The following is a 57,671-nucleotide window of genomic DNA, read 5'->3' as shown; positions in this document are numbered from 1 at the left end:
ATGTCCATTAGTTGAAACTGGTTATCGGTGCTGGTTTGGGCGCGCTCAGTGAGGCTCAACAGCTGATATTTGTTATTAATTGCTTTATGTAAGGTCTCAAGTGCCGGTGTGGCACTACCTAGAACGAGCACAATATTATGCTGGTATGCTCTATAAGCGGCTAGGTCTCTAGCATGATAGCGCAATGTATCTTGTTGCTTAAACGAGCTGTCGTGCTCTTCATCAACGATGATCATGCCAAGTGATAAAAAAGGTAAGAAAATACTCGAACGTGTGCCGATCACTATGGCGCAGCTGCCTTTTTCACAGAAACGCCAGGTCTGTAAGCGTTCGTTATCTGTCAGTGCGGAGTGCCAGAGCATAATCGGTGTATCAGGAAAGCGACGACGAAAACGATTAACCGTTTGTGGTGTTAAGCCAATTTCAGGCACTAATACTAGGGCTTGTTGGCCCTTTTTAAGTACTTCTTCTAGGCATTGCAAATACACTTCGGTTTTACCACTTCCGGTAACCCCTTCAAGTAAAAAGCTGGTAAAGCCGTTAGCTTGATTAATGCTGGTACACGCCACAGCTTGTTCTTTATTAAGTACAGGTTTGCTACCTACTGTCGGCGGGCGTTGCTGCCACTGGTTATCATGTTCGATAAACTGAGTGATCAGTTGTTTGTCGAGCAGGCTATCGATGGTTTTTTTTGTAAATCCGAGTGCTTTTAATTCTGTAACCGATGATTTGCCCGATTCGGCTAGCTGCTTTAATAAACTTAACTGGGTTTTTGCTTTTAGCGACGGCAGCTTTGCACCTTTTTCGGTCAGCTCAACCATGTTAATGCTGGTTTTATCAGGGCATTCGCCTTGTCTTAATGCAGCCGGAAGTGCCGTATGAATGGTTTCACCCAATGGATAACAGTAGTAGCGTGCAGTGAATTTCAGAAGCGCTAAATGTTGCTCAGATAAAACTGGCGTGTCGTCTATTACGTCTATAATCGGCTTTATTTTGTCAGCGGGAACATCGGTTGATGTTTTTAGAGCCAACACCACTGCAACCTTTTTTTGACTACCAAATGGCACGCGAACGCGCATGCCTGGCTTTAACTCAGGGCTGTGCAGCAGCTGTTCAACTTTATAATCGAAGGTACGCTGTAAAGGGACTTTTATGGCAACTTCTACAAAGTGCATAACAACTCTACTGAAACAAAGACGGAAAGATAATGTACTAAAATTACGGTTAAAAACCTACCAACAAATACTGAACAACAAGCCACTTGATTATTTTTTTAGCGAAATATGTATTTAAAGCTTGTCGCAAGGTCACTTGAGCTATAAAATACGCGGCCTATTAATTGTATTAACTGCGTATGGTGCCAGACTTCGGGTTTGGAGAGCGATACGGCCTTAACTAGAGGTTCCCTATGAAAGAAGGTATTCACCCTAAGTACGAAGCTATCACTGCAACTTGTTCATGTGGTAACAAATTCGAAACTAGCTCAACTCTTTGTAAAGACATCCACTTAGACGTATGTTCTGAGTGTCACCCGTTTTACACTGGTAAGCAAAAGATTTTAGACACTGGCGGCCGTGTTGATCGTTTCAACAAGCGCTTCGGTGCACTTAGCAGCAAGAAGTAATTTCTGCTGTTTAGTTAAAGGAAGCACCTTAGGGTGCTTTTTTTATGGCTAAAATTCACAAAATTCGTTATTAACGCTGACACTTACTTATCATCTTCACTCATTTCCTTTGCATAACTATTTCTGGCTGTTATGCCCATTATGTCGTTAATTGTAGAGACAAAGTGCCACCCCTTGGCTATATTCTTTTTTGTATAAATGAGTATACCAATCCGCAATAATACTTAATCATTTTGAGGGATTAAACCTGTCGCTACCTGCGTTAAAAATTTCTGATTTAGAACACAACTAAATAACGAAATTTTTGCCTTGCTATCAACAAGGTTTCATTGCCTCAAAATAGACTACTTAATTAAGCGTATTGGTATCTAAAAGCTATTAAAAATAATAAATTTAAATAATTTCGTGAGTAAATGCTGTGAACTTCGTTGAAATGGCTGTTTTGGGCTAATTTCGGCTATTTGCAGTGTTCGTGCATATAAAATACAAAAACACGCGCTTAAAAGGCCATAAATAGGTTAATTTTTATGTTTGATTAATCGCAACTATGCACAGAAATTGTTGGGAAATCCTTTAAAATTAAGCGATATAGCTTATAACAGGATAGACCTGATAATACTTGGAATTTTTATACATTACAGGTATCGTACTGATGCAAGCTCTCTCACTTTTTAACTTTTTGCAGGATACTATCGCGTTATGTCAGATTTTCGTGAAAAAGCATTACATTACCACGCTCACCCCGTTCCAGGTAAAATTAGTGTTGAACTAACTAAGCCAGCCGAAACGGTTAACGATCTCGCTTTAGCTTATAGCCCAGGTGTGGCTGAACCAGTCCGCGAAATTGCTGCTGATCCAGCAAATGCCTATAAGTACACAGGTAAAGGTAACATGGTTGCGGTTATTTCAAACGGTACCGCAATTCTAGGATTAGGTAACTTAGGCCCGCTTGCATCAAAACCTGTAATGGAAGGTAAAGCGTTACTATTCAAACGTTTTGCTGGCCTTGATTCAATTGATATTGAAGTAAAACACCGCACAACAGAAGACTTCATTAATACGGTTGCTAACATCGCTGATACGTTTGGTGGTATCAATCTAGAAGATATTAAAGCGCCAGAGTGTTTTGAAATCGAAAAAGCGCTTATCGAGCGTTGCGATATTCCAGTTTTCCACGATGACCAACATGGCACTGCTATTGTTACCGCTGCTGGTATGCTTAATGCCCTTGAAGTACAAGGTAAAGACATCGAAGATGCAATTATCGTATGTTTAGGTGCCGGTGCAGCTGCAGTTGCTTGTATGGAGCTATTAATAAAATGTGGCGCACTGCGTGAGCACATCTATATGCTTGACCGTAAAGGTGTGATCCACACTCGTCGTGATGACTTAAATGAGTATAAGCAATTATTTGCTAACAATACTGATAAGCGTACATTACAAGACGTTATTGCTGATGCTGATGTGTTTGTAGGTGTATCTGGTCCTAATCTATTAACTGCCGATGATCTTAAACTGATGGCAGATAAGCCTGTGGTGTTTGCGTGTTCAAACCCAGATCCTGAGATTGCCCCAGAAGTTGCACACAGTGCACGTAACGATTTAATTATGGCAACGGGGCGTTCAGACTTCCCTAACCAAGTGAATAACGTGCTTTGTTTCCCGTTTATTTTCCGTGGTGCGCTAGATGTGCGAGCAACGGCAATTAATGATGAAATGAAAATTGCAGCTGTGCATGCTATTCGAAGCATTGCAAAAGAGCCTGTACCAAGCGAAGTATTAAAAGCGGCTGGCGTTGAGTCACTAGAGTTTGGTGCCGAGTACATCATTCCTAAGCCAATGGACCCGCGTTTATTACCTCGTATTGCTCGTGCTGTTGCTGAGGCGGCAGTAGAGTCAGGGGTTGCGCAAATTGAGATGCCAGAAGATTACATGCGTTAAACTTAATTAACGCTAATAAAAAAACTCAGCCTAAGCTGAGTTTTTTTATGCCTGTGGCTATCGGCGGTGATCCGATGGCCGAAATACTTACTCTGAATCAAGAACAGGGATATCTAACCCCATTTCTTGCATAATCTTTTTAACTTCTTCTGGCACCTTTTCAGGGTTGTCTTTACGAAGGTCATCGTCATTTGGTAATGGTTGACCTGTAAAAGCATGTAGGAAAGCTTCACACAATAACTCACTATTCGTCGCATGACGTAAGTTATTGATCTGACGACGTGTACGTTCATCAGTTAATACTTTTAATACATTAAGTGGGATCGATACGGTAATCTTTTTTACTTGTTCTGATTTTTTACCGTGTTCTGCATATGGGTGAATGTATTCACCGTTCCATTTAGCCATAAGTTATTTCGTTGCCTCGGTTGTCAGTTATTTACGCGAGATACCAATTCAAAATAGAACACTTCGTAAAGGTAATTAGTATTTCTCATCGCGCAAGATGCGGAAATTCTATCTCTTTAAAAAAGATAGTCAAATACTAGTTATTTAGCCATCTAGTAGTGTAAATGTATAAACTTCTATTGTGAGCTATAAATACTTTGACTTCTCATAGTCGATCATCTAACCTTTTAGACGTCTAAACATCCAATTTATGAATAGGTGATGAAATGAGTGAAAAAAATAAAGCGACGATAGCGGTTCGTCACGGCATCGAAGCCGATAAGCATCATGGTGCGGTTGTGCCACCTCTATACTTATCAACCACCTATTCATTTGCTGACTTTGATACTAAACGCCAGTATGACTATGGCCGCAGTGGTAATCCGAATCGCGATATCTTAGCTGAAACTTTAGCTGAGCTTGAAGGGGGTGCAAGAGGCATTATTACTGCAACAGGTATGTCTGCAGTGCATTTAGCAACTCAGCTGTTAAACAGTGATGACACACTGGTTATTCCACATGACTGTTATGGCGGTAGTTACCGTTTATTCACCTCGCTTGAAAAACGTGGCCTGTTAAAACTAAAAGTTTTGGATTTAACTAAAACTGAAAATCTCCAAGAAATTTTAGCGATTAAACCTAAGTTGATTTGGATTGAAACGCCAAGTAACCCAATCTTGCGTTTAACAGATATTAAAGTAATTACTAGTATTGCTAAGCAGTGTGGTGCTTTGGTTGCGGCTGACAACACCTTCTTATCACCTGCATTACAAAACCCCATTGAGTTTGGTGTTGATATTGTTGTGCACTCAACCACTAAATATATTAATGGTCACTCTGATGTAGTGGGCGGTGCAGTGATTGCTGCAACGCAAGAGCTAGGCGATGAGCTTGCTTGGTGGGCGAATAACATTGGTATTACTGGTGCACCATTTGATAGCTACTTAACCCTTCGTGGTTTACGTACTTTAAATGTACGTTTGAAGCAGCACCAAGAAAATGCCTTTGCAATTGCTGAGTATTTAGAAAACTCACCTTATGTAAGCCAAGTTTATTATCCAGGCCTTTCTTCACACCCACAGCATGAGCTTGCTAAAGCACAGCAACGCGGTTTTGGTGGCATGGTGAGCTTTGATATTAAAGGCGACATTAACGATGCCGCAGCGTTTTTAACAAGCCTTAAAGACTTTAGCCTTGCTGAGTCGCTTGGTGGGGTAGAGAGCTTGATTTGTCACCCTGCAACGATGACACACGCAGGTATGGAGCCTAAAGCCCGTCTTGAAGCTGGTGTCGGTGATACCCTTATTCGTATTTCTGTAGGCATTGAAGACGTAAAAGACCTTATTGCCGATTTAGACCGTGTTTTTAATTTAGTAAAACCAGGTCAAGGCCAGCAAGTTACAAAAGCTGAAGTTAAGCAAACACAGCAAGATACACAACAAAACGCGTCATTTAAGTTAACGCCAGCACATACGGCATTGTGGTAGAAAAATGGTAAATATTGTTCATAAATTTGGTGGCTCAAGCTTAAGCTCGGCAGAACGCTATCATGCGGTGGCTAACATTGTTTTAGCGAATACGGAGCAGGGCGATTGCGTAGTTGTATCGGCATCGGGTAAAACAACCGATACTTTAGTAAAGCTTTGGCAAAGTTACCAGCAGCAAGATAGCCAAGCTGTTAGCGATATTCTACTGCTTATTGATAATAATCAACGTGCGCTTATTGAGCAGTTACTTACAGGCCAAAATAAACAACAGGCGTTGGCACAGTTAAAAGATGAACTTGCTGTATTAAACGAATTAATTAGTCAGCAACAGTTACTTGAAGCACCTTTACTTGCACATGGTGAAGTGTGGTCGGCGCGCTTATTGGCGGCTTACTTAAATCAGTTGGGTATTGCTGCACAAGATGTTGATGCAAGGCAGCTATTTACTTTAAATGATGGTCAGCTTTTACATCAAAAAAACCAGCAGCAATGCAGCGATACTATTAGCAAATCACATATCAACGTAGTAACGGGCTTTATTGCCGCAGATTGCCAAGGTAATACGGTTACTTTAGGCCGTAATGGCAGTGATTACAGCGCCACATTACTGGCCAGTTATACTTTTGCTAAACAAGTGTCTATTTGGACAGACACACAAGGGGTATTTAGCACTGACCCTCGTAAGGTTAAAAATGCGGTTAAATACGCCAAGGTATGTCGTGAGCAAGCAAACTTATTAGCGCGCTTAGGCAACCCAGTACTGCATGCAAAGACGTTATCGCCGTTAAAAGACTCAGAAATCAAACTCGTAGTTAGAAGTAGTTTTGATTGCGATGCCACGCCAACCGAAGTGGTAAAAGAAGGCTATAGCAAAGCAAAACGTTTTATTACTACCTTAGATAACATCGATTTATTACGCGTTGATAAACTAAGTAGTGGTGAAGTAGGTGAGCTAAGCCAATTAATTCAACACAGCTTGCATCACTTTGTTAAAGAAGGTGATACCTACTTGTTAGTGCCTGGTCAAAGTACTCATCAGATTGTCAGCCATTTAGCGGGTCGCGCCAATATTGTAGAGTCTAATTTAAGCGGTTGTGCGGTAGTTGCACCGACTGCTGATATCGGTGCTCTTGCAGAGCAAGCAACAGCGCTTTTAAAAGAGCAGAGCATTCATCCTCGTTTTGTACAGCAAGACGATAACTATGTGTTGATCTTAAATGATCAAGCAATTGATAGTGATGTTTTAACTCTTCTACATGACAAGTTGGTAAACAAAGGCCAAGAGCTGGCCATTATAGTTGCTGGCCTTGGTAATGTGGGTGAAGTGTTCTTATCGCAACTTCAAGCTCAGTTTGCTCGTTTATCTGCCCATTATAAAGTAAAGGTGGTTGCTCTTCTTCGCTCTAAGCAAATGCTATTTAGTGCCAGTGGTTTAAATACTGAAACATGGCAAGAGCAGTGGCACAATGAAGCGCAAAGCTACGACAAAGCTGAATTATTAGCGCGTATCAATGAGCTTGATTATGAGCATAAAGTGATAATTGATATCACAGCGAGTGAGGCTTTTAGTCAGTTGTATCCTGATTTTGTAGAGCTTAACTGTCATCTGATCAGTGCAAATAAATATGCGGGTACCGCTGCAAACGATTGGTATCAAGCACTGCGTAGTCAATTAGCTGAGCGAAATCTGTTATGGCGTTATAACACCAGTGTTGGCGCAGGTTTACCGATTAACTTTGCTTTGGCTGATTTACAAAATAGTGGTGACAGCATTAACCGTATTGAAGGGGTATTCTCGGGTACTTTATCGTGGTTATGTAGCAGTTATGATGGCAAGGTGCCGTTTTCTGATTTAGTGCTACAAGCACAGCAAATGGGTTACACAGAGCCTGATCCTCGAGAAGATTTATCTGGCCGCGATATGCAGCGTAAACTGCTTATTTTAGCGCGAGATTTAGGGCTAGATTTAGAGCTTGATGACATTGCTCTAACACCACTTATGCCAGCAGCACTGGCAGCAGGTAGCTGGCAAGATTTTCTTGCAAACAAACAGCTGCTCGATGAATTCATGACAGAAAAAGCAGCTCAAGCTGCGGCAGAAGATAAAGTAGTGCGCTACACAGGTGCTATCACACTTGTTGATGGCAAGGTTCAGGCACAGGTAGGTTTAGTCTATGTTAGCAAAGATGATGTGCTAGCAAGTCTTAAACCGGGCGATAACATCTTTGTGATTAATTCACAGTGGTATACAGACAATGCATTAGTGATCCAAGGGCCTGGAGCGGGTAAAGAAGTTACCGCGGCAGGGGTTCATTCAGATCTGTATTGGCTGGTGAATAACTTAAAATAATTTTGCTGATCTTAGTTTTAATGGCTAAGCAAAAAGCGCCCCATGGGCGCTTTTTTATTGTCTAAAACTAATATAGTAATTAGAACAGTTCTTCTTCTGTACTCAGTTTTTCTTCAAATACATCTGCTGGCTCTTCTGTAACATACTTTGTAGGTGCAGTGCCTTTAATAAAGTATTCGAAGCGGCTGGTATAGTCATTCTTGTGGCTTAATAAGCCCGTTGCTAAATCAATACGAACCGAGACTAAGCCTTCAGGAAGTTCAATAGGAGCTTCTGGCATACCGTCAAGCGCTGCGCGCATAAAGTCGACCCACGCTGGTTGTGCGGTTTTTGCACCTGACTCAGCCCCAGAAATTTGTGAATTATCTAAGTTTTTATTTCTAGCACTACGGCCAAGTGTAATGCCAGGATTGTCAAAACCTACCCATACGGAGGTTAGTACATTGCGATTAAAACCACTGAACCAAGTATCAACAGAATCATTAGTGGTACCTGTTTTACCAGCTAGGTCGCGTCGGTCTAAAGCTTGAGCACGCCAACCGGTACCACTCCAGCCTGTTTTATGACTCCAACTACCGCCGCCCCAAATGGCGCTGTGCATAGCTTGCGAGATTAAGAATGCATTTTGCTTTGAAATAATACGCGGGGCACAACGCTGGACTGGTGTTTGCTCTGTTTCAGTGATGCTAAGTTGGCTCGAATCGCGCGCTGCAAGCTCAACAGTGGCAGCCGGTTTTGGGCTATCACAAGCCAATTGAGGATTTGCCTTAAATAATGTATTGCCTGCTGAATCTTGGATTTCAGTAATAAAATAAGGCTTAATTAGGTGGCCACCGTTTGCAAAAGCGCTCATACCGCGTGCAAGTTCAAGCGGGGTAATCGAGGCACTACCAAGGGCTAACGACTCACTGCGATTAATATCACTATTTAAAAACCCAAACTTAAGCAAGTGATCTGCAGTGCGCTCTAGGCCAACACCACGCAGTAAACGAACAGAAATTACGTTTTTTGATTGTGCCAGTGCTCTGCGAATACGAATAGGGCCATTATAAACAGCTGGGCTGTTTTTAGGTCGCCATGCAACGCCTTGGCTTTTATCCCACTGATTAATAGGTGCATCATTCAAAATAGAAGCGAGTGTATAACCATTCTCAAGAGCTGCTGAATAAATGAATGGTTTAATGTTTGAACCCACTTGGCGTTTTGCTTGCACTGCACGGTTGTATTGGCTTTGTTCAAAGCTGTAACCACCTACAATAGCTTTAATTCGACCATCTTGCGGATCAAGCGAAACTAATGCACTCGATGCTTCAGGTATTTGGCTTAATATATAGCTATTGTCTGGATTTTTACGTAACCAAATTTGAGCGCCTGCTGTGAGAATGTCGCCAGCTGTTTCTGGTGCAAAACTTTGGCGGTAGCGCGTAATATATTTACGAGCCCACTTTAAACCATCCCATTCAACATTAACTTGTTCGCCACTTTTTAATAAAACAGAGATTGATTGCTCAGCTACTTGAGTGACAACACCAGCTAATAAAGGGCCAAACTCTTTTACATCTTTAAGTTTGTTTAAAATCGCGTCTCGAGTTAATGGCGTGTCGGTTTCACTATCCCATAAATGAGCGGTTGCTCCTCTATAGCCATGGCGCATATCGTAGGCATGTAAGTTGTTTACAAGCGCATCTTGTGCCGCCTGTTGGATATTTGAATCTACACTGGTGTAAACCTTGAAGCCTGTATTATAAGCTCGTTCATGGCCATAACGCTCAACCATTTCGGCGCGAACCATCTCAGAAATATAAGGCGCATATACTTCAATTTCAGCACCGTGAAATTTTGCCGTAATAGGCGCGTTAACGGCGTCTTGATACTCTGACTGACTAATATATTTTTCAGTTAGCATACGACCAAGTACCACATTACGACGTGCCTTGGCTCTCACAGGGTTACGAATTGGGTTTAGTGCAGAAGGTGCTTTAGGTAAACCAGCAATCATTGCCATTTGGGCTAACGTAAGTTCATTTAATTCTTTGCCATAATAAACTTGGGCTGCTGCACCAATACCAAAAGCACGATTCCCCAATTCAATTTTATTTAAATATAATTCGAGTATTTCATCTTTAGTTAATATACTTTCAATATGCAATGCGATGAATATCTCTTTGACTTTACGGATATAAGCCTTTTCTCGGGTTAAGAAAAAGTTACGGGCAAGCTGCATAGTTATGGTACTTGCGCCTTGTTTCTTTTCACCTGTAGATATGAGTACAATGGCTGACCGAACGATACCAATTGGGTCTATACCAATGTGTTCGTAAAAACGATTGTCTTCGGTCGCTAAAATCGCATCGATTAACGGTTGGGGGATTTGATCTATTGTGACGGGAATGCGGCGTTTTTCACCAAATTGATTAATCAATAAACCATCGCGTGAAAAAACTTGCATAGGTGTCTGTAATTGAACGTCTTTTAAAACCTGTACGCTAGGAATGTCAGGTTTAACGTAATAGTATAGACCAACTAAAGTGATTAGCCCTAAGAATGAGCAAATGATAAAAAATTGTAAAGTTCGTTTTAATAAAATCACTTATATTTTCCCTAAATGGACTCCCAATTAGAATCGGAGACTGCTAGTATATATTGATTAAAAAATGAATAATATTTTTTCAGATAAAAATTATAACTTGTTTATTATTAAAACAAAGGCAAAGTTGCAATCATGCTAAGTCAGCTATTAAAAAAGCCTTCATCTATGATGGTAGGGATCGACATCGGATCTCACTGCATTAAAGCAGTGTTGTTGCAAGAGACAGACGCAGGTTTGCGGCTTGAGGCATTAGCTATTGAACCTATGCCAAAAGGGGCTATGTCTGAACGCTCAATTCAAGACATTGAAGCTATCGGCAACGTTGTTGCTAAATTAAAACGAAAATTGCCTAAAACAGTCCAAAGTGCCGCCGTTGCAGTGTCTGGGCAAACTGTGATCACAAAAGTTATTTTTATGGATGTATCATTAACTGATGCTGAATTAGAATCGCAAATAGCCATTGAAGCAGACAGCTTAATTCCATACCCACTCGACGAAGTGAACATAGACTTTGAAAAGCTCGCCATTAATGAAGCCGATCCGAGTAAAGTTAATGTACTTTTATCTGCAGCACGCACAGAAAGTGTTGAGGCTCGCATTGGTGTATTAGAAGCTGCAAATCTAACTGCTAAAGTAGTTGATGTTGAAAGCTACGCGTTGAGCCGCTCGTTAGATGTGTACTACCAACAATTGCCTAGCGATGCCTATGATAAGTGTGTGGCAATTGTAGATATTGGTGCTGTGCTAATGCTTGTGAGTGTGGTTCAAGCCGGTGAGACTATTTACACTCGGGATCAGGTTTTTGGTGGCGACCAATACACAAACAGTATTGTCGCTTATTACAACAAAAGCTTCGATGAAGCAGAAATAGGTAAAACCACAGGCGACTTACCTCCTAATTATACGTTTGAAGTACTTGCACCTTTTCAGACTTCGCTGCTACAACAAGTAAGACGTGCCGTACAAATGTTCTTAACGACGAGCGGTAAAGACCAAGTCGATTATATTGTTTTAACCGGTGGCACAGCCATGATTGAAGGCTTAGACCGATTGTTAATTGAAGAGTTAGGGATACATACAGTGGTTGCTGAACCCTTTGCAAATATAGAAATTGCTCCAAAGGTAGACCGTAATATTTTACAGCGTCATAGAACACAGTTCGCGATAGCCACAGGATTGGCGTTGAGGAGCTTTTCATCATGCCACATATAAATCTACTGCCTTGGCGCGAACAAAAACGAAAAGAATCGCAAAATAAATTTGTTACTTTGCTGTTCGCTGTTGTTGTAGTGAGTTTTTTAAGTATGTATATGTTGAGTTCTTTCTATTCGGGATTGCGTGAAGGACAAAATGTAAAAAATAACTTTTTAAGCAACGAAATTGCACTACTTGATCAACGCATACGTGAAATCAACGAATTGGATAAAAAGAAAGAAAACCTGCAACAGCGAATGCGCTTAATTGAGGAGCTACAAAGCAATCGAAATCTTGGTACACAAATTATGGATGAGGTTGCGAAGATTGTGCCTTCAGGTGTTTATTTAACTAAGCTAGAACGTCGTGATGACCGCATACATGTATCGGGACGTAGTGAATCTAATAATCGACTATCGACTATGTTGCGCCAAGTTCAGGGCTCTTATCTTCTAGAGCGACCTGTTATGCAAGGTATCGTGGCTGGTGAGCAAACGTCGAGGTTACTAAGTGACTTTAATATGGATTTTTATGTTAAACCATTTGATAAAATAGGTGAGGTACGCAATGAACCTTGATATCAAATCGTTAACTGAAATAGATTGGAACGAAATAGAGCTCGAAAATATGGGCGATTGGCCCATTGCTGTAAAAGTAATGTGTTGTACTTTTGTTGCTGCAATCGTGCTTTATTTTAGTTATAGCTTGCTAGTGTCTGATGAAATAGCTAATTATCACAGTTCAGTAGCCAAAGAGACTGAGCTGAGAAATACTTACAAAGCTAAATATGCTGTTGCGAGTAACCTAGATTTATATCGCCAGCAAATGATTGAGATGGAAGATAAGTTTTCGCAACTATTAAAGCGCTTACCCACCTCTAATGAAACACCAGGTTTACTTGACGATTTGTCTTATGTTGGCACGACAAGTGGTTTAACGTTTTTAAAAATTGGCTGGTTACCAGAGATAGAAAAAGAGTTTTACACTGAGCTGCCAATTAAGATAGAAGTTGTGGGCTCATATCATGAGTTTGGTGAGTTTGTTGGTAAAGTTGCACAATTACCGCGTATCGTAAGTTTGCATGACTTTACTATTCAAACCCTTGATGATGGTGAACTTACTTTTAGCGTTGTTGCTAAAACCTATCGTTATGAGGGAGGCACTCAGAAATGATGAGAAAGCTTCCGTTAGTTATTATTATGACTTTTGCACTGAGTGCATGTAACGATGATACATCAGAGCAAAAAGAATTTATCGATCAGGTAAAGGCAAGTACTACACCCAAAGTAGAGCCTATTCCTCAGATCGCAAAGTTTGAATATTTTGAATACAGTGCCAGTAAGTTGCGTAGCCCATTTGTTGCACCAAGACCTGAAATTATTCAAAACAACTTAGTACAAGTTAAAAACTGCTTACATCCAGATCCTAGCCGAGTTCGCCAGCCTCTAGAGAAGTACCCGCTTGAAAATTTATTAATGAAAGGGACTATCGGTCAAGCTGATAATAGCTGGGCATTGATTAAAGCGGCAGACGATACACTTTATCGTGTCACAGTAGGTAATTATCTTGGTTTGTATCATGGTGAGATTAAAGAAGTGCATGACAACTACATTGAATTATTAGAATTAATCCCTGATGGGGCTGGTTGCTGGAAAGAGCGCCTGACCAAGCTAGAAATGTTAGAGGCAGGTACAAATGGTGCAGATTAATCATATAAAAGGTAAAAATAAAATGCATAAAGGAATGGCTTGGTTAAAGCACATGCGAAAATACATGTTCGCTGCATTAACCTTACTGGTAGCGCAGTCGGTAGTCGCTGCACCTGTACTTTATGATGTGCGTTACAATCCAATCATGAAGGATGAAACGCAGCTGCAGCTAGTCTTTGATGAAGCCCTTACATTTGAGCCTAAAGTTCAGGTTTATAACGCACCAGCTCGGATAGAAATGTTATTTGACGATGTTGGTGTTGATAAAGAAGTTCAGACTGTAAATATAAACCAAGCAGGTATTCAGCAAGTCACTAGCACAATGACAACGGACGGTTTAAAAGTTGTTGTTATGTTGGATAAATTGAAAATTTATAAAACAACAGCTAAAGACAATGTTTACACGCTGCATGTTTCAGATAACCCAATTGCCAGTGATGAATCGACTGATCCATTATCAGCCTCAAGTAACTTTATAAATACTGTACAATCCATTGATTTTCGTCGTACTGAAAAAGATGAAGCTCGCTTATTGGTGTTTTTGCAAGGTACTCAAGCTGCGATTGATGTACATGAAAGCGGTGGTAAAATTATTGCAGAATTCCATCATACGGATATTTTAGACGAGCTTCTGTATGAACTTGACGTTATTGACTTTGGTACCGTTGTAAGCAAAATCGAGACCTTCAAAGAAGGAACAATGACTCGTATAGTGGTAGAGCCAAATGCTGCGTTTAAATTTACTCACCAACAAATAGAGAACATCTTTACCTTAACAGTTGAAAAAGATGATACTCAACGTGCATACCTAGACGGCGGTATTGAATATCAAGGTCGTCCTATGAGCCTTAACTTCCAAGATATTCCAATTCGCTCTGTGCTACAGATTATTGCGGGCTATAACGAGTTTAACTTAGTAACAAGCGACTCTGTAACAGGCAATATTACGCTTCGTCTAGAAGGTGTTCCTTGGGATCAGGCTTTGGATGTTGTGCTTAAAATTAAAGGTTTGGATAAACGCATGGATGGTTCTATTTTGATGGTTGCACCATCTGAAGAACTGGCAGCGCGTGAAGCCAAAGAGCTCAAAGCTAAACAGCAAGTCGAAGATTTAGAGCCTTTATACAGTGAATATATTCGCCTTAATTATGCCAAAGCTGAAGAGTTTGCTGATTTATTAAAAACCGATACCAACAGCATTATTTCTTCACGAGGCAGTGTTTCGGTTGATAAACGTACTAACACATTATTAATTAAAGATACTTCTAAAAGTATTGATAGTGTTCGCCGTATGGTTGAAACCCTTGATATTCCAGTAAAGCAAGTGGTGATTGAATCACGTATGGTTACTGTGAATGATAACGTGCAAGAAGACTTAGGCGTACGTTGGGGCATAAGCGATGTCGGCAGTGACGGTGCTATTTCTGGGACTCTTGAAGGCGCTGGAGGCATGTTTGGTGCTGGCTCTTACAATAACATTCCAAGTTTAGCTGACCGATTAAATGTAAACTTACCAATTTCAAGCCCTGCGGGAAGTATTGGTGTACAAGTTGCCAAATTAGCTAACGGCACCATTTTAGATTTAGAGCTCAGTGCTTTAGAAGAGGAAAACCGAGGTGAGATCATCGCGAGTCCGCGCATCACTACGGCTAACCAACAAAAAGCACGTATTGAGCAAGGTACCGAAATTCCTTATGTTGAAGCTGCATCAAGTGGTGCAACAACGGTTACCTTTAAAAAAGCGGTATTAAGCTTAGAAGTAACGCCACACATTACGCCTGACAATAAGGTGATTTTAGACCTAGTTATCACACAAGATACACGCGGTGATACGGTGCAAACACCAACGGGTTCAGCGGTGGCGATTAATACTCAAGAAATCCAAACACAAGTGTTAGTAGAGAATGGCCAAACAGTTGTTCTTGGTGGTATCTTCCAACAGCAAATTGTTAACTCAACGAAGAAAGTTCCTGTACTTGGAGACATTCCATATTTAGGAACCTTATTCAAAAGCACCAGTGAGTTTAATGAAAAGAAAGAGCTGTTAATCTTTGTAACACCAAAAATTCAATTGGATTAAGTGATTTTTTCTTAAGCAACGAGCAATTAGCATGTTTAATTGCTCGTTATATGGCTTTTTATGCTAATTGACTTGAAATACCCAAGCAATTACTGAGATAATCCCCTCCTTAATTTTGGGGCCAGGTCGTTAGGCGGGGTTTTATTTCAAATTTTAGAGTTCGTTTGTACTAAAAAGATATGGCTGAGAAACGTAATATATTTCTAGTGGGCCCTATGGGGGCTGGCAAAAGCACAATTGGTCGTCACATTGCTGACCAATTACACCTTGAATTTTTCGATTCAGATCAAGAGATCGAGCGACGCACAGGAGCAGATATTGCTTGGGTGTTCGACCTTGAGGGTGAAGAGGGCTTCCGACTTCGTGAAGAAACTGTTATTTCAGACCTAACTGAGATGCAAGGTATTGTACTTGCAACAGGTGGTGGTTCTGTGATCAGTAAAGAAGTACGTAATAAGCTTTCTGCTCGTGGTATTGTTGTATACCTAGAGACACCTATCGAAAAGCAAGTTGCACGCACGCAGCGCGACAAGCGTCGCCCATTATTGCAAACAGAAGAAGCACCGCGTGATGTATTAGAGCGCTTAGCTGAAGAACGCGAACCGTTATACAAAGAAGTGGCTGATTTTGTTGTCCGCACTGATGAGCAAAGCGCTAAAGTTGTTGCTAATCAAATCATTGAGAAATTAGATTTTTAAAACCAATAATTAAAAAAGGAAACTAGCGATGCTTGAATTAACTGTTAATTTGGACGAGCGAAGTTATCCTATTTATATTGGTCAATCTGCTCTTAAAGACACAGGTCGATTACGCGAACACATTGGCGATTGTCGACCTATCATTATCACCAACGACACCATTGCACCTCTATACCTTGATGATGTAATGGCGTCATTGGCTGATCTTAACCCGTTATCTTTTTCTATACCTGATGGTGAACAATATAAGTCACTAGAGTGGTTTGAGAAAATTTCGGCATTCTTACTCGAACATAACTGTGGTCGTGACACCTGCCTTATTGCATTAGGTGGTGGTGTTGTGGGCGACTTAACCGGTTTTGTTGCTGCTTGTTATCAACGCGGTGTGCCTTTTATTCAAGTGCCTACTACCTTGCTATCACAAGTTGATTCATCAGTTGGTGGTAAAACCGCTGTTAATCATCCGCTTGGCAAAAACATGATTGGTGCGTTTTACCAACCGCAAGCCGTTTTTATCGATACCCAATCACTACATACTTTACCTGAGCGAGAGTTCGCAGCAGGCATGGCTGAAGTGATCAAGTACGGTTTAATCTATGACACAGAACTATTTGCTTATTTAGAGCAAAATATCGCTAATCTAAAATCACTCGATGAGCAAACATTACAGCATGTTATTTATCGTTGCTGTGAAATCAAAGCCTTGATTGTTGCGCAAGATGAAAAAGAAGCAGGTTTGCGTGCGCTACTAAACCTGGGTCATACTTTTGGTCACGCTATTGAAGCGCAAATGGGCTATGGTAATTGGTTACACGGCGAAGCTGTTGCTGCTGGTATGGTGTTAGCAGCACGTTTAGCGCAAACTCGCGGTGATTTAACTGCAGCTGAAGTTGAGCGCATAGTGCAATTGATTGCTCATTACGATTTACCTGTTGATATTCCAGCTGAAATGACTAGCGAGCAGTTTTTAACGCATATGCGTAAAGATAAGAAAAACAAGAAAGGCACGATCCGGTTTATTCTTCCTACCCAATTTGGTCAGTGCGCGCTGGTAAGCGATGTTACCGATCAGCAGGTTTGTGATTTAATAGCGCGCTAATGCAATCGCAAATATTGCCTAGCCGTGCTGCGCTAGTTGATCGAATCGCTCTGCAGTTTGAATATGGGCAGAATTTAATTTGCTTACTTGGCCCTTCAGGGCTAGGTAAAAGTTACTTACTAGAAACATTCATCACTGATAAGTACGCTGAGTTTAACAAAGCATTTGTACAATTGTCTGGCAAAATGACAGATCAACAGCTGCTTACAGAGCTACTCGAACAAAGCTTTAGTAACCCACTTATCGATCATACCCAAACGTTATCAGAAAACTTTTATAACCTGTATAGGCAGCAACCTTGTGGTGATTGCTTGTGGGTGATTGATGGCGGGCGTCATTTATCTGAGGAGATGGTTCATCAACTCGAGATACTGGCAAAGAAAAGCCCAAGTACCTTATATATTTTGATAGCATCTCAGTCTGTTGGGCAATTCACACAAGCTGTTGAAATTCACCTAGAGGCACTTAATCTTAGTGAAAGTAAGCAGTTGATGCGTTGGTTTTTCGATAGCCTTCCGGTAGAAGAAGATCCTGTTTTTCGAACCTTTTTGCAAGAAGCTCATGGTAATCCTGCATTATTACTTGCATGGCAACCAGATCAACAAACTGCAGATATTCGCCCTCCAGAAAAGAGCTACAAACCGTTGTATTTAACCCTGTTGTTAATAACAACTATGTTATTAATTATTGGCTTTTTGTACAAAGCAGATATGACCCAATGGTGGAAAGCACATTATCAACAAGAGGAGAGTGCCACTATTGCTACGGCTCTCCCAGCAGAAAAGGTGACTGCGGCTCAACAGAACAGCGATGAAACGCTATCAGAGCCGAGCAGTGCGTCAGTAGAGCTTGATAATAATACTGTGACAGTTCAACAGTCAGAAGCTCCAGCAGTAAGCCATGAAAATAATATTGCTGCAATTGTTGATAGTCTTGCTAGTGCACAACCTGAAGAGCAACAGGCCAAACCAAGTAGCGAAGAAATTGCTGCAGTATTGACTGACGACGCTTTAAATCCTCCTCCAGCTGATATTGAGGCCGTTAATACAGAAACAGTTGAAAAAGCGCCGACAGTGAGTGCAAATGCATGGTATTTAGCAGAGCCAGACGAGCATTTTGTAATACAGCTGTTAGCTGTTACTAAAAAAGAAATCACTGATAAGTTTATTACAGAGAACTCATTAGAAGGGCAAGTTAATACGTATCAAACTTTGCGAGGTGGCAAAGTGTGGTGGATTGTAACTTATGGTAGCTATGCCACCTTAAACGACGCGAAAAATGCGTTATCGACACTACCGAATAAAGTGCGTAAAAATCAGCCTTTTTATAAAAAAATAAGTAAAATTAAGCAAGAAATTGCTTCACAGGATCAGTAAATTAAAACTGATTAGTGTAGAATCGCGCAATATCGAATTGAAGTTAAGAGCAGATGCAGCAAAAGACCAGAGCCTTCCTTAAATGGGCAGGTGGAAAATACAGCCTAGTTGAAGATATTCATGCCCGCTTAAAACAAGCGAGTTTGGATGCTGATACTTTAGTTGAACCTTTTGTTGGCGCTGGCTCTGTATTCCTCAATACTGACTTTAAGCATTATATTTTAAATGATATCAATGCTGATTTGATCAACCTGTACACAGAGCTTAAACGCACGCCGGATGAATTTATTAGCGATGCAAAAAAGTTATTTGTTGAGCTAAATAATCACCCAGAAGCTTACTACGAATACCGTGTTCAATTTAATCAAAGCAGTGATGTATATGAACGTGCAATTTTGTTCTTATACATGAACCGTCACGGGTACAACGGCCTATGTCGTTATAACCTAAAAGGGATTTTTAATGTTCCTTTTGGAAAATATAAGCGCCCATACTTTCCAGAGAAAGAAATGAATTTCTTTGCTGAGAAAGCGCAACAAGCAACTTTTACCTGCTTAGGTTATGACGAAGTGTTTAAGCTTATTCCTGAAAACGCAGTAGTGTATTGTGATCCACCCTATGTACCACTCAGTAAAACGGCGTCGTTTACTTCTTACGCTAAAGGCGGCTTTAATTTAGATGACCAAGCTAACTTGGCTAATTTAGCTGAGCAGGCTGCATTCGAAAATAATACGCCCGTACTTATTTCTAATCACGATACAGTGTGGACTCGCAAAATTTACAGCCAAGCATCACTTGATGAGATTAAGGTGAAGCGGACAATAAGCCCTAAGGGTGGTTCACGAAATAAAGTGAATGAATTGATGGCTATGTATTTAGCACCAAAGAAACCGCGAAATAAATAGCAGCAATAAAAATAATAAACAAAATGACTGCAATCACAATGATAGCCAGTGGTGAATGCTCTTTGAAGTCAGCTTGACGTTTTTGCTCTGACTGCACACCAAAAAATGCCGCAAAGACACTTTGTAATGCACTAATAAAGCTGCTCATGTAATTAGAATTTTGAGCTTAAACTACTAACGTTCTTTGACTCTTCGCTACTTGTTAAAAGCTCAAGTAAATCGAGGTAATGGAATTGTGCGCTACGGCTGTCACCAGTCAACCAAGAAAACCATCCAGTTTCTTGTTCTGCTTTCATACATTGAGCAGAAGATGATGATGCGTTTAGCGTATTGCATGAGCAACCAGACGCCGTTGCTAAAAACTCGTCTTCATCGGCAGATGAAAAAGATACAAACGTAGCAACAGTAAGTGCGGACGCGATTAAGATCCCTATTTTAAAAGCACGCATGAGAATAACCCTTGTTTGTGTTATTTAAACAAGCATACCTAATAATTGCTCAAATAACAAACTTAATTCATGCTGAATTGATTAAAAAATTAATAAAATTAGCGTGTTAAAGTTAATTTTATGTTTAATTTTTGTTTTATTTTTTGGTGCTTTTGACACGTTTAATCGGTTTAGGTAGCAGGTCAGCTAGTTAATAGTTCTTATATTCGAATGATCTTAAAGGTTTTCTACTATTCAGCTAAGTATTTACCCTGTGTCGTACTGTTTTAATCAGTAAGCGATTAGGTTACATTAAGCGCTCCTTTAGCGTAGCAAATTATTATTGGATCACTCATGTTAGAAACCTTACAAAAGTATTTAATAGCCCCTTCAATTTTATCGGCTGACTTTGCTCGCTTAGGTGACGATGTCGATCGTGTTCTTGCAAGTGGTGCTGACGTTATACATTTTGATGTAATGGATAACCATTACGTGCCTAACCTCACATTTGGACCAATGATTTGTAAAGCGCTGCGAGATTACGGCATCACAGCACCAATTGATGTACATCTTATGGTAAAGCCAGTTGACCGCATTATTCCTGATTTTGCTGAAGCAGGGGCGTCGATTATCAGTTTTCACCCTGAAGCCAGTGAGCATATAGACCGCACTTTGCAATTAATTAAAGATAACGGCTGCCAAGCAGGACTCGTATTTAACCCTGCAACAAGTTTAAGTTACCTTGAACATGTGCTTGAAAAAGTTGATGTAGTGCTATTAATGTCGGTTAACCCTGGCTTTGGTGGCCAAAGTTTTATTCCACATACTCTCGAAAAGCTCCGCCAAGCACGTAAAATTATTGATGCTTCAGGTCGCAATATTCGTTTAGAAGTTGATGGTGGTGTCGGTGTTGATAATATTGCCGAAATAGCAGAAGCGGGCGCTGATATGTTTGTATCAGGCTCAGCAATTTTTAATCAACCAGATTACAAAGCGGTCATCGATGCGATGCGCAGCGAACTTGCGAAGGTTGAATAATGAAATACGATGCGGCATTTTTCGATTTAGATGGCACCTTGGTCGATAGCGTTTATGATTTATACATTGCGATGAACCTGACTTTAACCGATTTAGCGTTTCCGGTTGTTACACAAAAGCTAGTAGAAAGCTGGGTCGGCAATGGTATTGAAACCTTAGTTAAGCGTGCTTTGAGCGGCGACATGCAAGTAAGCGAGCATTTGGATGAAGCCCTTGCAGAGCGTGCTATTAATTTGTTTTATCAGCACTATGACCAGGTTGTGGGTGACTATAGTGCGCTTTATCAACATGTTGAAACGGGGCTTGCTGCACTTGCTGGTGTTCCTAAGGTGGTGATCACCAATAAGGCACGCCGTTTTACCGAAAAGCTACTTGATAAACTCTCATTGACCAGTCATTTTCAGTTTATTGTCTGTGGCGATGATATGGCAAAAAAACCATCACCTGAGCCATTGCAATATGCTTGTCAGCAACTCGATGTCAGCCCTGAAAAAGCGGTTATGATCGGCGACTCAAAAAGTGATATTTTGGCAGCAAAAGCTGCGAATGTTGACGTTGTTGCACTCGGTTATGGCTATAACCAAGGTGAAAACCTCGCTGATTTCAATCCAGAGTACCTATGCGAGAATTTCTTAGATATAATACCCGTTCTTACCCAAAGGTAAGTGCATTTTAAATTCGTCTTTTTAGTTTAGTAAAAAATATAAAGGAACATCATGAGTAAACCAGTAGTGTTAAGTGGCATTCAGCCAACCGGTGGTATGACAATAGGCAACTATGTTGGCGCTATTAACCAGTGGCTTAAGCTACAGGAAGACCACGAAAGTTTCTTTATGTTAGTAGATTTGCACGCTATTACAGTTCGCCAAGATCCAGAGCAATTACGCTCGCGTGTGCTGGACGGTATTGCGCTATATGCTGCATGCGGTATCGACCCAGAGAAAGCTGCGTTATTCGTGCAATCTCAAGTGCCAGAACATGCACAGCTGAGCTGGGTATTAAACTGTTACGCGCAAATGGGTGAGCTTAATCGTATGACGCAGTTCAAAGACAAGTCATCTAAGCATGCGAATAACGTCAATGTGGGTTTATTCTCTTACCCAGTGCTGCAAGCAGCTGATATCTTGTTATACCAAGCAGATCAAGTGCCAGTGGGTGAAGATCAAAAGCAACACCTTGAATTAACGCGTGATATCGCAACACGTTTTAACAACCTATACGGTGACGTGTTCAAACTACCTGAGCCGTATATTCCTGAGTTCGGCGCACGTGTAATGAGCTTACAAGATCCGCTGAAGAAAATGTCTAAGTCAGATGAAAATCCAAACGGTTACATCATGTTATTGGATGAGCCGAAGAAGATTGAAAAGAAACTGAAAAAAGCAGTAACCGATTCAGACGAACAAGCACGTATTTACTTTGATCGTGACGAAAAACCAGGTGTATCTAACCTACTTACTTTATTATCAGTTGCAACTAAGCGCTCAATCGAAGACTTAGTTCCTGAATATGAAGACAAAATGTATGGTCACCTGAAAAAAGACACCTCAGCAGCGGTTGTTAATATGATTGAGCCAATTCAAGCGCGCTTTAAAGAGATACGTGAAGATCAATCACTACTTGATAGCATTATGAAATCAGGTGCTGAAAAGGCGAGTATTCGCGCTGAAAAAACATTAAAAGCTGTGTATGATGCGGTAGGTTTTATTCCTCGCCCGTAAGCTTGCAACAAATAATTGAAATAAAAATACCGCTTAACGGCGGTATTTTTTTATCCATTAAAAGCTCAGCACAATTAAAACAGTAAAAAAACACATCAGCGCGGCAGCAGTTTTGTCTGTTTTTTCCATTTTTTTATTCCTCATCTGTGTTCAACTGTTTAATTGCATAGCCTTTATTTTTTAATAGGCCTAACAAGCTATCTTCACCAGCCAAGTGGGCTGCACCAACGAGCACCAGCTCTTTTTGATGATTAGTAAAATAGCGCTCTATCTTGCTAAGCCAGGTTAAATTACGCTGCTTAATTAGCATGTTATAGGTGAGTAGATCATGCTCTTTGAGCGGCATAATAGTGAGTGTATTCATTGCCTGCATATCGCCATGTCGCCATGCATCAAGCAGGGCAGCATAATGATGCTGATAGTGAGATATTTGCGCTAATTGTGATTCAATAAAGGCACTTTCGTCTTGGCTACCTAATTGCTTAAATAGGTGTAATTGAAACGCTAAGGTTTCAAGGAAAGCCAACTCTTTATCATCTTGTTTTGCTAATTTAGTTAGGTAGCTGTCGACACCTTCACCTAGTAGTGATTGCTTTTGTAATTCTAATGACGTCATTAACAAACTTACCAAAAATGGGCGAAAGCTATCGAACTCACTCAGTTTCATACCGTAACGGTTTAGCTGCTCTTCTAACTGCTGCTTCACTTTTGCTGTTAGCTTGCTACTTAATGTTTCACCTGCTTGGTAGCTAAGCGTTTTTAGCATTGTGAGCTGTGCCGAACTATCGCATGGTGCAGGTACATCGGCTTCAAGTACTAAGGTATCTACTTGTTTATAAGCCTGATTAAATTCTACTGGGAGTGGTAGCTCTTTTGGAGGCAAAATATGAATTGAACCTGCAATGTAAATATAGTCATCGCCTTTATTTACCTGCCAAACAGCACTTTTAGCAGCGCCAAACCCACTTGTTAATAAGCCAGATGCAGCAACTGATGAGATGAGAAAGTGTCGAGTCAGTGTTTTCATTATTTTAGCCTGTTAATTGATGAGGTTTGCCCAGCATGCTGGGCAAACTAGCTGTTAGTTATTGAGCTGTTGTTCAATTTGGTGATCAATTTTATTGTTCATTTGCTCAATAGAGGCGGCTATAGATGTCTCTAACTGTTGATCTAGTTTTTGAGCACCTTGATTATTTAGTAAAGTATTCGGTGCAGTAATAACGAGTGCAGCGACTGCTAGTAGTGGCATCATTTTTAAAATTGAATTGCTCATAATGTAATTCCCTTAATTGGTTGATTGGTTTTATCAACGAGGCAAAAGTGGTTGGTAGCCCGTTGATGGAAACTACAATAGCGAGGAATTCGGATAGGGTCGCTTATCTAGTTCTAAGCGATTTATTTATAAGGTTTTGAAAATTTAATTTGTATAATTTCAGTATCTTATGTCTAATTCTTACGGAGTCAAATAAGGTTTTAAAGCCTATTATTTTGAGGTTGTGTATTTTGATGCTAGTGTAGGTGTATCAAAATAGGAACTGGTAGGTTTTGGTATGGGCTTTAAAGTAAAACATTATGCGACTAAAACAGTGACTGCGAATAGCTCATTAGAATGGGAACTAATTTTAACTGAGCTTATTATTGGTAGCCTTTGCGCAGCTTTCGCAAAGGTCGGCTATGACGCAACAATGCTGCTTATTTTTATACCCAACTTAGTAATCGCCTTAGTTTGCTTTGGCTTTATTGGGCTTTCCATATTTCATTTCATCAGAGAAAAGCGCAGTAAGCCAAGCGAGTAGTATTGATTGCTGCGTTACTTTGCTACTGGAGTGACACCAGGTGAGTCACACGCAATCACTTCAAATCGATAGCCATATTCGGCATTGTGATCAGGGGTTAGTTGCACTATTTCGTAATCATTCAACTCAACAGCTTTACTGTTTTCTGCTTTTAAACAGCGTGAATAACTATCGGCTTCAAAGCTGTAAGCAAACATGGCAATTAAACGTTTGCTGCGCTCAAAATAACCTTTGGTATCTAGAAACTGACGTAAGTTTTCGGCGGTTTCGCTGTCACCTTCTATATTAACGTCTTGGCTTGGAGCAAAGCTTTCTTCATTACCAGGAAGTTGTTGCTCGAGCCTTTCACCGAGTTCTTCAACCGCTTTTTGCTGCTCTTCACCTGACTCTTTGGCAATGACTTTGCTATCGATAAAGGTACTGACCATGTTGTCGAGCACTTCTTCAGGTGGCTTGTCATCAAGAAACGAAATTAAGTTAATAAATACTACGGTTGCTAAAATAAAACGCACGATGGCGGTTAATAGCGGCGAATAGCTTTGACTAATAAACTTAACTCGCTCAGAGCCAAAGGGTTTTATTAGCAATAAAACAAAGATATAGAAGGGTAAAAAAAGTTGAAATAACAATAATGTACCTAGTGTTATTCCCAGCGCCCAAGGCGGTAAATATAACAGTGTGGCAAAGTTATGTGTGTAGTTAAAATGATTGGCAGAAACATGGGTTACATCATTTACTATGCCGCTTGCACCTGCCAACACAAAGTTAGCGATACTAGCATAGAAGATTAAAATCAGTGCCTTGCCGGCAAGTGAATGCCAAAGTTGATTAAACTTAGGCCAAAACTCAATAACAAGTGCAATAATGGTGATGGTGGCACTTAACCAGCCTGATGGCACAACAATCAGGCTGCTTAATGCCAAAAGATAGAGCTTTTGTGCGGTACTTAAGTTAAACCAAATGGCTTGTAAACGTTCAACCAACCTTGTTTTATGAGGTTGCCAGCTACGTTGCTGTTGTTGAAACTGTTTATTAGCGCGCCATTTTGCAATTTTTAAATACCTACGCACGCAATATCCTTTTTATAGTAGTGGTTTTAAGTACCTGCCTGTGTGTGAACGCTCACAATCTGCGACGTCTTCAGGTGTACCAGAAATTAAAATTTCACCACCGCCAGAGCCACCTTCAGGGCCTAAATCGACAATCCAGTCAGCAGTTTTGATCACATCAAGGTTATGCTCAATAACAACAATGGTATTACCGTGATCGCGTAAGCGGTGCAGTACTACTAATAATTGCTGAATATCAGCAAAGTGTAAACCCGTAGTTGGTTCATCAAGAATATACAGTGTTTTACCGGTATCGCGTTTTGAAAGTTCACGAGCCAGTTTCACACGCTGTGCTTCACCACCTGAGAGGGTTGTTGCAGCTTGACCTAAGCGAATATACGACAAGCCAACATCCATTAACGTTTGCAGTTTACGTGCAATGGCCGGGATTTTATCAAAGTAGTCACGGGCATCTTCAACGGTCATTTCGAGTACTTGGTGAATGTTTTTACCTTTGTACTGTACTTCTAGGGTTTCACGGTTGTAGCGCTGACCTTTACATACATCACAAGGCACATATACATCCGGTAAAAAGTGCATTTCTACCTTGATCACGCCATCGCCTTGGCAAGCCTCACAACGGCCACCTTTAACGTTAAAGCTAAAGCGACCGACTTTATAACCACGCGAACGGGCTTCTTGAGTGCCTGCAAATAGCTCACGAATACCGGTAAAAATACCAGTGTAAGTTGCAGGGTTTGAGCGCGGAGTACGGCCAATTGGGCTTTGGTCAATATCAATCACTTTATCAAAATGATCCAATCCCTTAATTGACTTATACGGTGCTGCTTCTGCGGTCGTTGCGCCATTTAACTCGGTATGAGCCAGCTTAAATAAAGTGTCGTTGATAAGTGTCGATTTACCTGAGCCCGATACACCTGTGATACAGGTCATTAAGCCAAATGGAATACGTAAATCAACGTTCTTTAAGTTGTTACCTGTGGCACCAAATAGCTCAAGCCATTTGTCGTTGGTTTGATGGCGAGCCGCCGGTACTTCGATTTTCTTTTCACCAGAGAGATACTGACCGGTGATAGAATCTTTACTTGCTAGAATATCGTCATGGGTACCTTGTGCAATAACATGGCCGCCATGAACACCAGCACCTGGGCCGATATCGATAATATGATCGGCAGCGCGAATGGCATCTTCGTCATGCTCAACCACAATGACGGTGTTGCCTAAATCACGTAAGTGAATAAGGGTTTTTAGTAAGCGGTCGTTATCGCGTTGGTGCAAACCAATTGATGGTTCATCCAGTACGTACATAACACCAACAAGGCCTGCACCAATTTGGCTTGCTAAACGAATACGCTGAGCTTCACCACCAGACAGGGTGTCGGCACTTCGCTCAAGTGATAAGTAATTAAGGCCTACATTAATTAAGAAAGATAAACGGTCGCGAATTTCTTTGAGGATTTTATCGGCAATTTGGGCACGCTGACCAGTTAGGCTTAAGCTATCAAAAAATGCCATGCTTTCACCAATACTCATTGTGGTGATGGCAGGTAGATTGGTTTGGCCAATAAATACATGGCGAGCTTCTTCGCGTAATCGAGAGCCATGACAGCTTGGACACGCTTGGCTCGTTTGGTATTTAGTCAGCTCTTCGCGCACCGAGTTTGATTCTGTTTCGCGGTAGCGGCGGTTCATATTATTTAAAACGCCTTCAAACTCGTGGTTACGCGTAATTAAATCGCCACGGTCATTGCGATAATTAAAAGCAATTTTAGTCTTGCCTGAACCTTCAAGAATAACTTTTTGTGCTTCTTTACTCAGATTTTGAAACGGCGCTTCTAAATCAAACTTGTAATGCTCCGCGACGGCTTGCAGCATTTGGAAATAATAAAAGCTGCGTTTGTCCCATCCTTTAATTGCGCCGCCAGACAAGCTTAGCTCTGGGTTTTGCACTACACGGTTTGGATCAAAATACTGACGTACACCTAAACCATCACAGCTTTGGCATGCACCTGCTGGGTTATTAAACGAGAATAAACGCGGTTCAAGCTCGCCCATTGCATAGCCACAGGTTGGGCAAGCAAAGTTAGCCGAAAACAACATGTCTTCGCTAAGAGAGTCATCCATTGCCGCTACATGAGCTATACCGCTTGAAAGCTCAAGCGCCGTTTCGAATGATTCAGCTAAACGCTGTTGTTGGCCATCTTTTACTTTAAAGCGGTCAACCACAACTTCGATAGTGTGCTTTTTATGAAGCTCAAGGGTTGGTGGATCTGATAAGTCACAAACCTCGCCATCAATACGGGCACGAATAAAGCCTTGGCTTGCAAGTTGCTCAAGCAGCTTAACATGTTCACCTTTTCGGTCTTTCACAACTGGTGCCAATAGCATTAGCTTGCTACCTTCAGGTAGCGCTAAAACCGTATCGACCATTTGGCTGATAGTTTGTGCTGCAAGCGGTAAGTCGTGAGTAGGACAGCGTGGCTCACCTACACGGGCAAATAATAAACGTAGGTAATCGTAAATTTCGGTGATGGTTCCGACTGTTGAGCGCGGGTTATGCGAGGTTGATTTTTGCTCAATAGAGATTGCAGGCGATAAACCTTCGATGTGATCCACATCGGGTTTTTCCATCAGCGATAAAAACTGCCTTGCATATGCAGAGAGTGATTCAACATAACGACGTTGCCCTTCTGCATAAAGCGTATCAAACGCTAAAGACGATTTTCCTGAACCAGATAGGCCAGTGATAACTATCAGCTTATCACGGGGAATGGTTAGGCTGATGTCTTTTAAATTGTGCGTACGGGCGCCTCGGACTTCAATGTTTTCCATGCTATCTCGTTTTGTTACCTAATTATTTTTTCAGTATCTCACAATACGCGATAAGATTAATCCTTGATCAAAGAAAAAATCATCACTCACAGGTGATTATTTAGTTTTTGCTTGTGGTAGAATCCACGCTCACATTTTAACAGACAGCAAGATCAGTAATTCATGACAGCATCTTCACTCAACTCTCGAGAAAAACGCGCTGCCGTTTCGTTGGCGAGCGTATTTGCATTTCGCATGCTTGGCCTATTTATGCTGATGCCAGTATTGGCAATTTATGGTCAGCAGCTAGAAGGGTTTTCGCCACTATGGATTGGCTTTGCTATCGGTGCTTATGGTTTAACGCAAGCTGTATTACAGATACCTATGGGCTGGTTATCGGACAAAATTGGTCGTAAAAAAGTCATTATTGGTGGTCTTTGTGTGTTCGCGCTTGGTTCTGTAATAGCGGCAACAGCTGAGTCAGTACAAATGGTGACGTTAGGGCGTGCATTACAAGGCATGGGCGCAATAGCCAGTGCATTGTTAGCACTTGCTTCTGATCTAAGTCGTGATGAACAGCGTCCAAAAGTAATGGCCGTCATTGGTATGTGTATTGGTATGAGCTTTGCCGTTGCTATGTTACTTGGGCCAATAGTTGCCGCATCGTGGGGTGTTGCAGGAGTATTTTGGCTTACCGCAGGGCTGGCGCTTTTAGGTATTTTTATCGTGTTGTTTTTAGTGCCCAATGCAGTTAGTAAAGCCCCAAAAGGCGACACGCTTGCAACACTTGATGACATTAAGCAACTTATTAAACACCCACAATTAGCGCGCCTTGATTTTGGGGTGATGCTGCTTCATCTTACATTAACTACCGTATTTGTAGCATTACCAGGTCAGCTTATTAAAGATGGATTGATTGCAGATCATCATTGGTATTTATACATACCTGTATTATTTTTAGCATTTTTCTTGATGGCACCTATGATGATAGTGGCGATTCGCAAAGAAAAAGAAAAACAAGCATTCATTGGCTCAATCGCACTGCTGGTGTTAAGCATGTTAGCCATGTCGCTATGGGTTGATTCGGTGATTGGCATTGGTATTTGTATGTTGGTTTACTTTATTGCTTTTAATTTTTTAGAAGCCACCATGCCAGCTCTTGTTTCGCGTATTGCCCCTGCAAATCAGAAAGGTTCTGCAATGGGGGTGTTCTCATCAACGCAGTTTTTTGGTGCCTTTTTAGGCGGTTTATTGGGTGGCTATGTTGCCCAAGCATTAAGTGCGCAAGCAGTGTTTGCGGCAGCGGCACTTGTTGGGGTAATATGGCTTATCATTGCTTGGAATATGCAAGTCCCACCAAGAAGTAAAATAATTAGCTTAATGACCGAATTAAGTTCAGAGCAGCAAGCACAGGCACTTGCTTCTCGTCTTGTTGCTTTACCGGGCGTCATTGAAGCAACGGTTGTTTGTGATGAAAATCGCAGCTATTTAAAGATTAATGACAAAGAATTTGACCTAGACCAAGCACGTAAAGTTGCTGGTTTAATCTAACGTTTTATAGGAGAAGTTCCATGGCACGCGGTGTGAACAAAGTTATCTTGGTTGGTAATTTAGGCCAAGATCCAGAAGTACGTTATATGCCTAATGGCAATGGTGTAGCGAATATCAGCATTGCTACGACTGATAGCTGGAAAGATAAAAACACAGGGCAAATGCAAGAGCGTACTGAATGGCACCGTGTTGTGTTATTTGGCAAACTAGCTGAAGTTGCTGGTGAGTATCTTCGCAAGGGCTCACAAGTTTATATTGAAGGCCGTTTACAAACGCGTAAATGGACTGATCAATCAGGCCAAGAAAAATACACCACAGAAATCGTGGTAGATATGGGTGGTCAAATGCAAATGTTAGGTGGCCGTGGTGGCGATCAACAGGGTGGCGGCTATCAAGGTGGTCAATCACAAGGCGGTTACCAAGGTGGTCAACAGCAAGGCGGCGGTTACGGTGGTGGCTCACAACAAGCACAAAGCAATAATAGCTATGCACCACAGCAACAGTCTGCACCAGCACCACAGCAACAACGTCCACAGCAGTCAGCGCCGCAACAACAAAACAATAACCAATACGGTGGCGGTTATGGTGCTCCACAGCAAAGCAGTGCACCACAACAAGGCGGTTTTGCTCCTAAGCCACAAAATGCACCACAAGGCGGCGCATCAAACCCAATGGAACCACCAATCGACTTTGATGACGATATCCCGTTCTAGACAAAGATAAAATTAGAAATGTATAAGAGAGCCGCTAAATAGCGGCTCTTTTTTTAACTAAAAATAATGTTGAAAAATAACTTAGAATGCATGCTGGCCGCACAAATTTACCCACTCATTTTGTTCTTTACTTTGCATTGAATCGTTTATCTTTTAATTGAGTCTGTGAAGCTAGGATTAGAGCTTACGTTCTTTTTTATGGCTGCAAGTATGCCTAGAGCAGAGTTATAAATACTGGCGATATCAATCGTATGGTCTAAGTTTAATAAAAAATTTTATTCCTACACCCATGAAAATACTTAGTAAGATAAGCTTTCAACAAGCGCTAGCAGCAGTGATTGCATTTGCTTTGGTTGTGATGCTTACAACATCTTATATTGTTATTGATGCGTCCCTGCAAAAAAAGCAGCTTGTGAGTCAAGATGCTGAATTTATCAGCGAAGTATTGATGATAGATAAAATAGCGCATGAAACGGCAGTCGAAAGGGGATTAACTGCTGGCTTTATTGGTTCAGGGTATCGCAAAAACGGTGACAAAGTTGCTAAGCAACGCTTGATTGTTGATAAAGTTTTTAACGAATTTTCTAATTATACTCAAACGAAAAAACACTCAATAGCCCTATTTACTGCAGTGTTAGAAAAGCACAAAAATATAAAAGCGTTAAGAGAAAATATCGATAGGCAGCAAGGAAAATCAGCGTTTGCCGTTTATTCTAATGCCAACCAGTTTATGTTGGATGTTGCTAACAGCCGGGTTTCACACATTAGACAATCCGAAGCAATCTCTTCAGGTTTAGCTATTATCAGAATGTCTTTGTTAAAGGAGAGATTAGGCCAGATTAGAGGAAAGGTGAATGGTATTTTATCATTACAATCAATATCTAAAGATAGTCAGGTTCAAGTTGCTGGCTATTTTAATAATATTGAAGAAAGTTTGGCTATGCTCGCTTTAACACTCACCGCAAAAGAAGATAAAGCATGGCTATCAGAATTGACTAATTCACAAGCCTTTAAAGATATTAAGGCAATTATCGAAAACCTAAATCAAGAAAGTGGCAAGCTGGCTTTGTCTTACCCAGAACCTTCGGACTGGTTTAGTTTGTCAACGGACTTAATTGGCAAAATTCACAAGCGTATTACTGAAAAACAAAGCGCGTTAGAGTCGCTTATCGAGGAAAAGCGCGTTGATGCTAAAATGGAGGCTGTGGTAACGGTAGGTCTTGCGATATTTTTTATTACTTTTTTTATCGCCTTCGGTTTATTTGTAATCAAGGCACTTGCTAAAAAAGTTAGAAAAGTACGAGATTTAATTGGAAAAATTGCTTCAAGCCATGATTTAACAGTGAGGATTGATGACCAATCGAGTGATGAAATAGGTGCAATTTCTAGAAGTGTTGATGAGTTGGTAGATACCCTCACTAAGTTGATACGGCAAGTGCAACAAGCAAACAGCAGTAGCGAATCCAGTGTTAAATCATTAATCACTTTTGCAACAGAACTCTCAGAATTAGTTGAGAGTGTTAATTCAACCACATCGGTGCTTCAAGATAGCTTCGCGAGGCTATCTAACCAGATCGAGCAAATTGCACTGTCAGCAGATGAAAGCTCTAAAAATACAGCAAAGGCAAATGACTTATCGAATAATACAAAGCAAATAATTGGCACAAATAAAGTGAGCATTAACTCACTATCTACGCTGATTCAGCAGGCTCATCAGCAATCAGATTCGTTAAGTGCAAAAACGAACAGTATTCAATCAGTGCTTGATACAATTTCGAGTATTGCTGAACAAACTAATTTACTAGCCCTTAATGCTGCTATCGAAGCTGCTCGAGCGGGTGAACAAGGCCGTGGTTTTGCTGTTGTTGCAGACGAAGTGCGGGGTTTAGCAACGCGTAGCCAAGATTCAACATCAGAAATATCTTCAGTGCTTGATGACATAAAGCAGCAAGTGCAACAACTTCAGGCGTATATGGAAAATACCTCTGAATCAACGCAGAAGGTGAGTGAAAATAGTGAAAATGCCCTCAAGAATATCGATATTTTGACAACTAATATCACTGAGGTGAGCGGCCAAACAAACATGGTGTCATCAGCGATTGAATCACAAAATCAGTTAGCTGAAGAAGCGAGTAAGGCAAGCCAAAATATCACTGAAAATATGCAGGAAGTACAAGCCGAATTGGCGCTATTATCTAAATTGATAAAAGATTTAGAACAAGCTCAATATAAGACATCAAATGCTATAAATGTATTTAGAGTAAATACATCTTCATGAGCCTGGTGTGCATCAGCTACGCTGTCATGATGGCGCTTATTTTTGCGGGTAATGCGCATCTACGAAGGCTAAATAATAATGCCTTTCATCATTACAAACAGTTATCTTGGGATTGATTACAGGTTACTGTAAAAGTTTGCGTATCTTTATTTAACTCTGTTGCAGAGATTTAGTTGTGACCTTTTGAATTGTTGATTACAAAATAATTCTCATTACCAATAAATGCTAGGTTGTTAAATTTACGGAATTTTTGACAGCGTTGGTATTAGGATTCTTCTGAAATTACTTTTAATCAGCCTGTAGCCTTGTATTTATGGGGTTCTTGAACAACACTTTGTATATCTTTGGGCAACAAAATTGTGAAATGAAAAAAGACTTTGCTTCACAGATCAAGCGACCAGTGGTCATTTATGTGACGATTGTGCTTTTGCTTGTGGTTGTTTTTAACATTTTTCTTAATGATGTACTTCATGACAAGGTTCATCATACTGGTACTGAGCTGGCTAAAGAAGTATATGAATTAAACTTAGATCCTATCACCTCGCAAGACATCATCGCGTCTATTGTAAAAAGTCAGGGTTTTGTCTTGGATGTAGCTGATTTGCCGCAAAACTTTGCAAATTTTATTGATGTAGAGCAAGAAGTATTTAGTTATAAAACAGTCAGTTTACGTTTGTTTCATTGGCCAGCTTGGTTACTAGAAAGCCACTTATTTATACTATTAAACCTTATTTTACTAGCAACAGGCTATTGGGCTGGGCGTTGGTGGCGAAGTATGGCTAAGTCTACGGCTATTAAAGAGCAACCTGTTATCAAACCGCAAGCATCAGCAGATGCACAAATTGAACCCCAATTTAAATCACAAAAGCTAGCATCGCCAAGGCCTTTACCGCGACAAGACCTCAATATTCTTTATGGGGTGCCAACAAGTTATAACCATTTATTTGCTTTGTTCTTTTGGAAAACACCTTTTCCATCGAACCTGGATGTTGATAACTACTTTAAATTAGTGATTGCGAAAGGTTTTGGTGAGTTGGTTAATCGCTCCGTTAAGTTGCTTCCTTCAGGTGGCATCGCGGTTACTTTAAATAACATCCCTGCAACTGAGCTTGATAAATATACCAAACGGCTTCATCAAGTTATTTACCAAGCGTGCTTAAACTATCGCAGTGATTTATCACGTGCTGATGTCAAGATCGGTGTTTGTAATTACCGAACAGGAGCAGACCAAGCTGTTGTATATCAGCTAACTAAATCAGCATTGGCTATGGCTAAACAAAGTGCATGGCAACATATTCATCGCTTGCCGTTCGGGCATACCCAATCAAGCATGTTAGCAGACAGTAAAGAGCACTTGTTTGAGTACATTAAAAACAAACATTTTATGTTGTTTTTTCAACCATTGTTCGATTTACAAACAGGTGAAATTTTACAGCATGAAGCGTTAATTCGCATTCGTCATAAAAATTTGGGGCTATTGGCAGCTCGGCATTTTATTCCCCACATGAGCAGTAAAAATGACGTGTTGTTTTTAGATAAAATCGTTATTACTCAAGTGAAGAGAATACTCTCTAACGAAGCTGGTGCAATCACAGTCAGTATAAACTTACATGCTATGAACTGGTTCAATGACAAGTTTTGGGTTTGGTTTAAAGAACATATGAGTGACTATGAGGGAATTAGTAAACTTCAATTTGAACTCAGTGAAGATGATTATCTACGCCAACATAAAAAATTAATCTCACAGTTTAAGTGCTTAGAGAAACTGTCGGCTGGTGTGGTAATTGATAACGTGAGAAGTGCAGAGCACCTAGCTACTTATGCGCAGCTTAATAATATACGCAGTATTAAACTGGCCTATGAGCTAATACATAATATAGATACAAATGCTCAACAGCAGAAGATCGTAAAACAGATTATCAATAAGGGCAGCGAATTAAGCTTTCCTGTTTATGCGGTGGGGGTCGAGACGCAAAATGAACTTGCGACCCTCAAAAATTTAGGGGTGGTTGCAGCTCAAGGCTTTTACTTTGCTGAGCCCTTACAAAAGTTAGCAGATATAACACCGCATAGCTAATACAGCTAATTAGTCGATTAAATTGCGGTATCGCAAGCCATCTAAACCTTGTAGCCCACCTGTATGAATCGCAATAATGTGTGTGTGTGGAGCAAAAAAGCCCTGCTCAATGAGTTGCCATAGTGCATATATCATTTTGCCACTGTAAATAGGTTCAAGAGGAATGTCGTGCTGGTGGTTAAATGCTTGACAAAACTGCCACAAATTAGCACTAAACTTGCCATAACCGCCATCATGAAAGTCACATAACAGCTGCCAGTTTTGTTGTTGTTTGGCGCGGTTGCTCAATTGTTTAATGTCAGTTATTAAATACTCAGCTTGCTTAATTACAGCCACCCCTAATACTGTTGTACTTTGTGATGCGCCCTCAATTAAACCTGCTAATGTTCCGCCACTTCCCGTAGGGCATATAATATAGTCTGCTGGGGGAAGGCTTTCGGCCAACTCTTTGCAGCCTAGAAGGGCTGCTGAATTAGTGCCGCCTTCAGGTAAAATATAAGCATTAGGAAATTGATGTTGTAATTCAGCTAAGTAATTTTGATCATGCCTCAACCGGTAAGTAACACGGTCAACTGGATGTAAATTCATGCCACATTGCTTTGCATAGCGCAGTGTTGGATTTTCGCTATCAAGTTCGGGACCCCGAATTATACCATGAGTAGTAAAACCAAATAGTTTCCCCGCAGCAGCGCTGGCATGGATATGATTTGAAAAAGCACCACCAAAAGTGAGTAATTCAGATTTTCCAAGTTGTTGCATTGCGGCTAAATTAAACTTTAGTTTACGCCACTTATTGCCACTAATTTGCGGGTGAATAAGATCATCTCGCTTTATGGTGAGCTGAATTTTACGAGCAGCCAATAAGGGATGGTTTATGGTTTGTAAAGGTGACTCAAAAGAACTATACACAGCAGCAATTTTAATAAAAAACACGCTCTATTGTAGCAAACTGATCATCAACTAAGAAATTAAACTAAAATGATTTTGTTATTTACTGGCATCAACTAAGGTAATAGTTGTAAACTCAGATAATAATTGAACAAAGCTTGTGTTTTGCTTTCCAAGTACATAGCATAAGAGTTTAATTATAAAAAAATAATAATGACCAAATAATTGCCGCTTTTTGGGAATGGAATATATGCGAATCGCTCCTTTATCTCTATTTATTTCAGTTAGTTTGCTAGCAACTAGTGCATTTGCACAAGATACTGCTACGGTAACTGGTATAGAGTCAGAGATCAGTAAAAAACAAGCCGAGTACGATAACTCGACTGTTATCCTTGAAAAACACCTAAAAGAAGAAAGTCAGTTACAGAAGCAACTCGAATTATTGCGCGCACGCTCGACAGAGTTAGACAAAGAAAAAAACCAAGCGCTAGATGCAATGAACGAGATGTATCGCCGACTTATTGATGATCCAACAATAGACATTAGCAATGCACAAGCACGCTATCAAAAAGCAGTTGTTGATCACAAACAGAATAAAGATGATATTTCGATGCAATTGGCGGCAATTGCATCGCATAGAAAAGACATTGAGCAAATTCGCGTAGCTAAACATACCCAACTCAATACATTAGAAAGTTTAAAAGAACAACTCGCAACGGCGCGTGTTGAGCGTTTACGTAATGAGTTTACACGTGAAGGTACATTAGAAGTTAATCACACCATCAATTGTAAACGCACCGAAACGCTTGCTGCCTGTGAGCAGCGCGGTCAGCAAATGGGCTTGCAAAAAGCAACTAAACGTTTTGTTGATCAAATTTTTGCTAACTTAACTGAAGAGCGATTGGTTGAACCAAAACGCAATCTTGCGGGTGCGCAAGTTAAGGTGTTAAGTAGCCATGTTGTCAACAGTGCATTTAGCGGTCAAGGTAACTATAACGTCAACTTAAGCGTGACCATGCGCGGTGATGTAAATAGCAGCCGCTTATGTAGTTTACTTAATTTAGATAACCGATTCTGCGCTGATTATGGCTCGCCACTTGCAGGCAACTATCAGTCTAATTACTCGGCATCTTACCCTGATAGTCAGTTAACATTCAGTGACCCTTTGGATAATAGTCAGGTGGTATCGGTATCACGTATGACTAATGAGCCTGTTAGCGATTATTCATCAAAAAAGCCAGTAAAGGTTGAACCGTTACCTGATTTGAAAAAATCTAAAATGGTTGAGCTAACACTTCGTTCTAATGTGTATGACGATGAAGTGTTTATCGATGGCGTGAGTTTTGGTGCGACAAAACTAACCACTTCGTTGCCTGTAGGTTTTCATGAAGTTGAAATTCGCAAGCGTGGTTATAAAAGCTATAAAGCGCGTATTGATCTTCGCAAAGCGCAAACAATTCATGCAAATTTGGTAAAAGAACCAGAGCCAGTTGTTGCAGCGGTTACAGCAGCTGAAAAACCAGCAACGTCTTCACCAGTTGCAAGTATCGTCAATAAAAACAATTCAGCAGGTATCGTTGTTATTCCTGCAGGCAAATTTAAGATGGGCGATATTAACGGCAATGGTTTAGCCAACGAGCGTCCAGTGGTAGAAAAGACCATTGCTAATTCGTTTGCAATGCAAAGCAAGGAAGTGACTGTTGCAGAGTATGAGCGTTTTGTTGCAAATACAGGTTACAAAACAGAAGCTGAAAAAAATCGTGGTTGTGCTTATTACTTAAATGGTGAACCAGTATGGGAAGCTACGTTAAATTGGCGTAACCCAGGTTTCGAGCAAGAAAGTGATTTTCCGGCGGTATGTTTAACCTATAACGATGCAAAAGCATACGCAGATTGGTTATCGGGGCAAACGGGTCAGTTATTTCGCTTACCAAACGAGGTTGAGTGGGAGTATGCTGCGCGAGCTGGTACTGAAACCGAGTACCCTTGGGGTAACGAAATCGGTAAAAACTTAGCGAACTGTGGCTGGTGTGGGAGCGAATGGTCAAATAAAAGCGCTGCACCGACAGGGTCGTTTTCTCCTAATGCATTTGGCCTATTTGATACAGTAGGTAATGTATGGGAATGGACATATAAAAAGCCAGGACAGTCTGATGTAACGGTTCGTGGTGGTGCTTGGAACTTTGCGCCTAGCTTAGCCCGCGTATCAACACGCCTAATTTTAGCGCCAGACTTTCGTGCAAACTATATCGGCTTTCGTTTAGTACGCGAGCGATAAATATTTAAAAAGGAAGCGCTATAAGCTTCCTTTTTTAGCAATTAATTTAAGGCAGTTGCGCTTTTTCATGATTAGCATGATAGAGTGAGAGCAGCTAGTATAAGAACGTATTTTCAAAGGTCATCCAGCCTCATGTTTAAAAAACTCCGTGGTATTTTTTCAAACGATCTATCGATCGACTTGGGTACAGCCAATACCCTAATTTATGTAAAAGAAGAAGGTATTGTATTAAATGAACCTTCTGTAGTTGCTATTCGCCAAGAGCGAGCTGGTGGCCCGAAAAGTGTGGCATCAGTGGGTACAGAAGCAAAGCAAATGTTAGGCCGTACACCGGGTAACATTAAAGCGATTCGTCCTATGAAAGACGGCGTTATTGCTGATTTCTACGTGACCGAAAAAATGCTGCAACACTTTATCAAGCAAGTACATAACAACAACTTTATGCGTCCAAGCCCGCGTGTTCTTATTTGTGTGCCTTGTGGTGCTACACAAGTAGAAAAACGTGCTATTCGTGAATCTGCGATGGGTGCTGGTGCACGTGAAGTGTACCTAATCGAAGAGCCAATGGCGGCTGCAATCGGTGCAGGTTTACCTGTATCAGAAGCAACGGGTTCTATGGTTGTTGATATCGGTGGTGGTACAACTGAAGTTGCCATTATTTCATTAAATGGCGTGGTTTACTCTTCATCTGTACGCATCGGTGGTGACAAATTTGATGAAGCTATCATCAACTATGTACGCCGTAACTTTGGTAGCTTAATTGGTGAAGCAACTGCTGAAAACATCAAGCATCAAATTGGTTCGGCGTTTAAAACAGATGAGCCTATTGAAATTGAAGTACGTGGTCGTAACCTTGCTGAAGGTGTTCCGCGTTCATTCACACTGAACTCACACGAAATTCTTGAAGCGTTGCAAGAGCCATTAATGGGTATTGTGAGCGCGGTTATGGTTGCGCTTGAACAGTCTCCACCAGAGCTTGCTTCGGATATTTCTGCACACGGTATGGTATTAACCGGTGGTGGTGCATTATTAAAAGACCTAGACCGTTTATTAATGGAAGAAACAGGTATTCCGGTCGTGGTTGCTGACGATCCATTAACTTGTGTTGCTCGTGGCGGCGGTAAGGCGCTAGAAATGATTGATATGCACGGTGGTGACGTATTTAGCTACGACTAATGAAGTTACTTTTTGGTCGTACCATCTCTTTGCAACTGCGACTTTTTGTCGCAGTGCTTTTGAGTGTCGTGCTGATCGTGGGCGATCGCTACACACAAGGTGGTACAACAATTCGCACCAGTTTAAATACCCTCGTTAGCCCACTTATTTATCTCGCCAATTTGCCGTATGAGCTATTTAGTATTGGCGCGAAGAATCTGCACACCCGCGAACAGCTTTTAACTGAAAATGAAGCACTTAAGAAGAAGCAGTTATTGCAAAGCGAGCAACTCCAACAACTGCAATTTTTATCTCGTGAAAACGATAAATTACGTGCTTTGTTAGGTTCATCTGCTAAACAATCAAATCGTAAAATTATTGCCCAGGTATTGTCTGTTCACTCAAACCCATATAGTCATCAAGTGGTTATTAACCGCGGTACTACCGATGGCCTAAGTGAAGGCCAAGCAGTTATTGACGAAATGGGTGTGGTAGGGCAAATCACCCAAGTTGGTTCGACTACTTCGCGCGTGTTGTTAATGACCGACACTACCCATGCCACACCTGTGCGTATTTTACGTAACGATGTACGTACCGTGGTTGAAGGCATAGGTAAAATTAATGTAGTTAAGCTTTCGCACGTTCCGCACAGCCTTGACGTACGTATTGGTGATATTTTGGTTACCTCTGGCCTAGGTGGCACTTTCCCTGAAGGTTATCCGGTTGCTGTAGTAACTGAAATTAACCGTGACGAAGGGCGTCCTTTTGCGCAGGTATATGCTGAGCCAATTGCACAACTTGACCGGATTCGCTTGTTGGTTGTGCTGTGGCGTAATCAGCAGGAGAGCATAAGCAATGAATAGTCGTCACTCTTTGCTGATTGCTATCAGTATTTTCTTTGCATTGGTTATGGCGTTAATGCCGTTACCGATTTCGTTTGAGCCTTATCGCCCAGATTGGGTGTTAATGGTATTAATGTATTGGTCGTTAGCGGTACCACACCGTTTGAACATTGGTACAGCTTGGGTGGTCGGTTTATTAATGGACTTAGCTTCAGGCTCACCACTGGGTGTAAACTCACTGACTTACTCAGTGTGTATATTTATTACTGCTAGTAACTTCCAAAAGATTAGAAACTTTTCTTTATGGCAGCAAAGCATTTTAGTTGCTTTGTTTTTAACGCTTTACCACCTTATGCAGTTTTGGCTAAATCACTTTTTAATGGGTATTTATTTTAGTCCGCATTATTTGTGGCCTGTGCTAACAGGTATGCTTTGCTGGTGGTGGATTTTCTTAATTTTGCGTAAATATCGCCGTCATTTCAGGATTAGATAATGCAGACCGCAATTTATTTGGCGTCTGCATCACCGCGCCGAAAAGAGTTGCTCAGCCAGCTTGGCGTTGAGTTTTCTCAATTTAGCGTTGATGCAGATGAAAGCCAATTTCCGAATGAATCTCCTCGTGATTATGTTGAACGCTTAGCTAGACTCAAAGCACAATCAGGTGTAGCTATGGGCTACACTGATCGCCCTGTGTTAGGAAGTGATACTGTAGTCGTCATTGATGATACAGCCCTAGTTAAACCTGTTGACCAAGCAGACTTTACAGCCACTATGCAGCGCTTATCTGGGCGCACCCATCAAGTGATGACAGCCGTTGCAATTGCAAATAGTGAGCAAGTAAAAAGTTGTGTTGTTGTCACTGATGTGACATTTAAAAAGTTAAGTGATGAAGAAATTGATGCTTACTGGCATTCGGGTGAGCCCCAAGATAAAGCTGGCGGTTATGGCATACAAGGCTTAGGCGGACGCTTTGTTAGCCATATTTCGGGTAGCTATTTTGCGGTGGTCGGCTTACCTTTATATGAGACTGAACAGTTATTAAATGAATTTTTAAGAGGGTAACATGAGCACTGAATTACTGATCAACGTTACACCGAGCGAAAGTCGCGTTGCGCTAATTGAAAACGGCGTACTGCAAGAGATCCAGCTAGAGCGTATTGGCAACCTTGGCATCGTCGGCAATATTTACCTAGGTAAAATTAGTCGCGTACTTCCGGGCATGCAAGCTGCATTTGTCGATATCGGCTTAGATAAGGCGGCTTTTTTACACGCATCAGACATCGTTAATAGTGCCTCAATTGTTGAAGGTGTTGACGAGCAACCAATTAAAAAAGTGCAAGATATTCGTGAACTAGTGCGCCAAGGCCAATACATCATGGTGCAGGTTGTTAAAGATCCCCTTGGCACTAAAGGCGCGCGTTTAACCACCGACATCACTATTCCTTCACGTTATTTGGTTTTTATGCCAGATGCGACGCATGTTGGTGTGAGCCAGCGTATTGAATCAGAAGATGAGCGTTTACGTCTGAAAAAAATTGTCGCTGAATACGGCGACGAAGACGGCAGCTTTATAGTGCGAACTGCAGCTGAAGGTGCCTCAGAAGCAGAACTGCGTCACGATGCTGAATTCTTAAAAAAATTGTGGCAAAAAATCGTCAACAAACGAAAAAAAATCAGTAAAGAAAGCATCTTACACGAAGACTTAACACTGGCATTTCGTACCTTGCGTGATTACGTTGGTGAAGACATGGAGCGTATTCGTGTTGACTCTAAACTGACCTATCAAGAGCTTAAAGAGTTTACTGAAGAGTTTGTGCCTATTCTGTCTGAAGCACTTGAGTATTATCCTGGTGAACGCCCGATCTTCGATTTATTTGATGTTGAAACCGAAATTCAAAAAGCGTTGCATCGTAAGGTTGAGCTAAAGTCAGGTGGTTATTTAATTATTGATCAAACTGAAGCAATGACCACGGTTGATGTAAATACCGGTGCATTTGTAGGGCATCGTAATTTAGAAGAAACCATTTTTAATACTAATATCGAAGCAACCTCTGCGATTGCTCGTCAGCTACGTTTACGTAACCTAGGCGGTATTATTATTATCGATTTTATTGATATGGTCAGTGATGAGCATAAGCGTCGTGTCTTGCATTCGCTTGAATCAGCGCTGGCAAAAGATCGTGCTAAAGCCAACATAAATGGTCTATCTGCACTAGGCTTAGTAGAGATGACCCGCAAACGTACCCGCGAAAGCTTAGAGCATATTCTTTGTGATGTGTGTCCTGCTTGTTCGGGACGAGGGTCGCAAAAAACGGTTGAAACTGTCTGCTATGAGATTTTACGAGAAATTGTCAGAGTAAATCGCGCTTATGCTGCCGATAAATTTATGGTTTATGCCTCACCATCAGTGAGCGAAGCGTTGCTAAATGATGAATATCATAATTTAGCTGAACTGGAACTATTTATCGGTAAGCAAGTCAGTATTCAAACAGAGAGTTTATATAATCAAGAACAATTTGATGTGGTAATGATGTAATGAAGGCAAAAACGGTCTGCTTTTATTGTTTACGTAAGTTATGGCAAGTATTTGCTATCACTCTCGTACTGCTGGCCGTAGTTGTCTCAGTCGTTAAGTATTCATTACCCTATGCTAATGATTATAAAGATGACATTGAAGTGTTCTTGTATGAGCGCTTTGATGTCAATTTATCAATTGGGTCTATCTCGGCCAGTTGGCAGGGAAAAGGGCCTGCTTTAGTTATCGAAGACATTTCGTTTGAAGATAACCAAACCTCACCGATTGCACTAACCATTGATAAAGCCAGTCTTGAAGTAAACTTATGGGAATCACTAAAAACCCGTCAGCTTAAATCGAGCTACTTTGTGATCAATGGTTTTCATGCTGATGTTGATTTACCCACCATGCTTGATTTGGGGAACACTCAACAAGCAGGCAGCTTTGAGCAAAAAGAGCTGATCGAAGGCTTGTTCCTTGGTGAAACAGGCCACTTTGCGGTGCAAGACAGTAGTTTAAACTTTACCTTGAGTGATGGTAAAAAACGTAAACTCATACTTGAAAACATTGTTTGGCAAAATACCCCAGAACAACATCAGGGATCAGGTAGCTTGGCCTTACCGGGGATCTCGGTGGGTAGTTTTGATGCTCGCATGGCCCTTAATGGCTCAACTCTTGAGACTATGGCCGGTGATATATATGTACAAGCTGCCAATGTCGATGTTTCTAAATGGCTTGCTCAATTTATTAATACCGATAAACAGCAGCTCAGCTCCGATATAAATTTACAAACTTGGTTTAGCCTAGAAAAAGGCTTGATCAGCGATGTAAAAGTGCAATGGCTACCGAGCTTTATTAATTGGCAACAAAACCAAGAAGCACATCAAATAAGTTTAAATGAAGGGGGCTTTCATTTATTTCCTTGGCAAGATAATTGGCGTTTAAAAAGCACGGGTCTTACGTTTGAGCGAGACTTAAAACAGTGGCCAACACTTCAGTTTGAAGCGCAGCTAGGTGATAAAAATCAAATATGGCTTAAGCAGTTTGATTTTGGGCTGTTGGCTAAATTAGCCCAGCTTAGTAACTTTGAAGTGCTGGCACCTTTCTTAGCGCGCCAACCCAAAGGCCAACTCAGCGACGCATATGTTGAATTTGATAACCAAGATCATTGGCAATTGTGGTTTCAAGGTGAGCAGATCAATTGGTTATCATTACAGGGGATTCCTGGTGGCCAAGCAATTCGCGTTGAAGGGTTACTCAACCAATCAGCAGGGCGCATTCAATTATACGGTGAAAACAATCAGCTGTTGACCAATGGCAGTTTCAGCCAAGATATTCCCTATAACCAGTTAAATGTAGAGCTTGATTTACATCACTTTGATGATGGCTGGCGCATTAGCAGCGATAATATTTGGCTTGATAACGATGAAGTCACGCTTGCTGCAGAGATGAAACTAAGCCTGACTGACGAACCGCGTCTTGACTTATATGCCGAAGCCTATGCAGCCGATGCTAAGGTTGCAGGACACTACTTTCCGCTACCTGTAATGAGTGAAAAGCTCGTTAATTATTTGAATGGGGCAATTAAGGGCGGCGAAGTAAATAAAGCGCAGGTATTGTTTTCTGGGCCATTTAAAGGGTTTCCATTTAAAGAGCAACAAGGTCAATTTGAAGTCTTAGCAAATGTCGAGAATGCCAAGTACAAGTTTTCACCAAGCTGGCCTGAGGTTGAAGAAGCCAACGTTATTTTGCACTTTGAAAACGAACGCATGGATATTTATAGTAAATCCGGCAAATTAGTTAACTTAGCGCTTGATGATAGTGTTCATGTGAGCATTGCTGATCTGATGCATGCTGATATGTTAAAAGTTGCTATAAATAAGCGTGCTCACGGTAGTAAGCTTAAACCTTTCTTTGCTGCTACACCTCTGGCAAAGCCGCTTGCAAATGTATTTGATGTTGTACAAGCGCAGGGAGAAGCAACAGCAGCTATCGATTTATTGGTTAACTTACGTTCAGGCCATGTTGATGCTGTAGGCGAGGTTGAATTAGCTAACTTACCCGTTTACTTAGCCCAGCCGGGAATTACGCTGAGCCATATGACAGGCATAGTTAAATTTAATAACGACAAAATTGTGCTAAACAATGCCCAGGCAAACTGGTTAGGGATGCCACTTACCGCAAGCTTTAATAGTGAAAATGTTGGTGATAACTACCGAGCTGAAATTGCCATAGAGCTTGCCCTTGAGGCAGACCCATTGATTGAGCAAGCACATGGCTTATTGTCTGGCTATTTAGCAGGGCAAAGCAACATTGATGTTGGTATATCGCTTAACTTTTTACCTAATGACTTTAATTATCGTGCAGACATAACGGGTAATTTAGTGGGGGTTGCTAGCCAACTACCTGCACCTTATAACAAAAATGCAGAACAAACTTGGCCACTAAATGCGGTTGTGCAAGGTGATCATATTTCTAATTTAATCACGGCTAATATCGATAATAAGCTGTTTTTTAATGCGATTTTAGATAATGGCAAAAAGAAGTTTAATAATGCTCACCTTATTTTAGGGTCACAAGATTTAGGGTTAAATCGTGAAGGGTTTGCGGTATCAATCGATTTACCAGAAACCGAAATAATGCCTTGGTTTGGCTTAATTGATCAAATTATTGCGCTTACCAAAGTTAAGTCAGATGCGCCTAGTGTGATGCCAGCTTTTAACAATGTAACTGGCAAATTTAACAAACTTGCACTGAATAATATTGATTTTAATGACTTTGAATTTAGATTAGCGCCAAAACAATCAGACTTAGAGTTAAAGTTAAATGCCAAAGAATTACGTGCTGACGCACTTATTCCAACCGGTGAAACGCGCAGGCCGATTCAAATTTTTACCGACTACTTACGGATGAATTTTTCGCCAAATGAAAGCGAGCCTTCATCTGATAAAAGTGAACCAGAGGATTTAAGTTGGCTTACGAATATACCTGCAATCGAGTTTTATTGTGAAGACTGTAAAGTAGGCCAATATCAATTAGACAAAGTAAAAAGCAGTTTAGTCGGTGAGCAAAATAAGTTGATATTCTCTGAGCTTGTAATTGATAAAGGTGATCATGTATTACGCGCAAAAGGACAATTTGCCGATGGCTTAACTCAGTTTAGTGGTAATTTAGAAAGTGATGATATTGGTGAATTATTTGATGAGTTTGAATTAACCACCACAGTAAAAGATTCAGACGCCAATATTAAGTTTGATTTAGCATGGCAAGGCGCACCCTATAGCTTTGATGTACCAAGTTTAGCTGGTGAATTAGATTGGCGTTTAGGTGAAGGGCACCTTGCTGAGATTAGTGATGGTGGTGCGCGAGTATTCTCATTACTGAGTTTAGATTCGTTAGTGCGTAAGCTGAAACTCGATTTTAGAGATGTATTCTCTAAAGGTTTTTTCTATAACAGTATGCAAGGCACCATGCAGCTAGAAAAGGGCATTGCTTATACTCAAGATACCAAGCTTGATGGTGTGCCTGCCGATTTAACGATTAAAGGGCATACAGACCTAAATACCTTTGAAATTGATTACGACCTTGCAGTTGCCCCGCAGGTGACATCGAGTATTCCCGTTATTGTGGCATGGATGGTCAACCCGGTAAGCGGGCTTGCAGCGCTTGCCATCGATAAAGTGATTCATTCAGCGCGAGTGATCTCAGAGATCAACTTTAAAGTAACAGGAAGTATGAACGACCCTGTAGTGAAAGAAATAGATCGTAAGAGCCGTGAAGTGACATTACCGCAAGCAGCGCAAAGCCAACCGCAGTCTTCTAGCCAATTAAAGTTAAAAGATGCCGCATCTTCAGCGAGTTTAGATACCAATGAAGGCTAATAATCAGCCACAGGTTGTGGCAGTACAAATGTGCTCAAGCATGAATGCTGAGCAAAACCTCGCTTTTCTGGCGGATACATTATTAAAGCTACCTGCAACTCGCCCATTGCTTGTGTGTTTACCTGAGAGCTTTTTGATCTTTAGTAAGCAAAGCCAAGCAAGCTATCAATTAGGTCACCAAAGCGAGACTTATAAAGCGAAACTTGCCGATTTATGTAAGCAACATGATATTTGGTTAGCGGCTGGTACACTGCCTGTGTCGCAGCAAAATGGTAAGTATCTAGCGGCCTCGTTTTTATTTAACAACCAAGGTGATGTGGTTGCGCAATACAACAAAATTCACTTATTTGATGTGGATGTTGCCGATACTACGCGCAGTTACCGAGAGTCTGATGCGACAGAAGCCGGCAAGGATATTGTGGTGGTTGATTCGCCATTTGGTAAAATTGGCTTAGCAGTATGTTATGATCTACGTTTTAGTGGCTTATTCACTGCCATGCAGCGTCAAGGAGCTGAGCTTATTTTAGTGCCTAGTGCCTTTACCACAGTCACCGGTGCTGCTCATTGGCATATTTTATTAGCTGCGCGCGCAATCGAAACACAATGCTATGTGGTTGCTGCAGCGCAGTGGGGCGAGCACGAAAATGGCCGCCACACTTATGGCCACAGCATAATTATTTCACCATGGGGAGAAACGCTCAGTGAGCTTGCCTCTGGTACCGGGTTTATCAGCCATGGGCTTGATTTAAACCGCTTGAATACAATTCGCCAAGACATGCCTGTGCAGTCTCAGCAACGATTTAGAGAGCATTTATTATGAACACGGTTGAACAGCATTTATTACATGACAGCCAACTAACGAGAGAAGAATTAGAAAAAACGCTCGCTTTTATTCATCAACATCAAGTTGATTATGCCGACCTGTATTTTCAATCGAGTCACCACGAATCTTGGGTACTTGAAGATGGCTTAGTGAAAGAAGGATCATACAACGTTGAGCGTGGTGTGGGTGTGCGTGCTGTTAGTGGTGAAAAAACTGGTTTTTCATACTCAGATGCGATTAACCTTGAAGCGTTAAATAAAGCCGCAACTGCAGCACGCAGCATTGCCAATGCTGGCGAAAACAAAACGATTCAGGTGTTCAGTGATGTAGCTGCTAAACAGCAGTATGCGCCGCATCAACCAATTCAAAGCATGAGCAACGATGACAAAGTAAGCCTGCTTCGTGAACTAGAAAACTATATTCGTGAATTAGCGCCGGATGCTGAGCAAGTGATCAGCTCAATGTCGGCGGTTTATGAAGAAGTGTTAATTGCTGCAAGTGATGGCACCTTTGCCACCGATATTCGCCCGCTTATTCGCTTAAATTGCTCAGTGTTACTTGAGAAGAACGGCCGTCGTGAGCGCGGTGGTGCAGGGGGCGGTGCGCGTTTAGATTATGGCTATTTTAAAGAATTAGTCGATGGCAAACCGCGTTGGATGGAATACGCTGAAGAAGCTGTTCGCCAAGCAAAAGTAAACCTAGAAGCAATCGATGCACCTGCCGGTAGTATGGAAGTCGTGCTCGGCGCAGGTTGGCCTGGCGTGTTACTACACGAAGCGGTAGGCCATGGTCTAGAAGGTGACTTTAACCGTAAAGGCGCATCAGCGTTTAGCGGTAAAGTAGGTCAAAAGGTGGCATCTGAGCTGTGTACAGTCGTGGATGACGGCACTATTGCTGATCGCCGTGGTTCATTAAACGTAGATGATGAAGGGACACCAGCTGAGTATAACGTGCTTATTGAAAACGGTATTCTAAAAGGCTACATGCAAGATAAGCTAAATGCCCGTTTGATGGGTGTAAACCCTACTGGTAATGCGCGCCGCGAATCGTATGCTCACTTACCTATGCCGCGAATGACCAACACCTATATGTTAGGTGGCGAGCACAGCCAAGCCGATATCATCAGCTCGGTGAAAAAAGGTATCTTCGCGCCTAACTTCGGTGGTGGCCAAGTGGATATTACGTCAGGTAAGTTTGTATTTAGCGCCTCTGAAGCTTACTTAATTGAAAACGGTAAAATTACGCAACCTATCAAAGGCGCGACACTGATTGGCAATGGCCCAGAAGTGATGCAGCAAATTTCGATGGTAGGTAACGACTTAGCCCTTGATAAAGGCGTTGGCGTATGTGGTAAAGATGGCCAAAGCGTACCTGTTGGTGTGGGTCAGCCAAGCCTTAAAATTGATAACCTTACTGTGGGTGGTACGGCTTAAAAGACTCCATCACATGGCAGGTTAAACTCTTAACCTGCCTCATTTATCTTTGCTTTCTGTTTACACAAAAACTTACACAAATTTTGTATCAATAAAGGTACTTTTGTCGTTAACTTAATTGTGTGAGCTAACCTATTGCTTACAGCAAAAATAAAAATAGCATTATAGGATCAAGATATGAAAGCAATTCCAATTGTACTTGCACTTGCTATGCTGGCAGGCTGTGCATCACAGGCCGTAGTTGATGGGGCTGAAAATGAAATCTACGCTGAGCATGAGTGTCTAGGTGGTGAACTCGAAACCGATTACAGCTATACGATTTTTAGCACCGATGATGACGACAGCAAAAAGGCTGAGGTTAAATCGACCTGTCATCCAGTAAAAACCGAAAGTGAATTCGAGCGCGATTTACGTAATGGTGGTTAACCATTCGTTTAAAGTGGCTTAATTACTTAATTAAGCCACTTTAAATACTAATAAAACGCTAAAAAGTAATAAGCATCCATATACCTGCGGCTATCATAAATAAGTTCTCACTCAGTGAGATAAAGCCGAGCGGCACATTACTGTCGCCACCAACACAGGCGCATTTCAGCTCTCGTTTATCGATATACACAGCTTTAATAACCGATACCGCACCTATGCCACCAATAAATAGTGAAAAGGGTGCTACAGCTAAGGCGGGTAATTCAGCCACCATACCAATCGCTACATACGCCTCGATAAAGGGATAGACATAGGCATAGGGCACAATGCGCATCGCCAGTAAGTCATAGGTAATAAATGAGTTAGAAAAGCTGTATAAGTCTTGCAACTTTTGTATCGCTAGTACCGCCATTGATAATGCAACGAACAGCATCAGGTTCTGCACAGAGAATAAAGCCTCACCGCTGGCATAAGTAAAACCGCAGCTCAGTAGCATAGCCACAGCGAAAATGGCTAAAACTGGGGTATAACTGGTACCTTGTTGGCCAGCCTCGGGCAGATTAAAAAAGTCGCGCAACTCATCGTAACCACCAATGCGTTTATCATTGATAAAGGTTTGTGGTGTGGTTTTTACATCATGCTGCTGTTTGAATTCGTCAGTTTGCTCACGGCTGGTTAAATGACGATCATCAACATCGTAACCATTACGCTCTAATAAATCTTTTGATTTTAAACCGAATGGGCAAATATGCTCATCGGTTACCATGCGATATAAAATTGCAGACTTAGACACAGTGCCTCCTTGTAAAAATGCCTTGTTTACTGCGTAATAATTGCTTAATTACACAGTAAATAAGGGCAAATTGTTGCTATAACTGGTTACTTTATTAACAGTTACAAGGTTTGTGCCAGCACTGTTTATTGCTTCTAATAGCCTATACTCTCCCTTATAGCTGTACTTTCAAGTAAGTTAGTTAATGGCAATTTTTACCTGAATAAGTTAGAATTATTAGTATCACAGGAGGGGTTATGGCTACCAAAACAGCTAAGACAAGCAATCAGCAAAAGACTAAGTTTACGCCAGATATGGATAACTTTAAGGTCAGTTTAAGCTATGAAGGTCTAACGCTGAAAACTAATAGTGAAGGCAAAAGTATTGCTGAATTGAAGCGTAAATATGCGCGATAAATACGGGGTAGCTCAAGATAAATATTGCTACCCTGCCTCTGATGTATTAATTAATCTATTAGGTATTCGAGAATCGGATATATTAGATCAAGCCGAAGCTGAGTTTACCGCTGAACGCTATAGAACCTATGACCCCCCCCAACAACCTCTCTCTAAGTTCTCACTTGAGCATTTAAAACACCTTCATCATCACTTATTCCAAGATTTATATGTGTGGGCAGGTCAAATTAGGGATGTTGACATCTCAAAGGGTAATACCCGCTTTTGTACTTGGACGCGTATTGAGCCTGAAGCTAACAAATTATTTCGAACCCTTCCGGCAATATCGAATTGTCAGAATAATGATGAACTAATTGAAAAAGTGGCAGATTTGTTTTGTGAGCTTAATTTACTTCATCCATTCCGTGAAGGTAACGGCAGAGTACTACGTTTCTTTTTTGAAGAAATGTTATATAGCATCGGCTATAAGATTTCGTGGCCTCCAATCTCTCAGCAAGAGTGGATTGATGCGAATATTGCAGGTGTTAATTTAAACCTAGATTTGCTTAAACATATTTTTAGTCAAGCTATTTCTGAGCTTTGATAGTGTACTGAAATCATTGCCAAATTTACCCAATAAAAAACCTTGTGGCAGCACCACAAGGTTTTAAAATTGACTCGCAACTCGCAACTCGCAACTCGCAACTCGCAACTCGCAACTCGCAACTCGCAACTCGCAACTCGCAACTCACAACGCAAGCTTATCTCATCGTACATTCGTACTGTTACACGTAGAATCTGGAAGGTTTCTGTAAAGCCTTTAGTTATAAGGACTATGCGTGTTTTCCAGAAAAATAGCAGATCCCCACAATTTTTCCCGAAAAAACAAATCGCCTATCGTATTTTCCAGATTTTATAGGGGGCGGCTTCACGTCCTAGTAAGCTGGATACTTAATCATTTTTCTTGAAGTGATAGACTTTAATCTCATCACCTTGGACTCTCATTGATGATATCAAATTATGTTGTAAACAGATCAGCAGTAGTGCATACACTTCTGGTGTATACTCGCAAGCTTTTTTGCTAAGTGACCACTCTGTGCCTATGGTCTCTTCAATCAAGACTTTGATTCGACTCTTATGATGACTAGCTTGGCCTATCAGGAGGCTCAGCTTTTCATTAAGCTCTAAAGGCACATTTTTCAACAGTGATAATATTTGGCTTTCCTCCAGTTCATAGGTTCTGCGAACTCCTATCTCATCAAGGTGTTTTTGAATGTTATGTCCATTGTCTTTTTTGATAAGCCCAGAAAGTGGTTTATCAATTAAAATGCTTTGGCTTAAAAGGTGAAACCAATACTCTTTAGGAGTGGAACTACCTAAATAAGATTTCCAGCCTAGCAAAACCTTATCTCTAAACTGTTCATCAAGTAACGGCAAAATATTTGAAAAGTCATCAGAATCAATTTTAAAGTCGTTTTCATCGATTAGTTCGGGGAATTGCTTAACTAATTGATATGCAGCATCAGTGTGCCCATTGAGCTTAAAATTATTAAACAACTCAAGAGATGGTTTTATATGTCTAACATCAATCATGGAGATTACATGTTCTTGACTAAGCTCAAGTAATTCATCGTTTGAGAAATGGATGTTCAAATGATGAATGTAGTTTGCAAAGACTTTTGTACTAGCTATATGCTCTAGCAGTATACTTTTAAGCAAAGTTTTACATTCTTGACTGCAATTAGCATCTTCAGCTAACAGAAGTTGTTGGCAATTTTTATCTTCTAAAACGGACAACACAATTTGTGTTTCTGGCTTTTCTTTAATTTTGAGTAGCTCCTCAATTACAGTCCAACTAATTAGTATCTTGTTGGCAGAAATTAAAGCAGCCCAATACTCCGTAGGTACGGCCTCCAATGTTTTGAGTTGGAACTTGACGGGAGTTAGTGCATCAATAATTAGGTTCTGACCTAAGTCAGAACCTAATATTTCTAGAATAAACGAGTTGGGGACGTTCTCGATGTAGCCCTGTTTTACTAGTTCGACGAACTTGCTGAAATTCTTGTTTGCAAATGACTCGATGCTTTTAAACTGAGTTATCAATTCAAATGAGACAGGTAACTCAATTTTCCTTTCTAAATATACGCTTAATGCCGATGTGAGAGTGTCGGAAGTGAACTCAACGATGCCTGCTTCAACAGCACTTTTAACTAATTCTCTGAGATGAGGAGCTTCATCAAGGCTGCTTATTAGTATACCTGCCTCTTTAAAAGAGCTGATAATTCTCTGGTGGTGGTTTTGACGAGAAAGAGCTTCGAGTAAACATGCTTCTGACCCTAAGTGATTTTGCAGGTAAGAAACCTCGTCATCATCTTCAGCGTAACAGGTTAAATCAGATAGTAATTCGCACCCTTCTAGGGATGAGAGCTCAGATATACTACTAGTAATATCTGAGATTACTGAATCCCAAAGAACTTCTTCCCAGTTAGGGATTGTTTGCCGAAGCTTATAGAGGCGTGTTGCACATGAAGGGTGGTCGATAAATTGGAATTGTTTTAATTTTTCCAGAAAAGTCCCATGACTATCAGATTTTAATAGGAATTGGAGTAGACCGTAGTTAAATGCCGCTGGTGAAGACGCGTCACCGTTGCTTAGAAATGACATGATCTCTGAATAGTTACTTGACTCATACATTGGATCAAACTCTTGTCGATCTCTTAGTGCTTGTAAAAATTCAAAGTCCCTACCTGTCAGTTTTCCTTCTAAAACGTGATTTAAATAAAGGCCATAGTGCTCATCTATAAGGCCATCCCGCAGCAACATTTTTAATACAGGCATACCTTCTGGTACCCAATCTTCCTGAGGGTTACACTCCATTGCTTCCGACAAAGACCAGGTGATTGAGCGAGTTACTGATAGCTTACTTTTTAACTCATACATCTCTCTTATACGTTGCTTTGTTCTATCCTTGTCTTTTGTGCGAATGCTATGAAGCCTTTTCCTTAGCTCATCAGCCGAGAGATGAGGGTCTTTAAAGTCTTTACTAGATGCAAATTGGCTGTTTGTTTTCGACCCTCTTATAAACCTTATTGGTGCCTGGTTGTGAGTTAACTTTTTCGACAGCAAACTTACTAAGTCATCAATCCCAATTTCTTCGACTGAACTACCATAGATAGTCAATATTTTATCTACGTTGAGTTCTTTGCTCAGTCGTCCAAGCACTATCAAAAAATAATCTTGTTCATTATTTAGTAGTTCGTTAGCTGCATCTTGATCTTCTTGTAGCAAAGTGTCATAGCGATCGGATAACTCTTTATCTCTTTGCTGTCGGATTCGTTCTTTGACCTGAACAGCATGGTCGATAGCACTAATATCGTTGGTGTATAGTTTGGCAAAGTCGTTGCTATATAGGTTTTTATAAACGATGAAGGACAGTAGTCGTTCATAATTATTTCCACCGTTTTGTGCGTTAAGAATGGTTTTATATGCATAAAACTCGTTGACAATATTCCTCAGCACTCTCATGTCTGGTACCGCCACCGAAACTTTTCTAATAACTCCCTCTAATTGCTCGGCCAAAATAGAGTCTGGGAAAAGCCCTTTAAATCTTTCGTAAGCGTTAAACGGGGACATTACGGGTATAAGTGGAATGATTGCATCGAAGAACTTGGTCCTATCACACCCTTGGAAAATATCATCACGGACTGCGTAAATAAAGCGAACAGGGTTATCTATTCTTGCACTTTGATTGACTATTTTATTTAGTTCTTTCAAGCTTTCAAAAACTTGCGGAATATTAAACCTATCTAGATCCTCTATAACAACGATATCGGATTTAGTTGCGATAAAGAACCTTAATAGTTCTTCAAGGTGTAAACTAAAGGAAATACTCTCTTGGGCAATCGGCTTAAAATCAAAACTACCACCTTTTGGATTGACGCTAGTCAGCCTATTTTTAGATAAATATCGAAATACATCAGTAAGAACGCACACTGGCACCGCTAACAAGTAGCTAAATATGCCTATCTTCCATATCGGTACATTATTACTAAGCAATCCATCTTTGATCCACTGGAGAAGGTCTCCCTTGCCTGATAGAAGGCAATATCCAGCTAGCACTCCCCAAAAAATAAGTACAATAGCTTGAATGTATGATAATAGCTCATCCCTTTTTCGGTAAACTGGAAAGCTAAATTTTGATCCAAGACTCTCCAGACCTGAATGTTGGTATAGAAGCTGTCTCGCTATGGCCTGTTCTAACTCTTTTACTTCTTTGTTACCTTCACTACTTTTGCTTTCCTCGGAGTTTGTTGGGGGAAGATAAGTTCCTAAGGAGATAAATTTGGTTTTTAGATGGGGCCTACTTTTAAAGTATGTGCCCAGCAATGTCGATTTACCACTACCGTATGGGCCTGTTATTGCTATTTCTTTTACGTTTTCAGAGCAATCAGTTATAAAGTAGTCTAGCTGCTTGAAGTAATGTTTATAGTCTTTAGGGAGAGTGGTAATTACAGGCGCTAGATGTAGCATTTCATTGTGATTATCATCAAATGAGTTTAGTGAAGTACTCAGTCGCCCTAAAACATTTTGTAAAAATGAGATGACCATTTTTACAATAAACATCTTCACTCGATCCATGTATATACGCTCTTTTTATAATTCATTCCTCAACATAGCATGTAGGTGAATATTGTGCAGCCTTATAGCGTTCAACGTAACTGTTACTGTTTGTCAATTGGGAAGCAGTTTAGAACCTGGCATATGAATTAGTGGTTATGTTATTGAGAAATTACCTAGGCGAACCTAGTGGTTAATGGGCTCATGAGACTGAACTTACTAATTTGGTGAGGTCTTTTGTTTGTTTTCCAATTCACTTAGTAACTTAGTTTTTTCTTGTTCAGTTAACAGTTCAAATAAAATAACAAACTTGGCCATTTCATCGCTTTCGCAAAAGAAGTAGTTTAGCGGAACACCCAGCTCTTCAGCTATTCGTTTTAATGTTTGCAGATCAGGTGTATGCCTGCCTTTTTCGTAATGATTCATACGCCCACTCGCAGAGCCTGGCTCCAGGCCAATTCTAATTCCCAAATCTCGTTGAGAAATATTTGCTCTTGTCCTAGCTTCTTTAAGCCGAATTGGGAGGGGGTTAATAAAATCCAAAGGTAAATCATAATAAAAAGCTGGTACTTAGATTCTCTAAGCTTTACTCTATCATGTATACTTAGGAATCCTAAGCTTTGATCGGGGAATATGAAAGTGAGTAAAACTTACTCAAGTGAATTTAAGTTATTGGCGACAAAAAGAGTACTGTCCGAGGGAGAGCGAGTAGCTGATGTAGCGAAAGACTTGGAGATAGGCCAAAGCACGTTATATGCTTGGATCAAAGCGGCTAAACAAGATGATAGCTTAAACGGTAGCTTGGTCGTTAAATCATTAAAACAGCGCCTCGAAGAAGTGTCAAAAGAGCGTGATATCCTTATCAAGGCTGCGTCAATATTTGCCAAAGAGCTGTACTGAACTGAGATTATTGTTTAAGTTTCTGACTACTAGATAATTATAAACTTATTTCTTGGGTTGCCTTAACTCATTTGAATATACCTCCTCTAACCTTGCAACCAGCTCCACATGCCGTGTAGGCGAATCTCCTGCTATTTAGAGTAACTATCTGCTTTTTATTTCGTGTGCCGCACAAAGCGGCTGCACTCGCTAAGTGGGTATATCCTTGATACTAAAAATTAACACTTGTAGAACAAGGCAGGATTGTTTAACAATGAGTAGATAACATTAATTCGAGCTCAATTTGACAGTACTAAAAGCTAAGTCACTAAATAAATGTGAATTAGCCTGTCTCGCTCATGAGTGCATAACGGCACTAATTTAAGGATATTTGCATGATAGAAATGTTGATGGATCACAAAGAGTGGATTTTTAGTGGTATTGGTGTAGTTCTCTTGGCGTGGCTCGCAAAACTGAATGTAAAGGCAATACTAAAAGTTCTCATAAAGGTCATAGTTAAAACTTATAGCAATGTGATTAGTCTTTTTTATCTGGAAAGTCACACTGCAAATAATATGAACATTGATCTGCGTCCAAGACATAAACCTTACGAGTTATGGCTGGATGGGTTGCCCAAGTTTAAACTTTGGTTGCGAGGTGCAAACTTCAATCCGTTTGATATCACGATAAAGCAAATAACTATTGAGTTTAACTATGGCGGTGTGGATGTTAAGTGTGACAACTTCATACATAGGTGCATAGTCCCTAGTCCCTAGTCCCTAGATTATCTTTTAACGATGTTATTCTTGTTGAAGGTAATTTGACCGCTGAACAAGCGGACCATATAGCAGGTTTGGAAAATGGGCAAAGTTGCCATGTAAGCATTAAAGCCGTTTTAAAAACTCCCACCAAAGAAATCACTTATGAGCATAACTATATAGACGGTATAGAGCCGGCTCTTGTAAATGCTAATGGCCGTAAAGATAAAGTGCGGAAAAATCTACGCTTGCAGAAGTTGAAAGTGTGATAGTGCAGCTAATCATCGGAGAAATTGCGCCATGGAAGAGTTAATACAGAAACTAGCGACAATAGATGAGTTGGAAACTTGGAAGCTACATTGCCAAGGATATAGTGCTCAAGATAAGAAAGTGGCATTCCAAACAGCTCAACCTCTGTGGGTAAAACGAAAAGCCTCTGAGGGGACGCTATATTTACACCCTGAGGTGATTGGCCAGCTTCGCGATCAAAACTGGATTCCGAATGATCTGCAACTGCGTATGATATGGGCAAGTGTCTTAGCGTCAGCAGAAGGTTTTGACAGTAAAGTTCGTTTTAGATCAATTAAAGCTAGTCTGCGAAAAAGATATGGGCATGATTGGTGGGAAGATGTTTATTATCGGCAAAGGTCTGCATTTGCTGCCAAAGAGCGTATTCGTAGACAATCAGCTGAAAATGGTTTTGCAATTAATACGCTGATTGCCAATACTCATTTATTTAATGGAGCAATGAAAGATCAGGTCAAAGCAGCGTTGAGCATGATACCAAAGAGTTAAAATTACATGGCAAGCAAAAAGCTCTAATTCAACACTCTGGAAAGTACTTTTAACTGAACAAGTTTTAACTTAATTTGTCAGATTCGCTAAATAGGAATTTATCAAATCAGAGCCTGTTCAGCACCAGGAGTGGATCAGCAGCGTAACTCGTTTCTGTCGGATAGACGACACCTGTTACCAAGTGTCGCCCTCCTAAGAACCGTACGTGCAACTTTCACTGCATACGGCTCA

The 57,671-nt window shown here is 40.8% G+C and carries 49 protein-coding genes (1 of these 49 running past the window's edge); 36 read left to right on the top strand and 13 right to left on the bottom strand.

Going from position 1 to position 57,671, the window contains the following annotated elements; genetic code table 11:
- Window positions 1-1,175 carry the 5' portion of a primosomal protein N' gene (gene priA / locus QL229_RS17395; protein ID WP_281547231.1) on the bottom strand. 1,006 nt of this gene lie to the left of the window's left edge, so only the first 1,175 of its 2,181 coding nucleotides appear in the window; the start codon lies at window positions 1,173-1,175; its stop codon lies off the left edge, out of view.
- A gap of 233 nt (window positions 1,176-1,408) precedes the next feature.
- Here priA and rpmE point away from each other — a divergent pair, with 233 nt between their 5' ends.
- Both rpmE and QL229_RS17385 read left to right on the top strand, forming a co-directional pair.
- The gene (rpmE, locus tag QL229_RS17390; RefSeq protein ID WP_036973208.1) at window positions 1,409-1,624 is read left to right on the top strand and encodes a 50S ribosomal protein L31; all 216 of its coding nucleotides are present in this window, start codon (window positions 1,409-1,411) and stop codon (window positions 1,622-1,624) included.
- A gap of 699 nt (window positions 1,625-2,323) precedes the next feature.
- A complete protein-coding gene (locus QL229_RS17385; protein ID WP_135922750.1) occupies window positions 2,324-3,565 on the top strand; it encodes a malic enzyme-like NAD(P)-binding protein in 1,242 nt (413 codons plus the stop codon).
- Between the two features lie 87 nt (window positions 3,566-3,652).
- Here QL229_RS17385 and metJ read toward each other — a convergent pair whose 3' ends face one another.
- A complete protein-coding gene (gene metJ, locus QL229_RS17380; protein WP_054563330.1) occupies window positions 3,653-3,973 on the bottom strand; it encodes a met regulon transcriptional regulator MetJ in 321 nt (106 codons plus the stop codon).
- 266 nt (window positions 3,974-4,239) lie between these two features.
- Between metJ and metB the strand changes: the two genes are divergently transcribed.
- Together metB and metL are read left to right on the top strand one after the other, a co-directional pair.
- Window positions 4,240-5,499, top strand: coding sequence for a cystathionine gamma-synthase (metB, locus tag QL229_RS17375; RefSeq protein ID WP_281547230.1), 1,260 nt, complete (start codon window positions 4,240-4,242; stop codon window positions 5,497-5,499).
- Window positions 5,500-5,503: 4 nt separating this feature from the next.
- Window positions 5,504-7,849, top strand: a complete 2,346-nt coding sequence (gene metL / locus QL229_RS17370) for a bifunctional aspartate kinase/homoserine dehydrogenase II (protein ID WP_281547229.1) — start codon at window positions 5,504-5,506, stop codon at window positions 7,847-7,849.
- A 79-nt stretch (window positions 7,850-7,928) separates the two neighbouring features.
- On the opposite strand, the gene QL229_RS17365 is transcribed toward metL, so the two are convergent.
- Complete coding sequence (locus tag QL229_RS17365) at window positions 7,929-10,439, bottom strand: PBP1A family penicillin-binding protein (protein WP_281547228.1); 2,511 nt, start codon at window positions 10,437-10,439, stop codon at window positions 7,929-7,931.
- Window positions 10,440-10,571: 132 nt separating this feature from the next.
- Between QL229_RS17365 and QL229_RS17360 the strand changes: the two genes are divergently transcribed.
- From QL229_RS17360 to QL229_RS17320, 9 genes are all read left to right on the top strand, one after another.
- Window positions 10,572-11,651 (top strand): pilus assembly protein PilM, encoded by a 1,080-nt coding sequence (locus tag QL229_RS17360; RefSeq protein ID WP_135922746.1) that lies wholly within the window; start codon window positions 10,572-10,574, stop codon window positions 11,649-11,651.
- A complete protein-coding gene (locus tag QL229_RS17355; RefSeq protein ID WP_135922745.1) occupies window positions 11,639-12,211 on the top strand; it encodes a PilN domain-containing protein in 573 nt (190 codons plus the stop codon). The genes QL229_RS17360 and QL229_RS17355 overlap by 13 nt, the downstream gene beginning before the upstream one ends.
- Window positions 12,201-12,806, top strand: coding sequence for a type 4a pilus biogenesis protein PilO (locus tag QL229_RS17350; RefSeq protein WP_135922744.1), 606 nt, complete (start codon window positions 12,201-12,203; stop codon window positions 12,804-12,806). Before QL229_RS17355 ends, QL229_RS17350 begins: the two co-directional genes overlap by 11 nt.
- On the top strand, window positions 12,806-13,342 hold the full coding sequence (locus tag QL229_RS17345) for a pilus assembly protein PilP (RefSeq protein ID WP_135926194.1): 537 nt from the start codon (window positions 12,806-12,808) through the stop codon (window positions 13,340-13,342). Before QL229_RS17350 ends, QL229_RS17345 begins: the two co-directional genes overlap by 1 nt.
- 22 nt (window positions 13,343-13,364) lie before the next feature.
- Window positions 13,365-15,422, top strand: coding sequence for a type IV pilus secretin PilQ family protein (locus tag QL229_RS17340; protein ID WP_235403921.1), 2,058 nt, complete (start codon window positions 13,365-13,367; stop codon window positions 15,420-15,422).
- Window positions 15,423-15,601: 179 nt separating this feature from the next.
- Window positions 15,602-16,120 carry a shikimate kinase AroK gene (aroK, locus tag QL229_RS17335; RefSeq protein ID WP_036973192.1) on the top strand — a complete coding sequence of 173 codons (519 nt, stop codon included), beginning with the start codon at window positions 15,602-15,604 and terminating at the stop codon, window positions 16,118-16,120.
- 28 nt (window positions 16,121-16,148) lie between these two features.
- The gene (gene aroB / locus QL229_RS17330; protein ID WP_135922742.1) at window positions 16,149-17,219 is read left to right on the top strand and encodes a 3-dehydroquinate synthase; all 1,071 of its coding nucleotides are present in this window, start codon (window positions 16,149-16,151) and stop codon (window positions 17,217-17,219) included.
- On the top strand, window positions 17,219-18,595 hold the full coding sequence (locus QL229_RS17325; RefSeq protein ID WP_281547227.1) for an AAA family ATPase: 1,377 nt from the start codon (window positions 17,219-17,221) through the stop codon (window positions 18,593-18,595). The genes aroB and QL229_RS17325 overlap by 1 nt, the downstream gene beginning before the upstream one ends.
- Window positions 18,596-18,648: 53 nt before the next feature.
- Window positions 18,649-19,500 carry a Dam family site-specific DNA-(adenine-N6)-methyltransferase gene (locus tag QL229_RS17320; protein WP_138557075.1) on the top strand — a complete coding sequence of 284 codons (852 nt, stop codon included), beginning with the start codon at window positions 18,649-18,651 and terminating at the stop codon, window positions 19,498-19,500.
- Here QL229_RS17320 and QL229_RS17315 read toward each other — a convergent pair.
- Complete coding sequence (locus QL229_RS17315; RefSeq protein WP_135922739.1) at window positions 19,463-19,648, bottom strand: DUF2970 domain-containing protein; 186 nt, start codon at window positions 19,646-19,648, stop codon at window positions 19,463-19,465. The two genes, QL229_RS17320 and QL229_RS17315, sit on opposite strands and share 38 nt — an antisense overlap.
- A 4-nt stretch (window positions 19,649-19,652) precedes the next feature.
- Entirely contained in the window at window positions 19,653-19,949 is a 297-nt protein-coding gene (locus QL229_RS17310; RefSeq protein ID WP_135922738.1) for a hypothetical protein, read from the bottom strand.
- 333 nt (window positions 19,950-20,282) lie between these two features.
- Here QL229_RS17310 and rpe point away from each other — a divergent pair, with 333 nt between their 5' ends.
- From rpe to trpS, 3 genes are read left to right on the top strand one after another with little or no spacing between them, the layout of a single operon-like run.
- Window positions 20,283-20,966: a ribulose-phosphate 3-epimerase gene (gene rpe, locus QL229_RS17305; protein WP_281547226.1), complete on the top strand. Its 684-nt coding sequence runs from the start codon at window positions 20,283-20,285 to the stop codon at window positions 20,964-20,966.
- Window positions 20,966-21,631 carry a phosphoglycolate phosphatase gene (locus QL229_RS17300; RefSeq protein WP_281547225.1) on the top strand — a complete coding sequence of 222 codons (666 nt, stop codon included), beginning with the start codon at window positions 20,966-20,968 and terminating at the stop codon, window positions 21,629-21,631. Before rpe ends, QL229_RS17300 begins: the two co-directional genes overlap by 1 nt.
- A gap of 51 nt (window positions 21,632-21,682) precedes the next feature.
- A complete protein-coding gene (gene trpS, locus QL229_RS17295; RefSeq protein WP_281547224.1) occupies window positions 21,683-22,687 on the top strand; it encodes a tryptophan--tRNA ligase in 1,005 nt (334 codons plus the stop codon).
- A 133-nt stretch (window positions 22,688-22,820) separates the two neighbouring features.
- Here the strand turns inward: trpS and QL229_RS17290 are convergent, their stop codons facing one another.
- From QL229_RS17290 to uvrA, 4 genes are all read right to left on the bottom strand, one after another.
- A complete protein-coding gene (locus tag QL229_RS17290) occupies window positions 22,821-23,714 on the bottom strand; it encodes a TraB/GumN family protein (protein ID WP_281547223.1) in 894 nt (297 codons plus the stop codon).
- A 54-nt stretch (window positions 23,715-23,768) separates the two neighbouring features.
- Window positions 23,769-23,960 carry a hypothetical protein gene (locus QL229_RS17285; protein ID WP_135922734.1) on the bottom strand — a complete coding sequence of 64 codons (192 nt, stop codon included), beginning with the start codon at window positions 23,958-23,960 and terminating at the stop codon, window positions 23,769-23,771.
- A gap of 537 nt (window positions 23,961-24,497) precedes the next feature.
- Window positions 24,498-25,553: a hypothetical protein gene (locus tag QL229_RS17280; protein ID WP_281547222.1), complete on the bottom strand. Its 1,056-nt coding sequence runs from the start codon at window positions 25,551-25,553 to the stop codon at window positions 24,498-24,500.
- 12 nt (window positions 25,554-25,565) lie between these two features.
- The gene (uvrA, locus tag QL229_RS17275; protein WP_281547221.1) at window positions 25,566-28,385 is read right to left on the bottom strand and encodes an excinuclease ABC subunit UvrA; all 2,820 of its coding nucleotides are present in this window, start codon (window positions 28,383-28,385) and stop codon (window positions 25,566-25,568) included.
- 162 nt (window positions 28,386-28,547) lie between these two features.
- On the opposite strand from uvrA, the gene QL229_RS17270 reads away from it, so the two are divergent.
- The 4 genes from QL229_RS17270 to QL229_RS17255 all read left to right on the top strand — a co-directional run bounded on the left by QL229_RS17270 (window position 28,548) and on the right by QL229_RS17255 (window position 34,983).
- Window positions 28,548-29,915, top strand: coding sequence for an MFS transporter (locus QL229_RS17270; protein WP_135922731.1), 1,368 nt, complete (start codon window positions 28,548-28,550; stop codon window positions 29,913-29,915).
- A 20-nt stretch (window positions 29,916-29,935) separates the two neighbouring features.
- Complete coding sequence (gene ssb, locus QL229_RS17265) at window positions 29,936-30,628, top strand: single-stranded DNA-binding protein (RefSeq protein ID WP_135922730.1); 693 nt, start codon at window positions 29,936-29,938, stop codon at window positions 30,626-30,628.
- Window positions 30,629-30,917: 289 nt separating this feature from the next.
- The gene (locus QL229_RS17260) at window positions 30,918-32,906 is read left to right on the top strand and encodes a methyl-accepting chemotaxis protein (protein WP_281547220.1); all 1,989 of its coding nucleotides are present in this window, start codon (window positions 30,918-30,920) and stop codon (window positions 32,904-32,906) included.
- Window positions 32,907-33,270: 364 nt separating this feature from the next.
- Window positions 33,271-34,983, top strand: coding sequence for an EAL domain-containing protein (locus QL229_RS17255; RefSeq protein WP_199527305.1), 1,713 nt, complete (start codon window positions 33,271-33,273; stop codon window positions 34,981-34,983).
- 9 nt (window positions 34,984-34,992) lie between these two features.
- On the opposite strand, the gene QL229_RS17250 is transcribed toward QL229_RS17255, so the two are convergent.
- Window positions 34,993-35,901 carry a pyridoxal-phosphate dependent enzyme gene (locus tag QL229_RS17250; protein WP_281547233.1) on the bottom strand — a complete coding sequence of 303 codons (909 nt, stop codon included), beginning with the start codon at window positions 35,899-35,901 and terminating at the stop codon, window positions 34,993-34,995.
- A gap of 220 nt (window positions 35,902-36,121) precedes the next feature.
- Here QL229_RS17250 and QL229_RS17245 point away from each other — a divergent pair, with 220 nt between their 5' ends.
- From QL229_RS17245 to QL229_RS17200, 10 genes are all read left to right on the top strand, one after another.
- On the top strand, window positions 36,122-38,149 hold the full coding sequence (locus QL229_RS17245) for an SUMF1/EgtB/PvdO family nonheme iron enzyme (protein WP_235382203.1): 2,028 nt from the start codon (window positions 36,122-36,124) through the stop codon (window positions 38,147-38,149).
- 132 nt (window positions 38,150-38,281) lie between these two features.
- Window positions 38,282-39,325 (top strand): rod shape-determining protein, encoded by a 1,044-nt coding sequence (locus QL229_RS17240; protein ID WP_054552787.1) that lies wholly within the window; start codon window positions 38,282-38,284, stop codon window positions 39,323-39,325.
- Entirely contained in the window at window positions 39,325-40,167 is an 843-nt protein-coding gene (gene mreC / locus QL229_RS17235) for a rod shape-determining protein MreC (protein ID WP_054552786.1), read from the top strand. Before QL229_RS17240 ends, mreC begins: the two co-directional genes overlap by 1 nt.
- On the top strand, window positions 40,160-40,639 hold the full coding sequence (mreD, locus tag QL229_RS17230; protein ID WP_135922714.1) for a rod shape-determining protein MreD: 480 nt from the start codon (window positions 40,160-40,162) through the stop codon (window positions 40,637-40,639). The genes mreC and mreD overlap by 8 nt, the downstream gene beginning before the upstream one ends.
- Window positions 40,639-41,208, top strand: a complete 570-nt coding sequence (locus tag QL229_RS17225) for a Maf family protein (protein ID WP_135922713.1) — start codon at window positions 40,639-40,641, stop codon at window positions 41,206-41,208. The genes mreD and QL229_RS17225 overlap by 1 nt, the downstream gene beginning before the upstream one ends.
- A 1-nt stretch (window position 41,209) precedes the next feature.
- Entirely contained in the window at window positions 41,210-42,682 is a 1,473-nt protein-coding gene (rng, locus tag QL229_RS17220; protein ID WP_135922712.1) for a ribonuclease G, read from the top strand.
- Entirely contained in the window at window positions 42,682-46,542 is a 3,861-nt protein-coding gene (locus QL229_RS17215; protein ID WP_281547219.1) for a YhdP family protein, read from the top strand. The genes rng and QL229_RS17215 overlap by 1 nt, the downstream gene beginning before the upstream one ends.
- Window positions 46,532-47,362: a carbon-nitrogen hydrolase family protein gene (locus QL229_RS17210; RefSeq protein ID WP_235382205.1), complete on the top strand. Its 831-nt coding sequence runs from the start codon at window positions 46,532-46,534 to the stop codon at window positions 47,360-47,362. The genes QL229_RS17215 and QL229_RS17210 overlap by 11 nt, the downstream gene beginning before the upstream one ends.
- On the top strand, window positions 47,359-48,798 hold the full coding sequence (tldD, locus tag QL229_RS17205; RefSeq protein WP_281547218.1) for a metalloprotease TldD: 1,440 nt from the start codon (window positions 47,359-47,361) through the stop codon (window positions 48,796-48,798). Before QL229_RS17210 ends, tldD begins: the two co-directional genes overlap by 4 nt.
- 177 nt (window positions 48,799-48,975) lie before the next feature.
- Window positions 48,976-49,224 (top strand): hypothetical protein, encoded by a 249-nt coding sequence (locus QL229_RS17200; protein WP_171040391.1) that lies wholly within the window; start codon window positions 48,976-48,978, stop codon window positions 49,222-49,224.
- Between the two features lie 58 nt (window positions 49,225-49,282).
- On the opposite strand, the gene QL229_RS17195 is transcribed toward QL229_RS17200, so the two are convergent.
- Window positions 49,283-50,017 (bottom strand): MauE/DoxX family redox-associated membrane protein, encoded by a 735-nt coding sequence (locus QL229_RS17195; RefSeq protein ID WP_138557062.1) that lies wholly within the window; start codon window positions 50,015-50,017, stop codon window positions 49,283-49,285.
- A 236-nt stretch (window positions 50,018-50,253) separates the two neighbouring features.
- Here QL229_RS17195 and QL229_RS17190 point away from each other — a divergent pair, with 236 nt between their 5' ends.
- The gene (locus QL229_RS17190; protein ID WP_168246699.1) at window positions 50,254-50,412 is read left to right on the top strand and encodes a hypothetical protein; all 159 of its coding nucleotides are present in this window, start codon (window positions 50,254-50,256) and stop codon (window positions 50,410-50,412) included.
- Window positions 50,402-50,995: a Fic family protein gene (locus tag QL229_RS17185; RefSeq protein ID WP_281547217.1), complete on the top strand. Its 594-nt coding sequence runs from the start codon at window positions 50,402-50,404 to the stop codon at window positions 50,993-50,995. The genes QL229_RS17190 and QL229_RS17185 overlap by 11 nt, the downstream gene beginning before the upstream one ends.
- 347 nt (window positions 50,996-51,342) lie before the next feature.
- Here the strand turns inward: QL229_RS17185 and QL229_RS17180 are convergent, their stop codons facing one another.
- Both QL229_RS17180 and QL229_RS17175 read right to left on the bottom strand, forming a co-directional pair.
- Complete coding sequence (locus QL229_RS17180; protein ID WP_281547216.1) at window positions 51,343-55,029, bottom strand: hypothetical protein; 3,687 nt, start codon at window positions 55,027-55,029, stop codon at window positions 51,343-51,345.
- 198 nt (window positions 55,030-55,227) lie between these two features.
- Window positions 55,228-55,551 (bottom strand): helix-turn-helix domain-containing protein, encoded by a 324-nt coding sequence (locus QL229_RS17175; RefSeq protein WP_281547215.1) that lies wholly within the window; start codon window positions 55,549-55,551, stop codon window positions 55,228-55,230.
- A gap of 96 nt (window positions 55,552-55,647) precedes the next feature.
- Between QL229_RS17175 and QL229_RS17170 the strand changes: the two genes are divergently transcribed.
- The 4 genes from QL229_RS17170 to QL229_RS17155 all read left to right on the top strand — a co-directional run bounded on the left by QL229_RS17170 (window position 55,648) and on the right by QL229_RS17155 (window position 57,440).
- Window positions 55,648-55,908 carry a transposase gene (locus tag QL229_RS17170; RefSeq protein WP_281547214.1) on the top strand — a complete coding sequence of 87 codons (261 nt, stop codon included), beginning with the start codon at window positions 55,648-55,650 and terminating at the stop codon, window positions 55,906-55,908.
- A gap of 374 nt (window positions 55,909-56,282) precedes the next feature.
- Complete coding sequence (locus tag QL229_RS17165; protein WP_281547213.1) at window positions 56,283-56,663, top strand: hypothetical protein; 381 nt, start codon at window positions 56,283-56,285, stop codon at window positions 56,661-56,663.
- Between the two features lie 44 nt (window positions 56,664-56,707).
- Window positions 56,708-56,914 carry a hypothetical protein gene (locus QL229_RS17160; protein ID WP_281547212.1) on the top strand — a complete coding sequence of 69 codons (207 nt, stop codon included), beginning with the start codon at window positions 56,708-56,710 and terminating at the stop codon, window positions 56,912-56,914.
- Between the two features lie 31 nt (window positions 56,915-56,945).
- Window positions 56,946-57,440, top strand: coding sequence for a hypothetical protein (locus tag QL229_RS17155; protein WP_281547211.1), 495 nt, complete (start codon window positions 56,946-56,948; stop codon window positions 57,438-57,440).
- Window positions 57,441-57,671 lie beyond the last annotated feature (231 nt).

Source organism: Pseudoalteromonas sp. PAR1, assembly GCF_947311895.1.
GTDB lineage: Bacteria > Pseudomonadota > Gammaproteobacteria > Enterobacterales > Alteromonadaceae > Pseudoalteromonas > Pseudoalteromonas lipolytica_C.
The sequence above is the reverse complement of the archived record's forward strand: the minus strand, read 5'-3'. Positions and strand labels throughout refer to the sequence as shown.

Coding starts and splice junctions, on each gene's coding strand:
- QL229_RS17260 (WP_281547220.1), top strand. CDS start 30,918: ATGAAAATACTTAGTAAGATAAGCTTTCAACAAGCGCTAGCAGCAGTG.
- QL229_RS17185 (WP_281547217.1), top strand. CDS start 50,402: ATGCGCGATAAATACGGGGTAGCTCAAGATAAATATTGCTACCCTGCC.
- QL229_RS17340 (WP_235403921.1), top strand. CDS start 13,365: ATGCATAAAGGAATGGCTTGGTTAAAGCACATGCGAAAATACATGTTC.
- rng (WP_135922712.1), top strand. CDS start 41,210: ATGAGCACTGAATTACTGATCAACGTTACACCGAGCGAAAGTCGCGTT.
- tldD (WP_281547218.1), top strand. CDS start 47,359: ATGAACACGGTTGAACAGCATTTATTACATGACAGCCAACTAACGAGA.
- QL229_RS17240 (WP_054552787.1), top strand. CDS start 38,282: ATGTTTAAAAAACTCCGTGGTATTTTTTCAAACGATCTATCGATCGAC.
- QL229_RS17345 (WP_135926194.1), top strand. CDS start 12,806: ATGAGAAAGCTTCCGTTAGTTATTATTATGACTTTTGCACTGAGTGCA.
- mreD (WP_135922714.1), top strand. CDS start 40,160: ATGAATAGTCGTCACTCTTTGCTGATTGCTATCAGTATTTTCTTTGCA.
- QL229_RS17290 (WP_281547223.1), bottom strand. CDS start 23,714: ATGAAAACACTGACTCGACACTTTCTCATCTCATCAGTTGCTGCATCT.
- QL229_RS17285 (WP_135922734.1), bottom strand. CDS start 23,960: ATGAGCAATTCAATTTTAAAAATGATGCCACTACTAGCAGTCGCTGCA.
- QL229_RS17300 (WP_281547225.1), top strand. CDS start 20,966: ATGAAATACGATGCGGCATTTTTCGATTTAGATGGCACCTTGGTCGAT.
- QL229_RS17270 (WP_135922731.1), top strand. CDS start 28,548: ATGACAGCATCTTCACTCAACTCTCGAGAAAAACGCGCTGCCGTTTCG.
- QL229_RS17255 (WP_199527305.1), top strand. CDS start 33,271: ATGAAAAAAGACTTTGCTTCACAGATCAAGCGACCAGTGGTCATTTAT.
- rpmE (WP_036973208.1), top strand. CDS start 1,409: ATGAAAGAAGGTATTCACCCTAAGTACGAAGCTATCACTGCAACTTGT.
- trpS (WP_281547224.1), top strand. CDS start 21,683: ATGAGTAAACCAGTAGTGTTAAGTGGCATTCAGCCAACCGGTGGTATG.
- QL229_RS17245 (WP_235382203.1), top strand. CDS start 36,122: ATGCGAATCGCTCCTTTATCTCTATTTATTTCAGTTAGTTTGCTAGCA.
- QL229_RS17200 (WP_171040391.1), top strand. CDS start 48,976: ATGAAAGCAATTCCAATTGTACTTGCACTTGCTATGCTGGCAGGCTGT.
- QL229_RS17315 (WP_135922739.1), bottom strand. CDS start 19,648: ATGAGCAGCTTTATTAGTGCATTACAAAGTGTCTTTGCGGCATTTTTT.
- metB (WP_281547230.1), top strand. CDS start 4,240: ATGAGTGAAAAAAATAAAGCGACGATAGCGGTTCGTCACGGCATCGAA.
- QL229_RS17320 (WP_138557075.1), top strand. CDS start 18,649: ATGCAGCAAAAGACCAGAGCCTTCCTTAAATGGGCAGGTGGAAAATAC.
- QL229_RS17155 (WP_281547211.1), top strand. CDS start 56,946: ATGGAAGAGTTAATACAGAAACTAGCGACAATAGATGAGTTGGAAACT.
- QL229_RS17180 (WP_281547216.1), bottom strand. CDS start 55,029: ATGGATCGAGTGAAGATGTTTATTGTAAAAATGGTCATCTCATTTTTA.
- QL229_RS17325 (WP_281547227.1), top strand. CDS start 17,219: ATGCAATCGCAAATATTGCCTAGCCGTGCTGCGCTAGTTGATCGAATC.
- uvrA (WP_281547221.1), bottom strand. CDS start 28,385: ATGGAAAACATTGAAGTCCGAGGCGCCCGTACGCACAATTTAAAAGAC.
- QL229_RS17225 (WP_135922713.1), top strand. CDS start 40,639: ATGCAGACCGCAATTTATTTGGCGTCTGCATCACCGCGCCGAAAAGAG.
- QL229_RS17190 (WP_168246699.1), top strand. CDS start 50,254: ATGGCTACCAAAACAGCTAAGACAAGCAATCAGCAAAAGACTAAGTTT.
- QL229_RS17310 (WP_135922738.1), bottom strand. CDS start 19,949: ATGCGTGCTTTTAAAATAGGGATCTTAATCGCGTCCGCACTTACTGTT.
- QL229_RS17165 (WP_281547213.1), top strand. CDS start 56,283: ATGATAGAAATGTTGATGGATCACAAAGAGTGGATTTTTAGTGGTATT.
- aroB (WP_135922742.1), top strand. CDS start 16,149: ATGCTTGAATTAACTGTTAATTTGGACGAGCGAAGTTATCCTATTTAT.
- aroK (WP_036973192.1), top strand. CDS start 15,602: ATGGCTGAGAAACGTAATATATTTCTAGTGGGCCCTATGGGGGCTGGC.
- QL229_RS17350 (WP_135922744.1), top strand. CDS start 12,201: ATGAACCTTGATATCAAATCGTTAACTGAAATAGATTGGAACGAAATA.
- metJ (WP_054563330.1), bottom strand. CDS start 3,973: ATGGCTAAATGGAACGGTGAATACATTCACCCATATGCAGAACACGGT.
- QL229_RS17360 (WP_135922746.1), top strand. CDS start 10,572: ATGCTAAGTCAGCTATTAAAAAAGCCTTCATCTATGATGGTAGGGATC.
- rpe (WP_281547226.1), top strand. CDS start 20,283: ATGTTAGAAACCTTACAAAAGTATTTAATAGCCCCTTCAATTTTATCG.
- QL229_RS17355 (WP_135922745.1), top strand. CDS start 11,639: ATGCCACATATAAATCTACTGCCTTGGCGCGAACAAAAACGAAAAGAA.
- QL229_RS17385 (WP_135922750.1), top strand. CDS start 2,324: ATGTCAGATTTTCGTGAAAAAGCATTACATTACCACGCTCACCCCGTT.
- QL229_RS17210 (WP_235382205.1), top strand. CDS start 46,532: ATGAAGGCTAATAATCAGCCACAGGTTGTGGCAGTACAAATGTGCTCA.
- metL (WP_281547229.1), top strand. CDS start 5,504: ATGGTAAATATTGTTCATAAATTTGGTGGCTCAAGCTTAAGCTCGGCA.
- QL229_RS17215 (WP_281547219.1), top strand. CDS start 42,682: ATGAAGGCAAAAACGGTCTGCTTTTATTGTTTACGTAAGTTATGGCAA.
- ssb (WP_135922730.1), top strand. CDS start 29,936: ATGGCACGCGGTGTGAACAAAGTTATCTTGGTTGGTAATTTAGGCCAA.
- mreC (WP_054552786.1), top strand. CDS start 39,325: ATGAAGTTACTTTTTGGTCGTACCATCTCTTTGCAACTGCGACTTTTT.